The following is a 57,671-nucleotide window of genomic DNA, read 5'->3' as shown; positions in this document are numbered from 1 at the left end:
CACGTGTGAATAGTCTGAACCAGTTTCATTTGCTTGCCTAGCTATTGTAATATCCGCCTTAGCTAGCTTTAGCATGCCTTGTGTTGATGCGATGCTTGGTTCTATATTAACGTCTTGATGATGAATTGGTGGACTTTGTTGTGAATGCACCATCGCCAGCAAGCTAGTTTGATGCTGCCCAGTTAGCATATCTTGATACACTGATGTAGCATCAACTCGTTGTTGTTCGAGTTTTTGTTCAGGCTGGGCGATTGAATAAAGCGCCCGCGTTCCTTCGCCGGCTAAATTGACAGCATTTAACATCCAGAGGGAGGCTGCCAATTTGGTTGAGACTTGAGTTTGTGCTGTTAGCGCTTTGCTGTTAGTTGAGTACGTGTTATTAAGGTTATTATCGGTTGCAGTTGTTAATGTTGCTTTTTGTCTTGCAGCAGAGGTAAATTGTGCTATTGCAGGTGATACATTAATGCTGGCAGCAACATGGACGCTTACCTCTTGCTGTTCGGAGTTATTAGCTAAAACATCCGCTTTCAGCGCTTTATCATGGCTAAGTGGTGGCATAACAAACGCTATAACGTCTTCTTGTTCACTTAAAAAATCACCGCCAATGATTGACGATTGTGGCGATTGATCGTGTGCGATTAAATCAAATGGTAGCAAGGGCGCTTGAGAAAAATTTACTGACACTGTTGACTTTGCTGTCATTTCAGTCGTGACTAACTGAGAAAGCGGGAGCCCTTTCATAACTGATTTCCTCCAACAAGCTGCTGATAAGCGATAATGCCATCGCGGTCACGTTGGTGCTGTTTCATTTTTCCATGCAAGTCATCTTGTTGCGCATTTAACACAGCAAGAAAATGTTGATATTGCGACTTTAGCTGTTGCATTTTTGGTTGCCAAGCTGGGTACCAAGGGGCCACTTTGGCTTCTGCTATTATTAGTACAAGCTCTTGATCGACATGACGAATATTCTGCCATTGCTGTTTTTCAATGGCGCTAGACATAGCTTGCAACAAGGTCTGAATTTTTTGTTCTGTTTGTTGTTTATTCATCACGACTATTTCTTTTAAACGAGCAGTAACGAACGATTCAAAACTGCATTAACACCAGCTTAACCAGCAAAAAGCATTCCAAAATACAAGCTATTGATATTTAAAGAAAACAACTAAATTTAAAATCAAGAACGGAAGTTATACTTCCGCTTATCGGAAGTGTGGGAAGTAAACTAAAAACCGCTTGGTCACATAATAATCAAAACAATTTCATAGAGTTATATAAAAATAAAAAAGCCAGCTGTTGCTACAGCTGGCTTTGGTTCCAGAACGAAAAACCCTTTTATGCTGCTTGACTACCAAGCCCAGCCCACCCTTGCTGTAAGTTTTGCATCACTTCCCGCACAGAAGCTAAGGCTGTTAAATCATTTTTTAAACTCGCGGTCATTAAAGTACTGCCACAATAATCATAAAGTTGCTGCATATTCACGACCACTTCACCGCCTTTTTCTGTGTCTAGTGATGCTTCTAAGCCACCTAAAATCCGCATCATTTTTTCAATACTGTCAGCTTTTTTATCAAAACGCTGCTGCTGAATATGCCCAGCAACACGTTCTAGTTCATCTAAAAAACCATCAAATAACATCAACACTAATTTATGAATATCCGCACCCGCTGCCCGCCCTTCGACGGAGGTGCTTTTATAAGCTGAGAAACCATCATTTAGATCAAACATATTCATCCCCATTAAAATTGCCCCATTGATGACTCTAATTTCGAAATCGTAATTTGCATCTGAGTAAACTGTGATAAGTAACGGTTATAAACTTGCTCCATTGAGTATTCATGACGCTGTTGCTTATCAACCACTAAATTTAAACTTGCTTGCAAAGTGTTCTTTTTGTCATTGATCAAGCCATAACTTTTTGTGTATGGCTCAACGCGTTGCTCAAGCTTTGCCATGAGGCCATCGGGGCCCGTTAACATTTGCGTTAATTGCTCTGGCTGATTCGCAATGGCATCTTCTAGCTTAGTGGTATCAACGCTGAGCTTGCCATAACGATCAAACTCAATACCAACGGAAAACAATGTTTGCCCTGCAAACTCCCCTTGAAAGTCATTACGCAATGAACGCCCTATTCCAGACGCCATTACATCTCTTTTCAAGGCATCATTGCCTGTGATAGAGCTAAGCAAGGTATTAAATTTGTCTATAAACTGCTGAATATTCTCTACGCTTTCTTTATTGTCTTGGGCGATAGAGACATGTATTGGTGTATCACCGGCTTGCTGCGCTTGAGTTAAATTAATAGTGACACCATCAATCACATCATCGAGCTGATTACTGGCCGATGTCACCGTTATATTTGAGTTGGCACCGAGTTTAACAATCGCATCTTGAGCGCTGGTTAACTCTTGCTGTGTCGCAATGGCGTTAGTAATGTTAGCTCCATTGGCATCAGTGCCTGGGGTGAATGTAGTTGCAACCGTGTTCGCAGCCCCGGTTTCATCACTTGTTAAAACTAAAAACGTTTCTGTACCCGAACGCATTACCGTGGCTTTGACACCCGTGTTATCAACATGGTTGTTAATTGCACTTGCAAAGTCATTAAGGGTTGCGCCCGCAGCTAAACTGGTTAGATCAACAGAGAAGCTATCTGCGCCCAAACTTACACCAAATTCGCCATCAGTTGCCAACGGCTGTGTTGGGTCAAAACTCAGTGCAATTTGGTGTGCTTGGGCAGTTTGCTCAACAAAAATATCATAATCACCGCTCACTGCATCTGCCGAAGTGGTAATAGACATAGCAGCGTCATTACTCACCGCGGCTGTGTTGCTCAATAATCCATTCTCAGGATTTTGATAATCATCAAGGGCATCAAAGAAATTGGATAAGTTAGTTTTTAAATCCGTAAAAGCTTTTATTTGATTATTATATTTTTTGTATTGTGTCGATAATATCTGGTCTTTAGCCTGTCGTTCAATTTGCGTATATTGACTCGCTAGGTTAGCCGGATCGATACTTAGCGCTGATGACATATGAATGCTCCTGTAAACGATAACGAAAGCACTTTACAAAAAATGCTTTCGTTATTGTAAAGCATCGCAACGCGATGCTTTTAAGAATGACTGATTAACGAAGTAAAGAACCAATCATTTGCGTTGTGCTATTCGCAGTGCTCAGAACTGAGATACCTGAGTTCATTAGTAGCTGTTGCTTAGTCATATTTGACGTTTCTTTGGCAAAATCAGCATCCATTAATTGGCCTGCAGATGCTTGTGTGTTTTCTTTCATGTTTGTTACGTTGTTCATGGTGTGGTCAAGGCGATTCATTGTTGCACCTAGACCTGAACGCGCTGTACCAATTTCATTAATGATGGTGTCAACAAAAGCAATTTGAGCCTGTGACGTTGCAACATCAGTAAATGCCGCAGCATTACCAATTGCTGTAGTTACGTTGCCAAGCTCAGTTGAGATATCAACACCTAGCGTTTCAGCCGCACTTGCGCCTACTTGGAAGTCAACTTGACCGGCACCAAATTTGCCAGTGGCATTCAGTAGTGTTGTGCCGTCACCAAAAGAGGTGTTATCCATAATATTAGTAAGCTCAGAAGCAAGGGCTGTGTACTCTGCACTTTGCGCGGTCCACTCACCTGCACCGTTAGTGTCACTGGCACCTTGTGTTGCAAGTTCTTTCATGCGGTATGCAATGTTTGTCATTTCTTCAAACGCGCCTTCAGCGGTTTGCATCATAGACATTGCGTTATTACCGTTATAAAGACCGGCTTCTTGACCACGAACCTGTGCATTTAAGCGTGTAGCGATTTGTAGGCCAGCAGCATCGTCTTTTGCTGAGTTGATGCGAAAACCTGAACCTAAACGCTCAAGTGCAACAGATAAGTCGCTATTACTGCTATTAAGTTGATTTTGGATTGAAAGTGAAGCCATGTTTGATTGAATTGATAAAGCCATTTTAAATTCTCCTGTGAATTTTTATTTATTTAACTTTCATTAACTAAGAGCGACCATCAATTTGAAAAACTAAAATTTTATTTTTATTTTTTTATTAATCTTTGTTTCAACAACTAAAAACGCGAGATAAAGTCGCGATTACGGGGGGGGATTAAAATAAGAATCGCAGGGTTAAGTAAGTGCATACTTCACCATATTGCGTGTCATATTTGCTTGAGCTGTGATGACGGCAACATTATCAACATTTGGTGTCATCATTTTTTCTTTCACTGATAGGCTCAATAAACTGATCTGTTGCGAGTCAGCCTGAACGGTGTTTTTTTCAATTTGTTGCAATTGTGCTGAAAGTTCACGGTGCTGTGCTTGGATTTGCAGTAAATTCACTTTTAACTGCCGCTGCGCTTGCTTGATAAACTCTAAATGCGCAGCAACATCTTGTTGTTTTTTTACCGAGTCAGCCAATTGATCTAAAGGGCTGTCTAGCTCACTCAATTGCAGTGAAATAGGATTTCCCGCAGCAACTCGCACTCCTTGTCCTGTCATTACCCACGCTTCTTTAAGTAAGTCACTGTGCTCTGCAGAAGCACTAAAAACCAAGCGATTCTGACGATTCACCTCAACCTTAATGTTGTGTTTAGCAAATGCAGCGATGACTGTATTTAGGTTTTGCGCTTCACTTTGCTCTGCAGGTAGTTTAATGTGCACAGCCTTGCCGCTGCGGCCAAGCAATAACTGCACATTTTCATCATGCGGACGCTCGGAAATTAAATCCACCTTGCTATTGAGTTGCCGCACCTCTTGACTATTTGCTTGCGCCATTTTTAGCTGCGAATTTAAGCCCGAGTTTGGTGCTTTAGCTTGCTGTTGTAATTGCGTTATTTGCTGCGACATACTGTGGCTGTTAAGCGGCGAAATTGCATCTGTATTTGACATGCTTTTTAGTTGTTTTGCCAACTTTTCTAAGCTCGAATATATTTGCTTTATTGTCACTTCCCGATGCTCAACTTGAGCTAACGCTTGGCTTAATTGCCCTTTTTTAGCCCAACGAGACAAAATGGCTACTTGACCTTGCTCTGGAGGATAACTTTTTGCTTGGCTATCATCATTCGTTGCGACTTTACCCAACTGTGTATGCGCAGTGGTACTGGTTGTTTTTATTGATTCAACCTGAGTGGGCTTTTCGCTACTTTGAACAAGCATAATTGGCTATTCCTTTAAAACACTGACTATTTAATGTATGAGAACAATGAAAGCTGGGTAACATTGGCATACACTCGCATTGATGATTCATATGCTGCCATTGATTCATTCATATTAATGTAGGCTTCGGGGTAATCGACAGCGCTAATGTCTTCGCGCAGATTTGTTGTAAAAGTACTGATATCTTGATTGCTGGTTGCTAATGAATCTAACGAGGCCATGGTGCCACCAATAATGGTAATTTGACTGGTAATATGACCCAAATAATCAGATAAATTATCAAGCATAGCTCGAGACTCATCACCAACCCCTGCCGCTGGCGGGTTAGATACTAACGATATGTAATCTTGCATGGCGTTTAAAAAGTTCGCGTTGGGGTCTAAGTCAGCGCCTAAAATATTGGTAAGCACACTTGAATCAGACGACACTGCAACTTCTCGCACGCGGCTATCACCGTTATAGCCGTAATTACCTGTCGCATCGACGGTAAATGGTTTATTGCTAGTTTCGCTGCCAGAAAATAAATAGCGTCCTTCACCGTCTTGAGCATTCATTAAATCCACCATGCCTTGAAAAATCACCCGCATCTCTTGGCCAAGTGCTTGTATTTGTTCAGTGCCCATAGAGCCATCAGCAGCTGTTGTAATTAGCTCTTGTAATGAATAACTTTGATTAACAATACCGGTTAACTGAACTTCTTGTTGTCCAAGGGAAAAATTCACCGCATCCATATTTTTTTTATATTGCGACAATGACTCTATTTCACTTTCTAACTTTAATAACATCACAGCCCCAAGCGGATCATCAGAAGGTTTTGCAATACGCTCATTAGTGGATAGTTGCACCGATGCCTGATTAAACTGCGCGGTGTTATGTTGAATATTTTTAATCGAATTTAAGTGGAATTGGTGGCTACTAATACGCATAATTTACCCTTAAAACATTGACAACAAAGTATTGAACACTTGATCTGCGGTGGTGATCACTTTGGCATTTGCACTGTACATTTGCTGAAAGTGCATTAAGTTTGCAGCCTCTTCATCCAGGTTCACGCCACTGCGACTGTCGCGGGCAAGTACTGCGTTATTGTGCAATACGTCAGACGTTGTTGCGCTATTTTGGTTTTGTTTACTGGCAATTCCTAAGTCACCCACTAACACTGAAAAGCCATCATCATTACTTTGAATCGCGGTAATTATATTGGCAATATTACCGTTATCACCTGGGCCACCTGCTGCAATCCAATTGCCACTAGCATCATACTCGCCACCCGTTAAAGCAAGTTTATCGACACTCATTTCGGGATTAATATTAATTGTTGAAAGCGGGTTAGCCGCGTTATATGTAAATAACGCTATACCTGCATCACCATTTAAGTCAAACCCTTGGGATAGCGCATTATTAACATCATCTGCAAAACTTTTAACTAACTCATTGAGCTTTTCTACTGTCGGTTTGATGACTTGCAAGTCAGCACTGATCAAGCCACCAAATTTTCCACCAACATGTTCATTAAGGGCAAATGTTTGACCATTATATTGCGTTGCCACTACTGTACCCGATACACTCACGGTAGCTGGCGATGTTCCTATCACCAGTGGTGCACCACTTAAGGTGCTTATATCAAGGCTGCCATCAGCACGATCTGTCACTGCAATGCCAATTTGCGCTGATAGCTCTTTAATTAATTGCTCTCGTTTATCTTTTAATTCTGCACTAGGCTGCTGATTTGCCTGTGCTTGAACAATGCTTTTATTTACATCCGCTATTTGTTTAGCTGAAGACGTGGTATTTAACGCCAAATTCGTCATTTCTAAACTTAACTTATCAAGTTGCCCTGATAATGCACCATCCATTTGCGCTAAGTCTTGTAACATTGCTTTGGAAGAAGAAATAACTTGCTGACGATACGCATCTGAATCAGGAGTACTGGCAGCAGCATTAAATGCATTGGTGATTTTTGTCACTGCATCATTAAAGTTAAGCGAGTCTGTGCCAACAATTTCTTCTATATAACCTAAGTATGTTTGCTTACTTTGATAGTAAGATAAGTCAGATTGTGTGCGCCAAATATCATCATTTAAAAAAGCATCAACAATGCGATCAACTGAACTGACATACACACCACCCAAAGACGAATTGCTCGTTGCGAAACTTGCTGCTTGGCGAGAGTAACCATCTACTGCTGCATTTGCGACATTTTGGCCTGCCACTGTCATCGCGACATTCGCTGCATTTAAGCCACTCATGGCATTGGTTATCATTGACATAGCGTATTACCTGATCGGAATAATATTAAGTGATTGCGCGAATGCTCGGCCACTTAACTGCTCAACTTGAGCAGTTTGACCTGTAAAATCATTCACCTCTAGATTATGATCAGCGACGACTTCTGCCATTTCCTTAAATTTATTTTCAACTGGGGCAAAGTTTTCATCAAACTGACGAACAATCGCTTCAGCGAGGCCCAATTGATTGGTTGCTGCCATATGCTGTGCTGTTTGGGCATCATACATATCGCGAAATTGCTGCTGCTCTTTACTGGCAAAAAAACCATTGCCCGACGACATAGCTTCTGTAGCAGCATTCATATTCTTTAAAACGAGCTGTAAAAAAATAGCTTCAAATTGTTCTGCTGCTTGTGCAAGCCCCTGCCCTTGCGGGTTTTTAGCAATCAGTTGTTGGATCTGTGCGGGGTCAATAGCAAGTGATTGCATGGCACTTAAATCTGACTTAGTTAACTCAATTGTCATAGTGTCGCTCCTTGGTTAAATAACAAGTAGTTCGGCTTCTAAGGCGCCAGCCTTATCAAGCGCAATTAAAATAGACATAAGTTCACTTGGGGTCGCGCCTAATGCATTTATCGCTTTAACTATTTCATCCAGCGAGGTGCCCGTTGGCATTAACAACATACCGCTACGCTGCTCTTGCACATCAACATTACTTGATTGTAATGGCATTGTTCTGCCATTTGCGAAAGCGTTTGGTTGTGACGCTCCTTCAACTTCCGTAATAGTAATCGTGAGATTGCCGTGACTGACCGCAGCTTGATTAACCTTAACCAGCTCATTCATAACTACGGTGCCTGTTCTGCTATTAAAAATAACTCTAGGCTGCTGCGAACCTTGCTCAACACGAATATCTTGTAACATAGACATAAACGTATTGCGGCTATTGGCATCGATAGGCGCGCTGACTTTTAAACGTCCCCAATTTTCAGCAGTCGCTACATCAGGGCCAAACACTTTATTGATTGCTTTTACGATATTGCGAGCCGTTTGGTAATTTGGCTCTTTTAAGTTTAAGGTAACATTAGGCTGTAATTGAAACATGTCTGCTGCATTACGTTCTATAATAGCGCCATCAGGAATAATGCCCGATGTAGGCACATTGACGGTCACAGACGAGCCATTTTTACCACTGGCATTCATGCCCCCCACCACTAAATTCCCTTGCGCTAGCGCATACACTTTGCCATCAATTCCTTTTAATGGCGTTAACATTAAGCTGCCACCATGCAAGCTCTTTGCGTCGCCTAAAGAGTTAACTGTTACATCAATTGCCTGCCCTGGGCTTGCCATAGGAGGTAGGGTTGCATGCACTGCTACAGCAGCAATATTCTTTGATTTTGGCAGGCGACTTTCATCCATAGTTACGCCAAACTGTTTCAACATATTATTAAGTGATTGTGCCGAGAACTTCACTTGGGCTTTATCACCAGAGCCCGCTAAACCAACAACTAAGCCATAACCAACCAACTGATTATCTCGTACACCCAAAACATCGACTAACTCAAGCAACTGGCGTGAAGAAGGCTCTGCATAGATTGGTGAAATAAAGCTGCTGATCATCATGATGAGTAAGAATATCTTTTTCATATCAGTGCTCTAAAATGGATTTAAATAACGGCTAAACAAAGCGGTAAACCAACCGGGGCTTGAGGCATCGGCCAAAGTACCACTGCCTGTGTAGCTAATTTGTGCCTCTGCAACACGCAGTGAAGAAATACGATTTGCTACATCAATATCATCAGGGCGAACTAACCCCTCGATTTCGATGTATTCATCCCCTTGATTTAACTGTATTTGCTTTCGCCCTTTTATCACTAAGGTACCGTTGGATAAAACATGGATGACCCGCACGGTAATTGCACCACTTAAATAGTTTTGCTGGCTCGCACTACTGCCGCCATCAAACTCAGTGCTTGAGCCTATGCCCAAATTAAAATCAGTGACATTTAAGTTGCCAGCAATAGGCACCGACACATCAACATCTGTGTTTTTATCAAGACTGCTATCAGCACTTTTACTCGATTGTGTACGCTCATTTAACACCACAGTTAAAATGTCGCCAACCCGATATGCGCGCTTATCTGAGTACAAAGAAAACATATAACTATCGCTATACAAGCTGCCATCTTCATAGTTCAAACCAACCTGATAGGCATCCTTAGCCACTTCATAGTCTTCACGGGCTTTAGCTTGCTTTTGGATTGGGCACTTTGGTTCACCATGAACCATTTTACATTGCACAAACTGTTCAGTATCAGCGCTACTGCTACAACCTGTAAGTAGGGTAATGAGAACAAAAAATGCACTTTGTTTAAGCATAAGCATCACACATTTTGATTGATGAAGCGCAGCATTTCATCAGCCGCAGAAACAACTTTGGCATTCATTTCATAGGCACGCTGAACCGCAATCATGCTAACCATTTCATCAACGACGCTGACATTCGAGCCCTCAATGGTAAATTGCTGTAATTCACCAAACGCTTCTTCACCAGGAATGCCTTCAACAGCTTCCCCCGATGCCGCTGTCTCGCGGTATAAATTACCACCTAGGCTTTCAAGGCCTGCAGGATTAGCAAAGTTCACCGTTAACAATTGACCTAACTCAACAGGTTCAACATCATTATCGACCACTGCACTAATAGTCCCATCGCGACCAATCGTCACTTTGGTGGTGCCTTCAGGCAGAGCAATATTTTGTGCCAAAGGAAGGCCATTACTGTTAACCAATAATGACTCCGAATTCAGCTGAAACTGACCATTACGAGTATAAAGTAACTCACCATCGGGGCTTTCAATTTGAAAGAATCCTTGCCCTGCAATCGCAACATCCAGCTGATTACTGCTGGTTTCAAAATTGCCCTCAGTAAATTGCTTTTGCGTGCCATTAATGCGCACCCCAGTGCCTACTTGAATACCTGATGGCAATTGATTTAAATCATCAGCTTGAGCACCTGGCTGCTTTTGTACTTGGTAGAATAAATCTTCAAATACGGCACGATCTTTTTTAAAGCCTGCGGTACTCACATTTGCTAAATTATTTGAAATAGTGGTCATCCGCAGATCTTGTGCTGCTAACCCTGTTTTACTTACCCATAATGCTGAATTCATTGTTTACTCCACACTCTAACCACGACCACTAACAAGTTTGTTGCCGCTATTTGCTAACTCATCGGCGGCTTTCATCATGTTTATATTCATTTCAAATTGGCGGCTGATATTCATGGTTTTGATCATTTCCTGTACCGCGTTCACATTTGAGCCTTCAAGAACCCCAGTGCGCAGTCTAATTGCTTCATCCATTTCCAATGGTTCTATGTTTTCTGCACGAAACAACCCGTCGCCACCTTTGACCATTACAGTTTCTTCTTCGCCTAGACTGGCAAGCTTAATTTGCGCTTCTTCTGCAATTGCGCCTCCCCCAACGGGCACAATATTGATAATGCCATCTGGAGCAATTTCTATTTCAGCGAACTCACCAAGTTGAATATCACCAATATTGCTTTGCACTCGGCGATTGTTCACGGTTAAAAAGCCTTCTGCATCTATTTCTAAATTTCCAGCACGGGTATAGGCAGGCTCACCATTGGCATCAACGACCTCTAAAAAGCCACCATCACTGAGCGCGATATCAAGCTTTCTTCCTGTGTCCATCATTGGACCCGCAGATAAGTCGGTTGTTACCGGCATCATTTGTGCGTGATATCGGGTGCGAAAACCACTGCCCGTTATCTGCATTGATTGCGCTTGTTCTAGATCTGCTTTAAAGCCTGCAGTGCTCACATTCGCGAGGTTATTTGCAGTGACTTTAAGCGCGGTATTATTTAGCTCAGCACCCGAAACAGCGGTATAAATTAACTTTTCCATTGCCGCAGCCTTAAGTGTTACTAAATAGAATCTGCATCATTTCATCTGCACTGCTGATGGTTTTTGCATTGGCTTGATAGTTTTGTTGGAATGACATTAAGCCAACCAATTGCGCACTTATATCAACGTTTGAGCCAACATAGGCACCGGCAATGAGGTTACCTATGGCACCGCTATCTGGTTCACTGTAAATGGCATTCCCTGACTCTTTGGTTTCGTACCAAACCGTGTCATCTCCTGACTGCAGGCCATTGGTGTTGGCAAATGAAGCCAATACAACTTGGCCTTGCAGTTTTGATTCACCATTAGTGAACGTGGCGAATATTTTGCCGTCTTCTTCTACCGAAATGCCGGAGAAAGTACCAGCAGGATAGCCATTCGCATCATTCTCAATCATGCTGAAGTTGCTGCTAAATTGCGTGGTTTTAGCCATATCTAAGGTTAACGACATAGGGGATGCGCCACCGTCAACATTAAAAGACAGATTAACCTCACGTTTATTATGTGGATCATCAATATTATTGTCTGGTGGTGTCAAAGGTGGTGGTGGAGGAGTAGGTGGCGTTGTAGGTGGAGGCGGAGCAGCTTGCTCTAATGGAATCATTTGACCATTTGAATCAAATTCCACAGAAACTACACCAGCAGGAATTATAGTACCATCCACATTCACATTTTGAATACCAACAACTCCTCCAGATGCGCTTATATCAGCTTGCGACAACGGCTCACCGTCCATCAAGTACATTACTTGCCATTGGTTATCGCCAGTGTGATTAAAGTACTGAGTCAACACATGACTATTGCCCTGAGAATCAAAAACCTCTGTAAGCTGAGAAAAGTTGTACTGGGTACCATCGGTAGGGTCAAATGCCGCAGGTGCAGCAGGGTACGGAATAAAATCACTGGCAGAGCTTAAGTTACCGTTAAATGCAACGGTATCTGATGCCGCAGCCGGAATATTAGCGCCTTCAATTTTTAAGTCGGTTAGAATCCCGGGAATGATAGCTTCATCATCAGCGCTATCTGTATCGGTAATACCATAACCTTGTAGTTTAGCGCCGTTAGCATTGACGATATTTAAGTCATTATCCAAACTGAACTGCCCTGCTTGGGTGTAAGCAATACGATCGCCCTCAGAAACAGCAAAAAAACCTTGACCATCAATAGCAATATCTAAGGCATTACCGGTTCTAACTATGTCGCCACTGGTAACAAAGTCTTCTTTAATATCAGAAACACGTACACCACCACGATTACCGCCATTATAAACGGCAGCAAATTCCGCATTGCCAGTTTTATAACCCGCAGTTGATGAGTTAGCGATATTGTTACTGGTTACTTCTAATCCAGTTTGCGTACTTTTTAGGCCGCTTAAACCTATATTAAACATAGACATAATTATTATTCCTCTACAGTCTAAGCAACTTGATTAATATCGGTCAGGGCAAAATTACCTAAGCCATCAACTTGCAATAAAATATCGGCACTACTGCTACCGACTGACACTCGTTCCACTTCCCCATTAAGCCAAGGTGTTAAACGCTGTGACACACCTTGAGTTGTAGAAAATGCATTAATTGAGTATCCACCTGCATCTTGCTGTTCAAACTCAAAGCTCAATGAACCCACGCCACTGTAGGGCAACTGTTGTTCTTCAACTAACTCGCCGTTACTGTTGTATAACTGCACTGTGACTGAATCGGCTGGTGTTGATAAATTAACTAAACCTGATACTGTGCCTGGTTTTTCAAGGGCAATAACATCGGCGGGAACAGCGACTGTTTCACCAACCAGATTCGTAGCTTCTAGCACTAACATGCTGCTGTTATGGTCTAAACTGGCACCGGTATTCTTTTTAATACTTTGCAGTGATTCTACATTTGAAAACTCAGCCAACTGGCTAACATATGCAGTGCCATCCATAGGTTGCAGTGGGTTTTGATTGCTGATCTGCGCAACAAGCAACTCTAAAAACATGGTCGACATTTCTTCTGCCGAGCTGCCATTACCTAAGACTGCTGAGCCACTATTATCTGTTGATTGATTTCGCGCTGTAGTGTTTGAAATATCCATACTGTTATTGTCCTAACTTTAAAATGCTTTGTTGCATACTATTCACACGGGACATCACATCAACCGATGTTTGATAACTACGACTCGCCGACATCATATCTGCCATTTCTTCAAGCACGTTCACATTAGAGTAAAAGACATAACCATCATCATTAGCCAATGGGTTATTCGGTTCATAGCGCTGTTCAACGGTGCGATTTGACTCAGTCACACCGAGGGTATTCACTGCGGCTGCAACATTTTGCTCATTAAATGAATCTTTATACATGGCTGAAAATACAGGCTTTAATGCTTTGTAAGCCCCATCTTCGCTGGATGCCGCAGTGTCGGCATTAGCCAAGTTAGAAGCAATGGTATCTAAGCGCATCACTTGAGCTCGCATTGCACTGCCGCTAATGTCATAAATAGAGTTAAAAGACATCGCCTAATTTCCTTTTATTACTTTATGTAAGCCACTGATTTTCATATTCAAAAATGTCATGCTGGTCTGAAAGTCCATGCTATTATTGGAAAACTTCGCTTGCTCAACATTAAGCTCTACGGTGTTACCGTCACTCGAGGCTTGATACGGCACACGGTACATCAACTCATTGGCACTAATTCCCGAAAAGCCAGGCACTCGTTGTTGCTGCATATTTGCAGCAACATCACCTAAAATTTGCTGGTAGTCGACATCCCGAGCTTTAAAACCTGGGGTATCAACATTTGCTAAATTACTTGCGATTATTTCAGCCCGGTCTATTCTCAGCTGCATCGAAAATGGGTGTACGCCCAACGCCTTATCAAATAATGCCATTGTTGCCTCAACTGACTACTTCTTGTATGCTCATTTGCATATTTTGAATTTCGTTACAGACTAATTACAACCTTTATGCCAAAGTTTATAAAACATAAAAATCAATGACTTATAAAAATAAAAACCAAAAAAAACACCAATTAGCGGAAGCAATACTTCCGATACGGAACAGTCTTATCTTCCTCTTTACTGGGCTTGTTTTGCTGCTTTTTTCTAACCAATCTCATAGCAATGACTTCGAACAAGAAATAAAAACCTATTTAGAAAACGACATTGCTCACTATTTAAAAAGCATCAATAAAACCAGTAAGCAGCAACAGATTGCCATGTATGTTCCACCTGCCGCTAAACAATTGAGTTGTAAAAACACCCATATTCAACGCACTAAATTAACCTCTGCGCCAGTTGGCCGAGTTCGCTTGCAGCTTAGCTGCGATAACCCCGTTTGGCAGTTTAGAGCAACCGCAAAAGTTGACTTATGGCTACACCTTGTTGTTGCAAAGCGCGATTTGCAACGCGCTGAAGTACTTAATATCGATATGCTTGGCTATGACATCGTCAATATAGCCAAACATGTTTATGGCATGGAAACTGAGCTTTCGGAATTAATTGGCATGACCGTAAAGCGCAATATAAAACAAGGTGATTTGATCACCCGCAGAAACCTTGAAAACGATTATTTAGTTAATAAAGAGCAACATATAAAGTTATTGATCAATTCAGCAAGTTTCTCTGCAAGTGTTAAAGCCATAGCCCTTGAAGACGGCCTTAAAGGTCAATTAATTAAAGTTAAAAACCTAAGCTCAGGTAAGGTAGTAGAAGGTAAAACCATTGCAAAAGGCGTTGTTGAAGCCAGCTTGTTATAAAGTGAAAAATAAATTTAAGAATTTCGCATTAATGGTCGCTGTATACTAGTAGTCGCGAATTAGAGGGGATTTGAGCATGAATATAAACAATAAGGGCAGTGGCCAAGTAGAGCATTCGACCAAGATTAACAACTTTGTCGACTCCAGCAACCAAGATATCAATAAGCAATCACAAACAGAGTCAAGCCAACCAATAAACGCTGAACACATTAGCTCTTTGAGTAAAGCGGTAGACAATACCTTTGAAAACCTCGCATCAAAACCAGATGTCGATCATGAAAAAGTCGCACGAGTAAAAGCTGCGATTGCCAACGGTGAATTATCCCTTGATCAAGATACACTTATTAATGCCCTACTTGAGTTTCATAGAAAATGAACATCACCAGTATTAAACAATTTATAGAAAGTTTAAAACACGATATCCGTAAACTAGATACCTTGATCAAGGCACTTGATCATCAGTACCAGTTACTCAGTGAGCGCACAAACACTTTACAGCGCCATAACTTAGCCATGATCACAATATTAAAGTCTCTGGAACAAAATCACCAACATCGCGATCACTATTTGCAAAGCTTAGGCTTAGAAAAAGGTAAACAAGGATTTAGTCAATTAGTTCAGCGACTGCCTTTCAATATAAAACAATCAACCAATACCTTGATGCAAGAGCTGATGATTAAATCGAAGCATTGCCAAGTACTTAATGAACGTTCAGGCTTATTACTAGCCCACCAAAAACAGCTACTACATCGACTAACAGGCACACATAATAACACCGCATACCCCGAATTATCATTTTAGTTTATCCGCCTCCAAACACCACATCAGCCGTAATGATGTGGTGTTCCTATTAGATCAATAAAGCTCTAGATCGAAAGTAAAAAGCACATATTTGTATAGCTATAAGTAAAAGTTTAATCATATACGCTTTTTTAACTTTTTCTGTGGCGTAGCTAAAAACGATTTAGCCGCTTTAAAAGTCGTTGATGAAGAGCTGATTAAACAAGCGATTGGCGGTGCTCGTTTTCAAGAGTGCTTCTTTGATAACTGCCAAGACGATGTGATTGCAGCATTTTTAAAAGCACGTATTTAAACATCCGGTATTCATAGTGAATCTAATCAATACGCACAAGCCAATCGTTAACCTGCAAACTCTAAAAGTGAATGACTCACAAAAAACATTAACAACCAGCACTACTTTTCAAGGTCGTAATAATTACACACATTAACGTAATAATTAAGCACATGCTGTAATAACTAGCGGCTAACAAAACCACAACCTGTTGATTTAAATAGAAACAAAATAATTTACAACCATGGTATAGAGCTTGCTTTTTAATAACTGAACACGACAAGAAAATCACTTATCTATACAAGGAGTAAATTATGAATAGCGATCGTATTGAAGGTAATTGGAAAGAACTTAAAGGTAAAGCTCAGCGTAAATGGGGCGACCTTACCAACGATGATTTAGATAAAATTGAAGGTAGCCGTAAAGAGCTAGTTGGTAAAATACAACAGGCATACGGTAAATCGAAAGAAGAAGCTGAGCGCGAAGTAAATGACTTTGAGAAAGGCCATTAATATAAAGCGCGTTAACAGCTTTACTTGCTAATAAAAACCGCCAGCTGGCGGTTTTTTTGTTATCTCAAGCTTAACGATGCTTATTTATCGAGTGCTAGTTTTACTGCAGCCTCGGCGTGTATTTTGGTAGTATCGTAGAGCGAAACGTGCGTGTGTTGTGGCTTTACCAACAAAGCAATTTCTGTACAGCCTAAAATAATGGCCTGCGCGCCTTGTGCAAATAAGCGCTCTATAATGCGTATATAATCGGCTCGCGCATCTTCATTAATAATCCCTTGGCATAACTGCGAATAAATAACCTCGTGCACTCGCTTTCGCTCATTAGGCTCAGGTATTAATACCTCAATGTTATGCTTCTCGGTTAAACGCTCTTTGTAAAAGTTTTGCTCCATCGTAAATTGCGTGCCCAGCAACCCTACTCGCGTAATGTTATCGCGTTTTAGTTGCTCAGCGGTGGCATCGGCAATGTGCAAAATAGGAATGGTAATATTACTGGCAATCTCGTCGGCCACTTTGTGCATGGTGTTGGTACAAATAAGTAAAAAATCGGCACCACCAGCCTCTACTGATTTAGCAGCCTCGGTGAGTATACTTGCTGTTTGTTGCCAATCACCTTGATGCTGCAACGTTTCAATTTCCGCAAAATCGACACTCACCATACAAATTTTGGCCGAATGCAGTCCACCCAATGAGTTTTTAACGCCTTCGTTTAAGGCTTTGTAATAGCTGGTTGTTGACTCCCAACTCATACCACCCAACATACCAATTGTTTTCATAAAATTGCCTAGTTGTTTATGCTAATCAACCAACAATAGTTCTTAGTGAGAGAAATAAAGAAGGATAAATATAAAAAATGCGCATTTAATACGCATTTTTTATAGGGACTATATCATTAGTTTTTAGCGTAATAGGCGTTTTCACCACTTACATTTGTTTTTAACAAATTATTTTTTCTTTGTAACTCCCTAAGAATAACAATTCGCTTAGCTGGAATATTTAGATCGTTTAAACGAGAAAAGCTATGCATGGGAATCAACAAGGCTTTCTTCCATTTACTAGTAATAATATCGTAAGAGTTACGGTGCTTAGGACCAGTAACATCGGTAATGTCATAATTATCGATAGTAAAAAGAGCTGTTTTTTTAGTTTTTAATTTTCTGAGTAAATCGTTATTTGCATACAAACTTAAGTGAGAAATCAAGTCATTATTAAAGTCATTAAAGTATGCTTTCTTATCTTTGTACATGGTTGATACATTAAGGAGGTTACTGCTGTAATTTGTCCCTCTATTTGAATTAATAAACTCTTGAGCATTATCTATTAATGAAGACATTAGGTTATTAGCTGTGTATGCCTGAGTTCTGATATTCGGAGAACCGATATAACCCTTATAAAAACCGTACATAACAAGAGGGTTGTTTTTATTCAGTGGCATTAATATTTTGTATTCAATATCATCTAAACTAAGTGCCTGACCATTATATGTGAACTGTTTTTTGTAAAAGAAGCTACTTTTATCAAACACATCATAAGATAAACTATGTGTATCTTTTGGATAGCGCTCAGCTAATTCATTTATCACCGTTGCATTGTGTAGGTTTAACCAAAATGCTGTTTGCTCTTCATTACTTAATTTATCAAGTTGGCTATTTGCTAAGTAGCTAGCAAGATTGCTTTTTATAGCTGCCATTGACTTTTTTAATTCTGGATCATCAATAAATTGTTCATAATAAAAACGGTTTGCTTCAGCATCTGTGGCTCGGTTGCTTCCTAAATTAGGACCTTGCTCGTTTTCACCATAGGAAATATATGCTCTATCTGAACGAGCCAATTCAAGAACTGAGGCCTCTAAGACAGTATTGTATTGAGAGTAATCAACTTTAGCAGTCACTTGATTCTTACTGTTGAAAGAACTTGAAGTATTGTTGCTTTCAGCAAAGCATGGGGCTGAAAGTAACAAACCCAGTATTACAGATTTAGTTATTAATTTAATCATATTTAATCCCTCATTAATTATATCCAATACCGTTCATGAACAGGCTGTCCACTTTATGAGCAAATTAACTATATGCATTAAAATTGACTAAGTCAAATTGCTTGATTTCTACTGCTATGCATAAATTTATTTACCTTATGAAGACGTTATCTTGTTTAAAAAGAGCCTTACAATAAGTAAAAAAATACTAAAGCTTAGTAATTAATTATACGCGGTACGCAGAATAAAACCCCGAGTCTACTTTATCGGGGTCAGATCATTAAACTCACTGCTGATAGCTTATCGCTCACCTATTCCGGCTCATACCCCAAATTAGGAGACAGCCACCTTTCGGCTTCTGCTAGTGTCATGTTGGTACGCTTAGCGTAGTCTTCTACCTGATCCTTTTGTATAGCAGCTACGGCGTAGTATTTAGCTTCAGGGTGTGAGAAGTACCAGCCTGATACCGCAGCGCCTGGCCACATGGCATATGAGCTGGTGAGCTGCATACCTATACGTTTTTCTGTATCAAGCAGCTGCCAGATTTTCTTTTTCTCAGTGTGCTCAGGACACGCTGGGTAACCTGGAGCTGGGCGAATACCTTGGTAGTTTTCACGTATAAGATCTTCATTCGCGAGGTTTTCGTCTGGGGCAAAACCCCAATATTCTTTACGCACTTGTTCGTGCAAGTACTCAGCAAAGGCTTCGGCGAGTCTATCGGCGACCGCTTTAACCATAATTTTATTATAGTCATCTTGCTGTGCATCGAACGCATCGGCTAGGTCATCTTCCTCAAGACCACCAGTTACCGCAAATGCACCAAAGTAATCAGGTGTACCTTTCGGGGCGATGTAATCAGCTAAGCAGTAGTTAGCAAAGTCGGTTTTTTCTGTTTGCTGACGTAAGTGACACGACGTGGTTAATAGTTCAGCGCGAGTTTCGTCTGTGTATATTTCAATATCGTCACCCACTCGGTTAGCAGGGAATAAACCAATGACGCCAAGCGGTTGCAAACTGCCTGACTTTTCAAGATCGTCTAACATGTCGTTGGCGTCTTTAAATAAGCTTTGCGCCTGCTCGCCAACCACTTCATCGGTCATGATACGTGGGTATTTACCCGCGATTGACCAGGTCATAAAGTATGGCGTCCAGTCTATGTATTTACGAAGCGTCTTGATCGAGACATTTTTAAACTCTGTCACGCCCAGCTTTTTCGGCACCGGTGGGGTGTAATTATCCCAATCAAGCTTGGCGGCGTTATCGCGGGCACGTTGAATAGTAACCGGTTTTGAACGTGGCTTTTTGCGTGCTTGCTGCTCGCGTACTTTCACATATTCAGCGCTGGTTTTTGCTAAAAATTCAGTTTTATGCTCTTTCGACAATAAGTTAGAAACCACACCCACGGCGCGGCTGGCATTATTTACATACACCACGCCTTTGTCGTATTGCGGTTCAATTTTAACGGCGGTATGGGCTTTTGAGGTAGTCGCACCACCAATCAATAATGGCAACTCAAAACCACGACGCTTCATTTCTTTGGCAACATGCACCATCTCATCAAGCGATGGTGTGATCAGCCCTGATAAACCAATAATATCGGCTTTTTCATCAATGGCGGTTTGCAATATTTTATCGGCAAGCACCATTACGCCTAAGTCGATAACTTCATAGTTATTACATTGCAGTACAACACCCACGATGTTTTTACCAATGTCGTGCACGTCGCCTTTAACCGTAGCCATTACCACCTTACCGTTGGTGGCGCCTTCTTCTTTTTCAGCTTCAATGTAAGGGTCTAGGTAGGCCACTGCGCGCTTCATCACTCGCGCTGATTTAACCACTTGCGGTAAAAACATTTTACCCGCGCCAAATAAATCCCCTACCACATTCATGCCGTCCATTAACGGCCCTTCAATCACATGAATAGGTTTATCGGCAGCAGCGCGGCACTCTTCGGTGTCTTCATCGATAAAGGTGGTAATGCCTTTAACCAACGCGTGCTCTAAGCGTTTTTCAACTGGCCAAGTACGCCATTCTAAATCCTCAACTCGCTCAGCTTGTGCCATGCCAGAGTATTTTGGTGCCAACTCAACTAAGCGTTCACCTGCACCTGGGTCGGTATTTAAAATAACGTCTTCAACCGCTTTTCTAAGCTCTGCTGGTATATCGTCATACACAGCGAGTTGCCCGGCATTAACAATACCCATATCCATGCCCGCTTGAATGGCATGATATAAAAATACTGAGTGAATGGCCTCTCGCACAGGGTTATTACCACGGAACGAGAACGATACATTCGACACCCCGCCCGACACTTTACAGTGTGGCAAGTTTTGCTTAATACGGCGTGTACCTTCAATAAATTCAACTGCGTAGTTATCGTGCTCTTCTATGCCAGTGGCAACTGCGAAAATGTTCGGATCAAAAATAATGTCTTCTGGCGCAAAGCCTATTTCATCAACCAAAATGCGGTAACTGCGCTGACAAATTTCAAACTTGCGATCGGCTGTATCTGCTTGGCCGTCGGTATCAAACGCCATAACCACTGCAGCGGCGCCAAAACGTTTAATAATTTTAGCTTGGCGAATAAATGGCTCTTCGCCTTCTTTTAGCGAGATTGAGTTTACAATTGCCTTGCCTTGAATGCACTTTAAGCCCGCTTCGATAACTTCCCACTTAGAGGAATCGACCATGATTGGTACTTTAGAAATATCAGGTTCTGAAGCAATCAAGTTTAAAAATTTAACCATCGCGGCTTTTGAGTCCAACATGGCTTCATCCATGTTGATATCAATCACTTGCGCGCCGTTTTCTACTTGTTCGCGAGCAACGCTAAGGGCGGTCTCGTAATCTTCTTCCATGATCAAACGCTTGAACATGGCTGAGCCGGTAACATTGGTACGTTCGCCGACGTTGGTAAATACTGCAATTTGTTGTGTCATCTCGGCTACCTTAATTTAAGTTACACGCTTCAAGACCCGATAAGCGCATACGCACTTCAAGCTCAGGTAGTGGACGAGGTTTAACACCTTCAAGTCCTTTCGCAAATGCCCTGATGTGCGCGGGCGTAGTACCACAACAGCCGCCAACAATATTGATAAAACCTGACTTACCCCAATCGATAATTTCTTTTGCCATTTCAGGGGCTTCTAAGTCATATTCACCAAACTCGTTCGGTAAACCAGCATTGGGATGAACTGATACAAAGGTTTCGCAAACCCGTGATAGCTCTTCAACATATTGGCGCAGTAGATCTGGACCAAGCGCGCAATTTAAACCAATTGAAATCGGCTTAATATGACGAATCGAATTATAAAACGCCTCGGTGGTTTGCCCTGACAATGTTCGCCCAGATGCATCGGTAATGGTGCCAGAAATCATCACAGGTAACTTGCGACCGGCTTGCTCAAACGCTTCTTCAACCGCGAATGACGCAGCTTTAGCATTTAAGGTATCAAAAATGGTTTCAATCAAAATTAAATCTACACCACCTTCCATTAACGCAAGGGTTGATTCAACGTAAGCGGTAACTAGCTTGTCAAAAGTAATATTACGATAACCAGGATCGTTTACATCCGGAGAAATCGAACAGGTTTTTGAAGTAGGCCCTAATACACCCGCTACATAACGCGGTTTTGCTGGGTTTTTAGCCGTGAACTCATCACAAATACTGCGTGCTAATTTAGCTGACTCGAAGTTAATCTCACGACTGATGTTGGCCATGTCATAATCTTCCATCGAAATGGTGGTCGAGTTAAAGGTATTGGTTTCAATAATGTCGGCACCGGCATTTAAAAAGCCGCGATGAATATCGGCAATAATTTGTGGTTGCGTTAAGCTTAGTAAGTCATTGTTGCCTTTGATCAGTACATGCCAATCTTTAAAGCGCTCACCACGATAATCTTGTTCTTCTAATTTATGCTCTTGGATCATAGTACCCATGGCGCCATCCAAGATTAAAATACGCTGTTTGAGTGCGTCAATTATCTCAACACGTTTGTTTTCTAAATTATTCGGCATAGTTGTTAGTCCTTACGGCTTGGCTAACTAAATTAATATCATACGGTGTGGTTTGATACACATAATAATTTAACCAGTTCGAAAAAAGCAAAAAGGCATGACTTTGCCAAGTTTTCGACGGTTCGTTATCTGGGTTATTATCTGGAAAGTAGTTTTCAGGCAATGGCGCATCGGGGCCTTTTTCTAAATCGCGCTGATACTCGCCTTTTAAGGTGTCTGCATCATACTCGGGGTGACCGGTAATATACACTTGGCTGCCGGATTTATTTTTTATTAAGTAAGCACCTACTTGCTCTGAGCCTGCCAGTACTACTAGGTCATCACAGGCGTTAATTTTTTCAATATCAATATGGCCATAACGCGAGTGCGGTACTACAAAGGTGTCGTCAAAACCACGGGTTAATGCGCCATGTTCAAAATAACACTTGTGGGTAAATACGCCGCAGAGTTTATTTTCTTTTAATTCACGCTTTAAATTATGGTGGTGGAATAAACCCGCGTGGGCCGCCCAACACGAAAATAATGTTGAGGTTACATGCTGCTCTGCCCAATCTAAAATTACCTTTAGTTCATCCCAGTAGGCTACATCGTCATATTCTAAATGCGCTAATGGTGCGCCGGTAATGAGTAATGCATCGTAATTGTTGTCTTTCACTTCAGAGAAATAACGGTAAAAAGTGTCTAAATGCTGCTCAGAATTGCTACTGCTGCGATGAGTGTCTAAACGTAGTAGCTCTACATTCACTTGTAAGGGCGAATTAGCGAGCAAACGAATAAATTGTACCTCGGTCTCTACCTTATTAGGCATTAAGTTTAAAATCGCCAAGCGCATCGGACGGATCTCTTGGGTTTTAGCGCGGCTTTTTGGCATTACGAATACGTTTTCTTGACGTAACTTCGCAATGGCGGGCAATTCATCTTTAACGGTAATAGGCATACTCATCTCCAAGGCATATTTAACCAATGGCTAATTATGAACGGATAGCTGGAAATTTCAACCTCTAGATGTTTAGATGTCCAAATGAGCTTTAAGATAGAAACGAAATTGAAAGAAGCGCTTAGAATTATTGAGCTATATTTGTTTTGATATTTTTTAATTGCGCTACTAAAGTCAGTAGCGCATGCGGTTTTAAAAACGATAATTAACAGATAAATTAAGTGCGTTAATATCGCCTTGATCAGCATTAAAATATTGATATTCTGCACTCACTTGCCAGCGTTGGCTCAACATATAATCAACCCCAGTTCCGAAAGTTACCCCACCTTCATCATAATTTTGCTCTGTAATAAGTGTAGTTTGTGTATCTGTACCAATTACTGCTTCTGCAAATTTTCTTAAGTCGCCGCCATCGTAACTTAATTTGTTTCTGCCATACCCCCCAAATAAAAACACATCAACTTTAGGTAAAATTGGGTAGTTAGCTTTTACAAAAATGCTCGTTTGTAAATTGAGTCCAGAATCAACTTGGCCTCGGATAAATTCTGATGTAAGCGAACCATCCTGTTGGTTTTGAGTATAAACAAACCCGTTTAGCGGCGTTGCCTCTTTATTTAATCCAAAGCCTACACGCCCTTCTAATGCAAAGTATCGTGAAAACTGATAACCAAAACGACCGTAAAATGTGGTAAATTGAACGCTATTACTCTCATACACATCAACTTGTGTTGAGCCTATCCCTACACCTTGATAAAAACCGTTCACATGGAGTATTTCTGCATTGCTCGAAACAGAGTAACCACACAAAATGATCGAAGTAAGGCACGTAAACAATTTTAATTTCATAATCATTCCTTTTATTATCTAGAGAAATTAACCATCCCTACAAGCTTCCTTATTAGATGAATATAAAAACTCTTTCAATATTTAATTTTAAGCATTACACAAAGTGAATAATAAATTACTACTGTATATAATAAAGTAACTCCAAAACTATAATAAACTCAAATTTAGAAGTGATAGTTTATTTTGAAATTGATAGCCTCAGTCTCGCTATGGTCTTGATCAAAGTACTGATATTCAATTGCAATCTGCCAATTTTTTGTCAAAAAATATTGCCCCCCAAATCCGGCAGCTAAACCCGACTCACTAAAATCAGCATTTAACCGTGGTGGATAAAATATTCCTTCTGCATCATAAATACCTCGAATCTTATAGTTACTATAGTAGTAACCTGCACTAGCAAAAAAAGAAACAGCGTCGAATAAAGGGTAAATAGCTTTTAAAGCAACTCCATATTGACTATTTAACTTGGCTTCATTCCTAAAACTAGTATAATCAGTACTATCATCAAATGAGAAAAAGTGTTCTTTTGATTCATCGTTATCAATAGCGAAACCAGCTCTTCCTTCAATGCTAAAATTCGGATGAAATTGATATCCTATAATTGGACTCACGACTAGAAAATCGTAATCATCAGTAAAACCTTTATCTCCATGTTTAAGAGTTTGATTGCCCACAGCCCCTCCTGAATACAGGTGCTTAGAGTTTAATTGGCCATAAGCCGATGTAGATAACACTGCTAGAATAGTTATTATTAAATAGATGAGTTTCTGCATTGTAATTTCCTTTTCAAAACAATTGTTAACACTATGCAACCATTTTAACATCCAAACAACAAGCCAATACAATATAAAACAACTTACTACACTTTCTTACAACCCACTTGACTTTGAAAAGCTACGCCATTCGTTGACTGTTTCACCTATCAACCACTACAATACAACATTGAAATTTTTATTATTATTTGAAGGCTCCTTTCATGGTTTTACCTGATAAGTTTATTTTCTCGATGAGTCGAGTATCTAAGGTTGTGCCACCTAAACGCACTATCTTAAAAGATATTTCTTTGCATTTTTTCCCGGGCGCAAAAATTGGTGTACTTGGTTTAAACGGTTCTGGTAAATCAACGTTGCTACGTATTATGGCCGGCCTTGATCAAGAGTTTGAAGGTGAGGCATATCCTCAACCGGGCACTAAGATTGGTTACTTACCGCAAGAGCCTATTCTAGATGAAAGTAAAACAGTTCGTGAAACTGTGGAAGAAGCAGTCAGCGAAGTTAAAAACGCGCTTAACCGTCTTGATGAAGTATATAACGAATACGCGATGGAAGATGCTGACTTTGACGCACTAGCCAAAGAGCAAGGTGAGCTTGAAGCAATTATTCAAGCCCACGACGGTCATAATATCGATAACGTATTAGAGCGCGCCGCCGATGCCCTGCGTTTACCTGAGTGGGATGCTAAAATAGAATTTTTGTCAGGTGGTGAGCGTCGCCGAGTGGCTATCTGTCGTTTACTGCTTGAAAAACCAGATATGCTTATCCTCGATGAGCCGACTAACCACTTAGATGCTGAATCTGTAGCATGGCTTGAGCGCTTCTTACATGATTACGAAGGCACCGTTGTGGCGGTAACCCATGACCGTTACTTCCTCGATAATGTAGCTGGCTGGATCTTAGAGCTTGACCGTGGTGAAGGTATTCCATGGGAAGGTAACTACTCTTCTTGGCTTGAGCAAAAAGATGCGCGTCTGCAGCAAGAGCAAAAGTCTGAAAAAGCCCGTCAAAAATCAATTGCACAAGAACTTGAGTGGGTACGTTCAAACCAAAAAGGTCGTCAAGCTAAGTCAAAAGCGCGTATGGCGCAATTTACTGAAATGCAGCAGTCTGATTACCAAAAACGTAATGAAACCAATGAGCTATTTATTCCACCTGGACCACGTCTAGGGGATCAAGTTATTGAAGTTAAAAACTTGAAGAAGAGCTTTGGCGATCGCGTATTGATTGATGATCTAAGCTTTACTGTGCCTAAAGGCGCTATTGTTGGTATTATCGGTGCCAATGGTGCGGGTAAATCAACGCTGTTTAAAATGCTCAGCGGTGAAGACAAACAAGACAGCGGCGAAATTAACCTAGGTGAAACAGTTGAACTGGCAACCGTTGATCAGTTCCGTGGCAATATGGATGACAGCAATACTGTTTTCCAAGAAATTTCAAACGGTCAAGACGTACTGAAAATTGGTAACTTTGAATTCCAAAGCCGTGCCTATGTGAGTCGCTTTAACTTCAAAGGTAACGATCAGCAAAAGTTTGTTAAAGACTTATCAGGTGGTGAACGCAACCGTCTGCATTTAGCTAAATTATTAAAAGCCGGTGGTAATGTTATCTTACTGGATGAGCCAACCAATGATTTGGACGTGGAAACATTACGTGCCCTTGAGAATGCAATTTTAGAATTCCCAGGCTGCGTTATGTGTATCTCGCATGACCGTTGGTTCTTAGACCGTATTGCGACACATATTTTAGATTACCGTGACGAAGGGCAAATTAACTTCTTCGATGGTAACTACACTGAATATGAAGAATGGCTTAAAAAGACCTTAGGTACTGCGGCTACGCAACCTAAGCGTATTAAGTACAAAAAGATAGGTTAAGTTCTAAGTTCTAAGTTCTAAGTTCTAAGTTCTAAGTTCTAAGTTCTAAGTTCTAAGTTCTAAACATATTTTAAGCCCCGCATTTATGTGGGGCTTTTTATTTTTGAAAGAAATAAACGCTTACGCCTTTCTAGTTAAGTATCTTCACTTTACAAAAAAGTCATCATGAAATACTTATTCGCACTGATTTTAGTGAGCACGAGCTTATTAAGTTTCGCCACTGAGGTACAACAACCAACCAAGTTACCAGCTTTAGCCTTAACTATGGCCGATGGTAGCCAGATCAATACTGATGATTTAATTGGCAAACCGTATATTTTACATTTTTGGGCGACGTGGTGCCCGTATTGTAAAAAACTGCAGCCGGGACTTGATAAAATCCACCAGCAATATCAGCAATATGGGTTACAAGTTATTGCCGTGAGTTTTCGTGAAGACGAAGACGCTAACCCTGCGCAATCGCTAATTGAGCGCGGTCATCATTTTAAAACGGCGGTAAAAGCCGATGCAATTGCAGCTCAACTTGGCATTCGTGGTACACCGACTACTTTATTTATCAATAGACAGGGCCAACTTAACTGGGCTACCACCACTTCGGATCCAAATGATCCTAGTTTACTCGAACATGCAGCTAAACTTGCAACAAGCAAGTAAAAAACACGCTATACTCAAGCTAATGCCAATTAAAAGGAGTAACCATGGAAAACCGCCGACATTACACGCGCATTTTATTTTCAACCCCAGCGCATTTGACCAATAATACCCATAGTTATCCGTGCCAACTGCTTGATATCTCATTAAATGGTGCGTTGGTTAGCCGTAATGATGACTTTGATTTTGCAAAAAACAGTAATGCTATTTTGGCTTTTAAACTACCACAAAGCGACATCATCATCGCAATGACAGTCACTATTTGTCATATTGAGCAGCAACATATCGGCTTAAAGTGCACCCATATTGATATAGACAGTATTACCCATTTAAAACGCTTAATTGAATTGAACCTCGCAGATGATGATTTATTGCACCGTGAGCTTGAGTGTTTGATCCATTGAATAAGCAAGTAACTGGATTACAGTGATCCAGTAGGTTACCCTAAGCACAAATTTACAAAATATTGTCACTATGGCGCTAAATCCTCATCTACCACTGGTTTACCACCCTAACTATTCGTTTAACTTTGATCCTAACCACCGGTTTGTTATGAGTAAGTTTGCTAATTTATATCAGCAAGTCAAAGCGCTTGGATTAATTAATAGCAATCTTATAACACCTCAACTTGGCAGCCCTGAGGCGCTTGAATTGGTACATTGTGATAATTACATTCAAGATTTATGGCATAACCGCTTAGACGATAAAGCCATGCGTCGCATCGGGCTACCTTGGTCAGAGCAGCTAATGGCACGTACTTTTACCGCGCCAATTGGCACGTTGCAAACTGCGCGCTTAGCTCTTGAGCACGGTGTTGCATGCCATTTAGCAGGCGGTACACACCATGCCCACAGCGACTTTGGCTCTGGCTATTGTATGGTCAACGATTTAGCCTTTACTGCGCAAACGCTGATCCAATCGGGTGAAGTTACTAATGTATTGATTTTTGACTTAGATGTTCACCAAGGCGATGGCACCGCCGCCATGTTACAACACCAACCTTATGCCTATACCTGTTCAATTCATTGTGAAAAAAACTTCCCATTTCGTAAATCAGCCAGCGATCTCGACATTGGTTTAGCCAACAATATGCAAGACGATGAATACTTAGGTATTGTTGATGATACCTTGAGTTTTCTACTCAAAGAACTCAACCCTGATTTAGTCCTTTATGATGCCGGTGTCGATATTTGGCAACAAGATGGCCTAGGCAAACTTGATATTAGCTGGCAAGGCATTGAAAAACGAGATCACTTGGTTCTTAAACGCTGCCTTGAAAGCAATACACCTGTGGCAACCGTGATTGGCGGAGGTTATGACAGAGATCACCAGCGCCTTGCGAAACGCCACGCCATTGTTGTAGAGCAAGCTGCGAGTTTTTAAGCTGAGTATAAAACTGCTAAAACAGTATTTTTGACTACACTTTAAATTCATACCTTTATTGAGATCATTATGCGACTGTTGTTTATTATGTTACTTGCATTTATGTCGAGTATTGCCACTGCCGAAGAGGAAGCAATAAAAGAAGAACTTCCGCCGATTAACCCAGCTTACGAAGCCGAGCATGCTATGATCCTCGTTAATCAAGGCTCGCGTATTTTTGCAGTTAACCTACCGACTTATAAATTACCTCACGATGTGCAAGTCGTTTATCAAATTGAAAACCCTGATGTGGCATTTTTAAATGTAGTCAGAGGTGCTGAGTTGGTAACCATCAAGCCCAAACCTTTTAATATTCAACGTTTAATGCGCGGCGAAGAACTCACAATCACAGCCGACGTATATGAGGGTGATTATAGAAATGGCGGTAGTTTAATTTATGAAAATAGAACAATTGTTTTCAATAAACTACTTTACGCACGCGAGCTTAATGAGTTAAGCCCAGCATCAAAATGGCAGCAATATGCGATGATCACGCTCAATGAAAATGAACGAATTTATATCCATCAAATCACAAAAGCGCCGAGTTATAACCATCTTATTTATGTCGACCTAACCAGTGCTTGCTTGCAAAAGTTCTCAACTACCCAGTTGGTCCCGAGTGTGGGTGAGCTCACCTATAAATTTGTCAATTGCGGCACCTTAAAGCCGCTCTATTTTGATAGTGAAAGCTATCAGTAACTTTTCTATAGTAATAAAAATCAGATTTAATAAACCTGATTGATAATAATACCTAAACCTTGCTGCATGTTCTCGCTCGATTGCCCTGCAAAACCAAGTCGGGCATAGCTATAGTTTACAGGCTTTAAACTGCGTACTGAGTTGGCAAAGTAAAACTCGGCTTCGGTTTGTAAGTAAACACTTTGCTTTGCTAACTGTGCTTTTAAATGCTGAGTGTCTTTATTTAAGTTTACCCACATTGCCATGCCGCCGTCGGGCTTTTTATATTCAATTGGGTAGCCATCAGCTTGTAACGCTGCTAAGTAAGAATCCATCGCTTCATAGCGCTGTTTATACAGTTTGGTCATACGCTTTAAATGCCGTTCAAAGCCACCTTCTTTCATCCAGTGCGCCACAGCTAATTGCATGAGCACATCGTTCTTATGGTTCATTAACTGCTTCCACGCGGTTAATTGCGCTAATACTTCAGGCGCTGCGCAGATATAACCGATACGTGCGGCTGAAAACATAATCTTAGAAAACGTCGATAGATAAATAACAATCCCTGCGGGGTCATCGGCGCCCATAGGTTGTAATGGCTGACAGCGATAATGAAATTCATGGTCGTAGTCATCTTCAATGATCATCACGTTATAGGCATAACACAGTTGATAAATTTGCAAGCGCCGGGTTGGCGATAAGGTCACGGTAGTTGGGTATTGATGCAATGGTGTTAAGTACAGCATTTTAAGTGGATACCTCTCCAGCTGAGCTTTTAAATCATCAATACATAAGCCTTCATCGTCTTGTTTAATATCAATTAATTGCGCACCACACGCTGCAAATGCTTGCCTTGCAGGCGGGTAACCTAACGTTTCTACTGCGACAAAATCATCTTGTTTTATAAACGCTTTTGCGATTAAAAACAGTGCTTCTTGCGAGCCATTGCAGATCAATACGTCGCTTACGTTTAAATTACGCGCTTTGTATAAGTAATCACAAATATGCGCTTTTAATTGCTCGTTACCACTGACCTGCCCATAATGCAGTTGATTGATATCTAAATGATTACACACATGACTGACGGAGCGTTTAAATTCTTTTTGTGGAAAACTGGCAAGATCCGGTAAACCACCAGCAAAATTATATTTGTACGCAGTTAAATCCATTCCAGCAGCAGGCACAGCCAATGTTTTCGCAAATTGATAGGGTTTTGCTTTCAGTATTGGGGTCGTTGAGGTACTGACGCTACTTTGAATGGGCAATGACTTGGTGACCTTGTAGCCTACGCGCTCTTGTGATTCAAGCCAGCCTTCCGCTACTAATAATTGCAATGCATTCATCACGGTATGGCGATTGAGCTGATAAGTGTTTGCCATAACACGCGCCGAGCTGAGTTTTACTCCTGGCGCGAGCTTGCCTTGCATTATGGCACTGCGTATCGCGCTGGCCAGTTGCAAATATTTGGCAGGCTCTGACTCATCAAATTCAATAACTAACGGCTGCATTTTCGACTCCAAAACACTCTAAACTGGTCTAGTTAAAAAGCTAAAACTGGTTGTTTATTACTAACCAAGGTAGCGTACCTTTGTTAATCATAAATAGCAAAGTATGGGGCTTATCATGTTTACAAAACACATTCATCAAACCAATAAACTGGCTTTAGAGCCGCTGACACAAAACCACCTAGAGCAGCTGCATCAAGCAGGCCAAGATCCACAAATATGGCGTTGGGTGTTAATGAATTACACTCAAACCCGTGCAACGCTCGATGATTGGTTTATCAATACAGCACAGTTTAATGCCGAACAACAAGTCGTTTACGCCATCGTTGATAAAGCAAGTAGCCAGGTGCTTGGCACTACACGCTTATTTAGGTTAGATAAACAAAATCGCAGCGCCGAGATTGGCCACACATTTATTGCTAAACAGTGGCAACGTAGTTTTGTAAACACTCACGCGAAATACTTGCTACTGCAATATGCGTTCGAAGAATTAGGCCTAGTCCGTATTACTTTTAATACCCATGAACAAAACCAAAAATCGCGTAATGCTATAGCACGCCTTGGCGCCCGCTTTGAAGGTATTAGTTATAAAGACAGATTACTTGCTGATGGCTCATATCGAAACACCGCCCAGTTCAGTATTATTGATGAGCAATGGCCGGCAATAAAATCGCAGTTAGAAGGAAAGCTATAATGTATCCAGCGAGGCATTTTCAACAACATGATAGTAAGCAATTACAACAGTTAGTAAATAGCTATCCACTGGCGACTATTTTAATGCCAAATACACAAAGCCAACTCAATGATATATGCCGCGTGCCGTTATTATATGACTCAACTCGCGAGATTTTTATCGGCCATGTAGCTAAATACAACCCACTATCATTGCTTGATGGTCAATCAGTGAACTTACTATTTAGTGGCGATGATTGTTATTTGCCGCCCGCTCACGCAGACAATAAAATCCTACCTAGCTGGCTTTATTCGAGTGTCTATGTGACAACTGAAGTGCGTATTGTTAAAGACCAACACCACAAAGAGCTGATCATGAAACGGCTAACCGATCACTTTGAGCAACACTTTACCCAACCTGATACAACTAAATGGCAACTTGATGAAGTCCCCGTACAGCATCGCCATGCAATGTACCAACAATTAAGCTTTATTGAATTTATTCCTAGTCACTGGCGTGGCAATTTTAAACTTAGTCAAAACAAGCCTGCTGAAATACGTGCAGCCATAAAGCAAAATTTAATGTTAGCGGGGAAACTCAATATTGCTGAGTTAATCAATTAGCGATGCTACAAAAAAGAAAAAAGGCTCCTCGGAGATCTTAGAGCCTTTGGTTAACTTTGGAATTAACTCGGTTTAGTAATTAGTTAAATGCAAGCAGATGCGGTGCAATATTTTGATAATCAACTGCCATAGCAATGCTCAAAGCAGTAATATTAAGGATTGAAAACGCAAACACTTGCCGCGCCCAACCACTAATATCAATGTTACGTCGATAACCTCTTAGCGCCATTAACAACCACCAAAAGCTAGTGGTGCAAGCAACGGCTAAAAACGCCATACCGGTATAACCGCCAATGGTTAATAACATCACTACTAACGCATATATGGCAATATACAAAACAATATGGTGCTTTGCTTTATCAATACCGTGCGCTACTGGCAGCACTGGAATACGTGCGGCTTGGTAGTCTTTATAGCGAAAAATAGCAATCGCGTATGAGTGTGGCATTTGCCATAAACTAAACATTACCAATAAAATCAATGCACCAATATCAAACTGTGCCGTCACGGCGCAATAACCAACAACAGGCGGTACAGCACCAGATAAGCTGCCTACAAATGTTCCATATACTGAGCGACGCTTCATATATAAGCTATAAACACCCACGTAAATAACATAACCAAACACAGCAAAAAACACTGCAATCCAGTTAGTAAAAATCACTAGTAGAGCAAAACCTAATACGCCAAGTGCTGTACCATGTAGCAAAGCAGTCTTGGCAGACATTTCGCCCGTTACAGTTACCCGTGTTCGCGTGCGCGCCATGCGAATATCAATATCACGGTCAATCACATTGTTGATTACGCAGCCAGAGGCTACTACCAGCGATAAACCAACTAATGTAGCAAGCATTAGCCAGCCATCAATATCACCACGCGAAGCAAGTAAAAAACCACCCGCAACTGAGATCACATTACCCATAATAATACCGGGTTTAGTGACCTTTAAATAACGACGAAACATCTGCTGTCCCCTATTCTTTGCTATTAACAATGTACTAGCTGGGGCTAGTACATCATCATGGCGTTCGATTCGTAGATGATCCACACCGACAGCCCCACCACCATCACGATGATCAGCGCACTGAAGATGAACGATAGCGAACTGGCTTTGCCATCTTCGGTTTTAAAGTTCAGGTGTAAAAAGTATTTTAAGTGCACCCAAATTTGCACAATGGCCATCACCACAACACAGGCAAAGGTTGTTGGCTTTGATAAAGTGCCGCTCATTACCGCCCAAAATGGGATCGCGGTCAGTACAATTGATAAAACAAAACCAATTAAATAGTCTTTAACACTGCCATGTGAAGCATCACTATGGCCTTGCACGTGCAGTTCATCTAATACATGTGATTCACTATGACTCATTACATCACCCCCATTAAGTAAACAACGGTAAATACGCAAATCCACACCACATCTAAAAAGTGCCAGAACAAACTTAAACAGCTTAAACGGGTGACAGTAGCAGGCTTTAAACCACGACGTGATACTTCAATCATCATCGTCGCCATCCAAATTAGGCCAGCAGTTACGTGCAGGCCATGCAAACCCACTAACGAGAAGAAAGAAGTTAAAAATGCGCTGCGCTGCGGGCCATTACCATGAGAAATTAAATGATGAAATTCATAGACTTCCATGGAGATAAACACCACGCCAAAGGCAAAAGTTACAGCCAACCAAGTTAAGGTAGCGGCTTTTTTTTGCGCATGCGCTGAAATCATCGCAAAACCAAAGGTAATACTACTCAGTAGTAACGCAGCAGTTTCAACCGCTACAAAATCCAGTTCAAAAATATCTTTGCCAGATACGCCACCGGCAGTGTTCATATAAAGCACAGCGTAGGTTGCAAAAAATGAGGCAAATAACAAGCAGTCGGTCATTAGATAAAGCCAAAAACCAAATACCGTGTCACCACCAGTATCATGATGCTCGTGAGCATGGGCATCATGATTGATGATATTTATATCAGCAGGGATCGAACTCATGCGCTGAACTCCTTACCTTGGTTAAATGTTGTGGCACTGGCATTATGTGCACTTTCAATTTCAAGAATTTCTTCTGGTTGCACGTAGTAATCAACATCGCTGGTGTAACAGCGTTTAAAGAATACTGTGATCCCAGCAATAACACCGACAATTGCCAACCACCAAATATGCCAGATCATGGCAAAACAGAATGTGGTAAAACAGGCACTCATCATCACCCCTGCCGCGGTATTTTTTGGCATATGGATAGGCGCGTAACTCGACTTTTGCTGATACGCTTGGCCTTTCTCTTTCATATCAGTCCAAGTATCGATATCGTGCACATGCGGTATCGTAGCGAAGTTATAGTATTGTGGCGGTGACGATGTTGACCACTCAAGCGTGTGACCATTCCACGGATCGCCAGTTGTATCTTTTAGTGCTTCACGGTTTTTAAAGCTGACAATAAGCTGCACAACTTGGAACAAAATACCAAACATAATGATCACTGCACCAACAAAAGCAATGTACAACCAAATATTCCAATCTGGATTATTTGTGTGGTTTAAGCGACGCGTCATACCTAAGAAACCAAGAACGTATAGCGGCATAAATGCAACAAAGAAACCAATTAACCAACACCAGAAAGACGCCTTACCCCACCCTTCGTGCAGTTTAAAGCCCATTGCTTTGGGGAACCAAAATGCAAAACCAGCCAGGTATCCAAATACCGCACCACCTATGATGGTGTTATGGAAATGCGCAATCAGGAATAGGCTGTTGTGTAATACATAATCAGCACCTGGAATTGCCAGTAATACCCCGGTCATCCCGCCTATGGTAAAGGTCACCATAAAGCCAAGCGTCCAAAGCACTGGAACTGTGATCCGTAAACGGCCACGGTAAATAGTAAATAACCAGTTAAACAGTTTTACGCCGGTGGGCACCGCAATGACCATGGTCATTACGCCAAAGAAGGCGTTAACGTTGGCGCTGGACCCCATAGTGAAGAAATGGTGTAACCAAACAATAAAACCTAAGATAGAAATTGCACCGCTGGCATAAACCATAGATTTATAACCAAATAAACGTTTACCGGTAAAGGTCGAGATAACTTCAGAGAAAATACCAAACGCAGGTAAAATCAAGATATACACTTCAGGATGACCCCAAGCCCAAAACAGGTTGATGTACATCATGGCGTTACCGCCCGCTTCATTAGTAAAGAAATGGAAATCTAAATAACGGTCCAGCGTTAACATAGTCAACACTGCCGTTAAGATTGGGAATGATGCCGCAATTAAGATATTTGCCCACGTACATGTCCAGGTGAAAATAGGCATTTGCATTAAACGCATACCAGGGGCACGCATTTTAAACACAGTCACTAAAAAGTTTACCGCCGTTAACAGTGTACCAATACCGGATATCTGCAGCGCCCAAATATAATAATCGACCCCGACCCCAGGGCTGAAAGACATCTCCGATAGCGGTGGATAGGCCACCCAACCTGTTTTTGCAAACTCACCACAAAACAATGAAATATTAATTAATATTGCACCGCCGGCAGTTAACCAAAAACTTAAGTTATTTAAAAATGGAAATGCCACATCACGCGCACCAATTTGCAGTGGTAAGACAATGTTCATTAAACCAATCATAAATGGCATTGCCATAAAGATGATCATGATCACCCCATGTGCGGTGAAAATTTGGTCATAATGCTCTGGCGGCAAATAACCCGTTGCGCCGCCTGTTGCAAGTGCCAATTGGGCTCGCATCATAATGGCATCGGAGAAACCACGAAACAGCATGATCAAGGCAAGAATGATGTACATCACGCCTAAGCGTTTATGATCGATTGAGGTGATCCAGTCGTGCCAAAGCACACCCCACTTTTTATATTTTGTGACCAAAGCTGCAATCAATGCTGCTGCAATCACTACTACCGCCATTGTCACCATCAAAATAGGTTCATGGAACGGAATAGCATCTAATGTTAATTTTCCAAGTAACGACATAATTATTTCTCACCCTCGCTGTGCATTGTGTGATTTGCATGGCCGCTATGCTCAGGCATTGCTTTGTGCATCTTGTTCATATCACCATGAGCCTGCATATATTTCATAACGATGGTGTGAAACAAGCCCTCTTCTACATCACCAAAATAAGTCACAGGGTTGTTTTCACTCGGTTGCGCCAGTGCATCATAATCCGCTTTAGAAAGCGTGTTTGACTCGCTTTTCACCTTGCTTACCCAGCTATCAAAGTCAGCTTGCGTTGGCATAGCGATGGCATTAAATTTCATACCGGTAAAGCCTGCGCCGCTGTAGTTAGCTGAAAAACCTTTAAACGTACCGGGCTCATTGGCAATTAAATGCAACTTAGTTTCCATGCCCGCCATCGAGTAGATTTGACTACCTAGTTGTGGGATGAAAAATGAATTCATGGTGCTTTCTGAGGTGATTTTATATTCCACCGGTACATTGGCTGGGAAAACTAATTCGTTCACCGTCGCAATACCTTGCTCAGGATAAATAAACAGCCATTTCCAATTCAGCGACACGACTTCAACAGTTAGGTGCTTACCTTTACCTTCAAGCGGTTTATAAGGGTCAAGCTGTTGCGTTGATTGCCAAGTAATAACACCTAAGACAATTACTATCACAATAGGAATGGCCCAGACTGCGGCTTCAATTTTTCCTGAGTGAGCCCATTTTGGCGCATAAATTTGCTGATCTTGGCCATCGCGATACTTCCATGCGAAATACAAGGTCATCACGATGACGGGAATAACCACAATGAGCATCAGCACTGTGGCTATAATGATCAGATTTTTTTCATCTATCCCAATTTGCCCTTTGGGATCAAGCACCCCGCCTTTACAGCCAGTTAGTGCGAGCACAGTGGTGCCCAGAGCAATATTACAGAGGTTTCGAATTAACAAAGGACTATCCTACAACCTAAAATTAGACGTGTGCTGCCTTACCCAAGAATACCAATAGGTCAGAACAACGATTTAAACTATTCCTAACGTGCTTTAAACGTGTAGCTACAAATTTAAACATTAAGGAAATTTAATAGGGGTGGCCGAATCGCAGACACACTGCGGCTGAGCATTATTAGTGAAGCAATGAAATTAGTAAGCGACTAACCCAATTTGGTCATTAATAACGCGTAGCGTTCAACCAAATACAAGGGGTGGAGCACGACAGCCATGAGCGCTGTGTACAACAAGTGATGTTTTAGGAGCACGAAAAGCAAAGGCAGCTTTACGTAAAATAACTCCAGCACGACGCGCTGGAAAAAAGTGAAAAATCAACCAACATAAACCAATTAGCAACTGGCATGAAACAACGGGATACGTTAAAAAGCTCAATACATTAATTAAAGATGACTCTACAGCCCCTTCAGTTAATAACCCTTTTAACTCTGTTGCATCTTCAACACTACCATTTACTAACATGGCGGAGTTAATTAATAAAATTACTAATGCAGAGAACAATTCACGTCCGGCAAAAAATGCACGCGCACGCAGCTGCCAACGTGTAAACGTTGTTTGCTGAGTTGCTTGTGGACACTTTTTTGAGTTCAAACGTACTGACCTTACAGATTTAGTAACACGCAAATAACAGCGCTACGCTATTATTCACTTTGTTGATATGATTTGCATCAATAAAGTTTCAGTAATTACTGAAATTTCGGGAGGATTATAACAAAGTCAACACAAGCTACAAGTGAAAAACTACCAAGTCGGCTAAATTTTTAGCTAAGCGAGGCTTTTAGCCATAAAAAAAGCGCCTTAAGGCGCTTTATAAAAAACATTGTGATAATTGTAGATTAAAGAAAATAAAAACAGCCCAAGCTTAGTAACCACTAAACTTGAACCGCCTTTGACAACATCTTCACACACAATTATAAAGATTCGGTTCTAGTATTGTTTAATACATATTGTAAATTCATTGATGAACAATAAGTTCATCTAATCGCGTGGCAGTAAAATAAAAACAGTTCAAGCTTAGTAGCCACTAAACTTGAACCGCCTTTGACAACATCTTCACACACAATTATAAAGATTCGGTTCTAGTATTGTTTAATACATATTGTAGATTCGCTGATGAACAATAAGTTCATCTAATCGCGTGGCAGTAAAATAAAAGCAGTTCAAGCTCAGTTTAACTAAACTTGAACTGTCTTTTTGACAACATCTTCACACACAATTATAAAGATTCAGTTTTAGTGTAGTTCAGTACACATTGTAAATTTGTTGACGAACAATCTGTTCATCTAATCATGTGGCAGTAAAATAAAAACAGTCCAAGCTTAGTAGCCACTAAACTTGAACCGCCTTTGACAACATCTTCACACACAATTATAAAGATTCTTTGTAAGCGGCTTGTTCATTTCGCTTCCTTGAAACTAAATTTAGTGTAATAGCTCAAAGCTGACAACTGATAAAAATAAATCTGATAGATGAAAAAAATTAACCCATAGACTTTAGTCTAAATTTCAGCCATAAAAATCAGTCAAATTGTACACAAAACCGTCTACAAATTAATTATTATTGATTATAAACAAGCAGTTAAAAATATATCCAATGAAACATCACATTTCGAAAAGCTGTACTTGTTTTAAATGAAAATAAATTTAGACCGATCCAGTTAAATATTATATTCTTGTTACATTGGAAAATAAGAATAACAGGATATCACTATGTTCCGTAAAACCATTCTACTTGGCTTAATTAGTTGCTCATTCACTTTAACTGCGGCCCCCATCGCCACACACTCTATTGATGGCTTAGACAAAACAGCGATTAAACAGGCTGATCTTGCACCTATACTTGATTCACTGGCGAAGCACCGCGCTCTGGAGCGAAAAAACCTAGGAAAATCATTCTTGGGTAAATCCATTGATGCATTTTATATTGGCTCAGGCCCCATTAAAGTCATGCTGTGGAGCCAAATGCATGGCGATGAAAATACGGCAAGCGTCGCATTAATGGACTTTTTAAGCTATACCCTCGCTGCTGAAAATGAGCAATGGCGTAAGCATTGGCAAACTAAGCTATCACTGATGATCATTCCCATGGTCAACCCTGATGGTGCACAGCTACAAACCCGTTTTAATGCACAAGGAGTCGACTTAAATCGTGATGCTAAAGCACAGCGTACACCTGAAGGCCAGTTATTAATGGCTGCAGCTAAAGCATTTAAGCCCGATTTTGCATTTAACCTACACGATCAAAACGCCTATTATGGCGCGGGAGAAAAAGGCCTACCTGCGACTATTTCAGTATTAGCTCCGGCCTATAATACACAGCGTGAGATCAATGAAAGTCGTGGTAATGCCATGAAATTGATTGCGCAATTAAGCCAACTTATAAACCAACAAATTCCGGGCCATCTAGCTAAATATAACGATAGTTACTCTTATCGTAGCTTTGGAGATACGTTTTCAGAAATGGGGATCAGCACCATACTCATCGAGTCTGGAGCATATCCGAATGATCCACACCGCCAAGTAGCTCGCAAAGTTAACCGAATGCTATATGTCCAAATGATAGATGAATTAGTATCCGGTAAATGGCAGCAGCAAAAAATCGCTACATATCAAGCGCTCCCGTTTAATGCTAAAGATGCATGGGTGGATTTACTCATTGATGATGTAACAGTCACCAGTGCACAAGGCAGCTATATCACAGACATTGCTATTAATGCCAAAGGCCGTTATCCAAAAATAAATGAGTTGGGTGATATAAGTAGCATTCGCCAAGGATTTACTCAGTTAGATGCGCAAACGCTCAACTTTGATGCTGGCAAAGCTTACTTATTAACTAAGCCATTAAACCTATCTGGCGATAAATATCGGCAACTATTAAGCCAAGGCTACAGCTGTTTTTCAGGAGATATCACACTGCTTAATAATCAAACCGATTGGGTAAGCTATCAATGTGACAATACGCACTCTGCAATCCCTGAACGCCATGGTTCAGCCGCATTTATCTTACGAGAGCAAGGCACTGCAAAATATGCCGTTTTGGGGGAGCAATTAATCAAATTGTAACAGCCATAAAAAAGCGCCTAGTATGGCGCTTTTTTATTAACCTGAATATAGCTTAATGAGACTATAAAATTTGGTTTTCTTTCCAAACTTGCTCTTTTTCCATGCGCTTTTTACGCTTATCGCATGGATCATCACAATCACAGGCCTTATCAATGCCTACAGAGCCTAAACCACCACAACTGCTGGCCATAGACTTCTTTTGTACCATCATGCCCACAGCCATCGCTGCGACTATTAAAAGCAATAAACCAAATGTAAGAAGAAAAAGTGACATTGCTTAGCCCCTATTGATCAGCAATAAAATAATGCTTGGTGATAATCACCAAGCTGTGTGTATTATAAACGGCTTTGTGCTCGGCTACAAATAGGGTTTGAATGCAGGGCTCGAATAAGCCACTAAACCATCTGTTGATTTACCAATTAAGTAAACTGGTAGGTCATTTTTTTCAGCATAGGCCTTAGCTTTCTCCATGCCCATTACCGTGAGTGCTGTTGCAAGGCCGTCTGCAGTCATTGCTGATGGATGAAGCACAGTAACCGATACTAAATCGTGGCGACTCGGTATACCCGTTGCTGGATCAATTAAGTGGCTGTAGGTTACACCGTCCATTTCATAAAAAATACGGTAATCACCTGAAGTGGCGATGCCGTTGTTACCCGGCGCTAATACTCTATGTACTTTGCGTACTCCAGGCTCAGCGTCCGGCTGCTCTATCGCAATACGCCAATCTTGGTCATTTGGTTTTTTACCCGCTACTCTCAGCTCGCCACCGATTTCAACCATATAATTAGCTAAATCGTGACTTTCTAATAACTCAGCCACTTTATCTATGCCATAGCCTTTTGCAGTAGCTGAAAACGACAACTCCAAACCATCGATTGTTTTTGCTAAACCTTGCTCAGTTAGTATTAATTTATCAACGCCAATTTGTGCAACCATCGCGGTTAACTCTGCGTCGGTGGGACGTTTTGTTGGTTTTTTATCAGGACCAAACCCCCATAAGTCAATTAATGGGCCCATAGTTACATCAAGCGTCTTGGTTGACTCCCCTAAGCGAATAGACTCACTAACAACCGCTCTAAAGTCACTGCTAATAGGCATAACTTGCCCTGCTGGCAAACGATTAAAGGTATTGATCTCAGAATCAGCTATATAAGTCGACATAGATTGATTAATGTCTTTAAGCAGCTGCGTAACCTCTGGAAGTAAATTCAGTGAATCCAACTTTTCTTGATTAGCAAACACCTTTATATGATAGGTAGTGCCCATCGTTTTACCTTCAAGGTAAAGCTCTTGCGGTTCATCGCTTTGGCCGCAGCCACTAATGAGTAAAGTGAGGGTTAAAAAGAATAAGGCAATAATGCCTTGTGGGTGAAAAACTCTATTCATTGCAGCCTACTCAGTTAAGTTAAGAATATAAAAAAGCCTCGTAACAGTTATTGTTACGAGGCTAGCATTTTAACTAATTTTAATTAGTTTTGGTATTAACCACCGAAATCATCTAGTAAGATATTTTCGTCTTCAACACCTAAGTCTTTCAACATAGTGATAACCGCAGCGTTCATCATTGGCGGACCACACATGTAGAACTCACAATCTTCTGGCGCTTCGTGATCTTTAAGATAGTTCTCAAATAACACGTTATGGATAAAGCCAGTGTAACCTTCCCAGTTATCTTCTGGTTGTGGATCTGAAAGCGCGGTATGCCATACAAAGTTGTCATTTTCAGCCGCTAGGCCGTCAAAATCTTCAACGTAGAACATTTCACGTTTAGAACGTGCACCATACCAGAAACTCATCTTACGCTTAGAGTTTAAGCGCTTAAGTTGGTCAAAGATATGTGAACGCATTGGCGCCATACCAGCACCACCACCTACGAATACCATTTCAGCGTCAGTGTCTTTTGCGAAGAACTCACCAAATGGACCAGAGATAGTTACTTTATCACCTTCTTTAAGTGACCAAATGTACGATGACATTTTACCACATGGAAGGCTTAAGTCTCTTGGTGGCGGCGCAGCGATGCGCACGTTAAGCATGATGATGCCTTCTTCTTCTGGGTAGTTAGCCATTGAGTAAGCACGAATTGTTTCTTCGTCTACTTTAGACTCCAGCTTGAAGAAACCAAAATGGTTCCAATCGCCACGGTACTCTTCAGGTACATCGAAATCAGCGTATTTAACGTGGTGCGGTGGCGCTTCAATTTGAATATAACCACCGGCACGAAACGGCACTGACTCGCCATCTGGAATTTGCAGCTTAAGCTCTTTAATGAAGGTTGCTTTGTTATCGTTAGAGATAACTTCACAATCCCATTTTTTAACACCGAAAATTGACTCTTCAAGTTCAATTTCCATGTCGTTTTTAACATTTACCTGACACGCTAAACGACAGCCTTCACGGGCTTCACCTTTAGAGATGTGGTCAAGTTCAGTTGGTAAGATATCGCCGCCACCTGAGTGAATGTGTACACGACATTGACCACAAGAGCCACCGCCACCACATGCAGATGATACGAAAATACCTGACTCAGATAACGCGCCTAAAAGCTTAGTACCTGCTGATGTTGTAATGGCTTTATCTGGATCGCCATTTACGCCGATGATGATGTCACCGCTTGCAACTAGCTTAGATTTAGCACCAATGATAACTAAAACTAGCAGTACAACGATAGCGATGAAAACACCAACGCCTAAGAAAATCTCATAACTCATGATTTATCCTCGCTACCTATTAAAGTGAAATACCAGAGAATGACATAAAGCCAAGACCCATTAAACCAACTGTGATAAAGGTAATACCTAAACCACGTAGGCCGTCTGGCACGTCTGAATATTTCATTTTCTCACGGATACCAGCAAGTAAAGTAATTGCTAGCGCCCAACCCACACCAGAACCGATACCATAAACCACAGACTCACTGAAGTTATAGTTACGTTCAACCATGAAAGATACCGCACCGAAGATTGCACAGTTAACTGTGATCAACGGTAGGAAGATACCTAACGCGTTATAAAGTGCTGGGAAGAACTTATCTAATGCCATTTCAAGAATTTGTACTAGTGCTGCAATAACACCGATAAAGGTCAAGAAACGTAAGAAGCTAAGATCCGCTTCAGGGTAACCAAGCCACTCAAGTGCACCAGGTGCAAGAACCGCATGATAAACCAAGTTGTTAACTGGTACTGAAATACCCAATACCACGATAACTGCCACACCTAGGCCGATAGACGTTGTTACTTTCTTTGATACTGCAAGGAAAGTACACATACCTAGGAAGAAGGCTAAAGCTAAGTTTTCAATGAAAACTGCTTTTACGAATAAACTAATATAATGTTCCACTGTCTGCCCCTTACCCTTTCGCTTCTACTTGGTCTTTCTTATAAGTACGAAGTACCCAAATGAATAAACCAATGATGAAGAATGCACTAGGAGGTAAAATCAATAGACCCATAGGTTGATACCAACCGCCATCTTGTACAAGAGGGATGATTTCAACACCAAATAATGTGCCTTTACCAAATAGTTCACGAATAAAGCCAACTGTAAGTAACACTACTGAGTAACCTAAGCCATTACCGATCCCATCAAGGAACGACATAACTGGTGGCGACTTCATCGCGTATGCTTCAGCACGACCCATTACGATACAGTTAGTAATGATTAGACCAACGAATACCGACAACTCTTTTGCCGTAGCATAAGAGAAAGCCTGTAATACTTGGTCTACAACGATTACCAATGACGCAATGATGGTCATTTGCACGATAATACGTACAGATGACGGGATCTGGTTACGAATAATTGAGATAAAGAAGCTTGAAAAAGCCGTTACCAAAGTCAATGCGATTGACATGATTAACGCATTTTTTAAGCTAGACGTTACCGCAAGCGCAGAACAAATACCAAGTACTTGTAGTGCGATTGGGTTATTTGCCAGTACCGGACCAAATAGGACCGACTTCATTTCTTTAGTATCAGCCATTATTTCAACGCTCCTTCACGTACTCTCGCAAGGAAAGGACCAAAGCCGTTTTCGCCAGTCCAAAAATCAACTGTGTGATCAACACCGTTCGACGTTAAAGTAGCGCCTGACAAACCATCAATTTGATGATCGTTTTTAGCACCGCTTTTTACAACATCGATAGGTAGCTCTTTACCACCCCATTTAGCAGTCCATTGTGGGTTTTGAATTTCTCCACCTAGACCTGGTGTTTCATTATGCTTATAAAAGTTAATATCTTTAACTGTTTCGCCATCGCTTTCAAGCGCTAAGAAACCATACATAACACCCCAAAGGCCGTAACCTTGGATTGGTAGAATGATAGCATCTGTAGAACCGTCTGCTTTTTTCGAGATATAAACAGGCGACTCTTTAGTCATACGCTGAATACCAGCGATGTCTTTGATGCCTTCTGCTTTTAGTGCAAAGCTAATTTTTTGATCAAATTTACTTTTCTCGAAGTCAAATGTATTAGGGTCAGTATCAACAAACTCACCCGTTTCCATATTAACAACGCGCGCTTCGATTTTAGCGTTAAAGGTATCAGAGATATTTTCTACTGCGTTAATACCTGCCGCCGCCAAGATATTTTTTTGAATATCTTGCGTTTTGTTAGCTTGCTGTAAAGGGCGAAGCTGAACTGAAGCAAACGATACGATGATTGCACACACTAAACATAGCGCAACAACAACTGTAAGCGTTTTGCCGATTGATTCGTTATTACTAGACATTACGTGCCAACCTCCGCTTGATATTAGCTTGCACTACGAAGTGATCGAATAATGGTGCAAATAAGTTAGCAAATAAGATTGCTAGCATCATACCCTCAGGGAATGCAGGGTTAATTACACGGATCATTACAACCATTACACCAATTAGCGCGCCGTATGCGAACTTTGCTTTATCTGTAAATGCCGCAGACACTGGATCTGTCGCCATAAAGAACATACCAAAAGCAAATCCACCCAATACTAAGTGCCAATGCCAAGGCATTGCAAATGCTGGGTTAGTATCAGAGCCAACTGCATTTAATAAAAATGCTGTAGCAACCATCCCCAAGAATACACCTAGCACGATACGCCAAGAAGCGATACGTACGTAGATTAGGAATAAGCCACCCACTAATAGCGCAAGTGTAGATGTCTCACCTACTGAACCTTGAATGAAACCGTAGAATGCATCCCACCAAAGCGCCATATTGCTGTAATCAAGTGTACCTACGAACGCTTGACCTAGCATAGTTGCACCAGAGAATGAATCTACTGCAGTCCATACTGTGTCACCTGAAATTTGTGCAGGGTATGCAAAGAATAAAAACGCACGACCAGCAAGAGCAGGGTTTAAGAAGTTACGGCCAGTACCACCAAAGATTTCTTTAGCGATTACTACACCAAACGTGATACCTAGCGCAACTTGCCATAATGGAATAGTCGCTGGCAGGATAAGTGCGAATAACACCGATGTTACGAAGAAGCCTTCGTTAACTTCATGCTTACGCACTGAGGCAAATAATACTTCCCAAAAACCACCTACAGCAAATGTTACTGCATAAATAGGTAAGAAGAAGCATGCCCCGTAGAACATTTTAGCGCCCCAGCCGGATTCAGCGGTTAATGTACCACCAAACATCTGGAACAGGCCAACTTGCCAAGAATTTGCCAGTTCAAAACCTTGTGCTAAAGCACCCGCGGCCTGATGACCGATATTGAACATACCAAAAAACATGGCAGGGAACGTCGCCATCCACACTAAAATCATCATACGTTTTAGGTCGATGTTATCGCGTACGTGTGTCGCGCCTTTATTTACATAACCAGGGGTATAAAAAATAGTTGCTGCTGCTTCATACAGCGCATACCACTTTTCATGTTTACCACCGGCTTCAAAATGCGGCTCGATATCTTCTAGAAATTTCTTTAAACCCATCTCTCTAGCCTTCCTTCTCGATCGTAGTCAAGCAATCGCGTAGGATTGAACCATACTCGTATTTACCTGGACAAACGAAGGTACATAACGCTAAATCTTCTTCATCAAGTTCAAGTGCGCCTAATGAGATTGCACCATCTAAGTCACGTGAAATTAAGTCACGTAATAATAGTGTTGGTAAAATATCTAAAGGCATAACACGTTCATAGTTGCCAATTGGCACCATGGCACGTTTTGAACCACCTGTTGACGTTGTCATTTTAAATAAACGGCTTGGCGCAAGGTGAGATAAGAAAGTACGTGTTACAGAAAACTTGTCGCTACCTGGACGGATCCAGCCAAACAATTCTTTTTCGCGCCCTTCAAGTAATACAGATACTTGAACATGGTAACGACCTAAGAAGGCTTGTGGACCTTGTGACGTAGCACCTGCTAAAACAGAGCCAGAGATAACGCGGTTATCACCATCTTCTAATTCACCAGCAACTAAATCATCTAAAGCAGCCCCAAGTTGAGTTTTCACTAAACGAGGATTCTTAACACGAGGACCTGCAAGAGAAATTACTCGATCAGTCGAGATTTCACCCGTTAGGAATAAGTGACCAAAGGCGATAACGTCTTGGTAACCAATATGCCAAACTTGTTTGCTTGCAGACACAGGGTCTAAGTGATGGATATGTGTGCCAACAAGGCCAGCCGGATGTACGCCACCAAACTCATGTACTTCTACTTGAGGGATTGATGAGCTAGGTACTTGGCTACCAGCTTGTTTACAAACAAATACTTTACCATCTGTCAAACGAGATACCACAGCTAAGCCCGCTTCAAATGCTTGCACATTTTCAGCAATAATCACCGCAGGATCTGCAGCAAGAGGATTAGTGTCGATAGCCGTCACAAAGATAGAGCTAGGATTTGCATCCACAGCTGCTACTTTACTGAATGGGCGAGCACGAAGTGCCGTCCATTGACCAGACTGGATAAGTACTTCTTTGGCTTTTTCACGATCGAGGCTCGAAAGCTGCTCAGCTGAGAAAGAGTCAAAGGTGATTTGCTCACTGCCGTTTACTTCAATAACAACAGATTGCAGCACACGTTTTGCACCACGATTAATTTCTTTTACTGTACCAGCAGCTGGGGCAGTAAATAATACGCCTGGGTTCTTTTTATCTTCAAAAAGTACCTGGCCTTTCTTGACTTGGTCATCCACACGAACATGCATGGTTGGACGCATACCAATAAACTCTTCACCTAGCACAGCTACACGTTTGACGGTAGAACCATCATGAATAACTTGCTGAGGTGCGCCCTCTATGGGTAAGTCCAGACCTTTTTTTATGTTGATCATACGCACTTGCACTACATTAACGGAAAGAAACTGAAAAATCGTACCAACCACGTCGCTATTTCGATGATCTAAGCTAAATTCAAGATATCAAAGAACTACCTGTTTTAATCTCAAAACAAGCAACGCAGTTAAACTCCTCACATATATTGCGCGAATTTTAACATTAATCGTGACTACTATGCGAGTGTAAATATGAAATTTATACGACAAGAGTGCTTATTTAGCTCAATCGCCGCATTTGAATAAAATTCAATATAGACCAAAGTGCTATTGCTCGCGAGCAAGGATGGAAATTAAACAAAAATAGTAGAGAAAAACGCTTGGTCATAAAAAAAGTCGCCGCAGCGACTTTTTTTAAATAAACATGGCTGAATTAATCAATCATATTTGCAATCGGTGCAATTGCATCGACGTCTTGCTCGTAATCAACAGTGTCGATACCAAAACCAAATAAACGTAAAAACTCATTGTGGTAGCCCACGTAGTCCGTTAGTTCGTCAATTGTTGCAGTGGTAACTGAATCCCACACAGTTTGAATACGTGCTTGTACGTCATCTTCCAACTCTTTGTAGTTTTGGAATAAATGGCCGCCATCGTCAAAACGCGGTGAATCACCGTATAGGTTTTCAGTAAATAAAGCATGAATTTGCTCAATGGTGCCTTCATACGTGCCATCGGCTTTCATTACTTTGAATAACGCAGAAATATAAAGTGGCATGATAGGAATTGCAGAACTTGCTTGCGTTACTACCGCATTTAGTGATGACACATAGGCTTCACCATTTAATGCACTCGTCGATTCTTTAATAGCCACGGTTGCACGGTCTAAATCTTCTTTTGCTTTACCGATTGTCGCGTGACCATAAATTGGCCAGGTTAACTCTTTACCAATATAGGTATAAGCAGTGGTTTTAAAGTTATCAGCAAGAACATCAGCTTCTTTAAGTGCATCAATCCACATTTCCCAATCTTCACCGCCCATTACTTTAATGGTGTTGTCGATGTCTTCTTGGCTTGCCGCTTCCACGGTAACTTCGTCAATTTCACGCTTTGATGTATTTAAGTTCTTAGTTGTAACTGCATTACCAATTGGCTTAAGGGTAGAAGAGTACACTTCACCAGTATTTGGATCAGTACGACGCGGCGATGCTAAGCTGTAAATAACTAAATCAACTTTACCTAAATCAGCTTTAATAGTATCAATGGCTTTTTGCTTGATTTCGTTAGAAAACGCATCGCCATTGATATTTTTAGACCATAAACCTTCAGCGTCTGCTGCAGCTTGAAATGCCGCAGTATTATACCAACCCGCAGAACCCGTTTTACGCTCTGTGCCTTCTTTTTCAAAGAAGATACCTAAAGTTTTAGCGCCACCGCCAAATGCAGCAGTAATACGAGATGCAAGGCCATAGCCTGTTGAAGCACCGATAACGAGTACATTTTTAGGGGCATTTTTTAATGCGCCTTGCTGTTTTACGTAGTTAATTTGTTCTTGTACGTGCGCTGCGCAGCCTACTGGGTGGGCATTAGTACAAATGAAACCGCGAATTTTAGGCTTAATGACCATTGATCATCCTATATCTATCTCAATAAAAATTAGCGCTAGTTTAAAGGCTAATTGTAAAAATACAGGTCTGATGAGTCTGGTGAGCTCTCAGACCTGGCCGTTAATCTAATTTAGAGCCGCCTAAACAGCTTGGTGAGTCTGCAACTTGACCGCTTTGCTCACTAAATTCTTCAGGAGTAAAGGTATGAATTGCTAAGGCATGAATATGATTAGCTAACTCATCTTTTAAAATTTCATTAATTTGCCGATGGCGTTGTAATAAGCGCTTTCCGCTGAACTCTTCACTGACGACAATCACCTTAAAGTGCGAGTCTTCGCCACGACTATGCATGTGACTTTCGTTCACCACATTGAGATGCTTACACGCTAGCCCATCGGCTAATTTGCTTTCTATTTGTTGCTGCATTGACATAAAGGCTCACTTTAAAACTGATTTATTGCTCTACTATAACAACTAAGTCTGTAAATTGGCTAGCTGCGCTTTGGTAAAATATACCTAAACGTCAGACTGATACGTGGGTGAGCTAACGTGGTTTGCTTGGCAATCGCGTGTTGGTAATCTCGTTGGCTGTCGCCATTCATTACCAAACAACTGCCACTGTGTAGTAGTAAATCGGTTACTTTATTACTGGCCTTATGTTTGAGTTTTAACACCCGCTCTGCACCTAAAGAGATGCACACAATAGTTGGCTGAAAACCGAGTTCAATTTCATCATCACTGTGCCACCCCATAGTATCATTACCATCACGGTAATAATTTACCAGCAAAGAATTAAAAGGCTGTTGTAAATGCGCCTCTAAGCGTTTGCGTAAAGCCAATAAAATAGCAGGCCAAGGCTCAACCACTAATTTACTGTGAGAGTAGCCATATTCAATGTCATTATCACTGATAAAACATTGCAAGCGTGGGATTGGCCCTGTTCGCCCGTAAACGGTGGTGTTGGGTTGCTGCCAGTTTAAGTTTTGCTGCAGATGATAAAATAAATCGAGGCTTTTTTGTGCGCTCAGCGCCCTTCTTTGATAAGAAAAGCCATTTGGTAACATATGGGGGTTGGCCTTTTGCCGTTGCATGTTAGAATTTACCTATCAATTGATTACTGATCACTAAACTATTATGACCACGCAAGCACAGCTCGGCGATACAACTTTTACACTTGAACGTTTTCCGTTAGATCAAAAAAACCGTAGCTTACAAGCTTGGGATTCAGCAGACGAATACTTAATCGACTATGTTACTGAACATTATCCTGATTGTCGCTCTTTGCTGATCTTAAATGATAGCTTTGGCGCACTGTCTTGTTATTTTAGCAAACGCCAGTTAACGGTTTGTTCAGTCAATGATTCTTATATTAGTCACCAAGCTGCTGCCTATAACTTAGCAGAGAATAAAATTGCCACAACCGCTTTTAGTCAGCTTGATAGTTTATCGGCGTTACCTGAGCAGGTTGATTTAGTTATTTTAAAAGTGCCACGTACATTGGCTTTTTTACAATATCAATTGTCTGAACTGAGCGAAGTACTGGCACCCGGCACGCCTGTTATTGGCGCAGCAAAAACTAAAGATGTGCACAACTCGACCATTAAAGCGTTTGAGCAATTTATTGGCGAAACAAAAACCAGTTTAGCGGTGAAAAAATCGCGCCTTATTATTGGCCATGCAGCAGGTGGTTATAAAGCCGCTGATTTCCCAGTAAGCTGGCCGCTTGAAGGCACTAACTTTACCATTAGTAATCATGCCAATGTATTCTCACGTGATTCACTGGATATTGGTGCGCGGTTCTTTTTTGACTATTTGCCACAAACCAATAAAGCAAAAAGCATTATTGATTTAGGCTGTGGTAATGGCGTAGTTGGGCTAATGACACTGGCACAATGCCCTAATGCGCAAGTGACGTTTGTTGATGAATCGTATATGGCAGTAGAATCTGCACGGCTGACTGTTGAACTAAATATGGAAGACAAGTTTGAACAATGTACATTTATCGAAAATGATTGTTTAACAGGCTTTGAGCGTGAAAGTGTTGACATGGTGTTATGCAATCCGCCTTTTCATCAAGCGCAAGCAGTTACCGATCACATTGCGTGGCAAATGTTCAAGCAAGCCAAAGACACCTTAAAAAATGGTGGTGAATTGCGTATTATCGGTAATCGTCATCTCGACTACCATGACAAACTAAAACGTATGTTTGGTAATTGTGAGTTGCTTGGTTCAAATAAAAAATTTGTAGTATTAAGTGCGACTAAAAATAATGGAATGCTATAACCATGATGAAATACATTTTACCTTGCTGTGCTTTATTATCAGTATCGGCTTGTAGTAGCCAGCCTAATCAACTGATCTTAAATCCGGTTTATAAAAGTGGCAAGTTAAGCGCTATTAATCAAAGTTTAAGCACCAGTGTGATTGATTTACGTGGTGACCCTGCAACATTAAAATTGATCACTTCAGATAAAACTCAAACCATTGCCAGTCAAGGACTCACAGAGTCAATCAAAAGTGCGCTTGATAGCGCGCTGAGCCGCAACGGCGCTAGCATTTCCAATTTAGCAACGACTCGCTTTGAAGTGGATATTCATACTTTACAAGCAGTGGTGACTGAAAAGATGGTCTCTCATACTAGCGACGCAAAAATTGAACTCGGTGTACGGGTTATTCGTAGCAGCAGTAATTTTAGTAAAATTTACCGTGGCAATGCGAGCCTCGAAGGGCCGCTTGGTCATGACCGAGCCAAAATTGAAGGTCAACTCAATAAGTTGACTGAGCAGCTAATAACCCGCATGGTATCAGACCCTGAATTACTCGCATTTTTAGAAGGTTAATCATGAAACGTGTATTTTTATTGGCTGCTTTATTATTGCTGAGCCAACCACTTATAGCGGCAACTGAAGGACGTTTTGTTCAGAAAAACAATATGTTCCCTCGAGTAGAGATCACCACCACGATGGGCAAAATAGTGATAGAGATGGATCGCTCAAAAGCCCCTATCACCGTCAATAACTTTTTAACTTACGTAATGGATGGCAGTTACAAAGGCACTGTTTTTCATCGTGTGGAACGTGATGTAGAAAACGAGCGTGATTTTGTTATTCAAGGCGGTGGTTACGATAGAAATTACGATGGCGTTTATGAAGGCGATCCTATCTTTAATGAAAGTGGTAATGGTTCAAAAAATGATATGTACAGCATTGCTATGGCCTATCAAGACCGCCAACCACACTCAGGAACGCGTCAATTTTTCTTTAACATGGATGATAACGACCACTTAAACCCAGGTAAAGATTGGGGTTTTGCCGTGTTCGGCATGGTAATGGAGGGCTATGAAACGCTTGATAAAATCATGCAAGTTGAAACCGGTTTTAACGAAAAGATTGGTTATGATTTTGTGCCAAAAACCCCTGTTATTATTTTAAATATGACCGTATTAGAGCCGACTCCATTATAACTATAATAAAGAGAGTGCCTAACTCTCTTTGCCATTGAAGGCATTATGACTAAAAACTTGTCGATAGCAGAATATTTTTCTTACTTTAAAGATAAACGCCTTATAAATGTGTTTATTTTTGGCATGAGCAGTGGCTTTCCTTGGGTACTGATTGGCTCAGTAATGTCAGCCTGGCTCAAAGACGAAGGTCTTAGCCGCAGTATGATTGGTTTATTCGGCATTGTTTTTGGCGCCTACAGTATCAACTTTTTATGGTCTCCTTTGGTTGACCGAATCAAACTACCCATTCTTTATCGCTGGCTTGGCCAGCGCCGCAGCTGGATACTGCTTTGCCAGAGCTTTATTTTACTCGGTGTTATTTTATTAGCCGGGCTCGATATTACCGCCCACTTAGGTGTCGCTGCAGCTTTATGCTTACTTATAGCCATTGCCTCTGCCACTCAAGATATCGCTATTGATGCGTTTCGTATCGATACCTTAGATGAAAATGAGAGTCATAAAGCCACCGCAGCGGCGGCTATGGCAACCTCTGGTTGGTGGAGCGGTTATGCGCTACTTGGCGCAATTCCCTTTTATATGGCGGATATGCCAAGCATTGACTGGCCGCAAGTGTATTACTTTTTAGCTATTGTAATGTTACTACTTATGAGTTGTGTGTTTTGGGCGAAAGAGCCTGAATCAAATCGTGAGGCGGTACATGCTGAGTTAGAACGCATTTACCAACAAAAGCTCGCTCTGGGTAAGCAGACGCAATTAACGAAAGTGACGGCATGGCTGGCGGTGACGGTACTCGACCCATTTAAAACCTTCTTCGCGCGAAATGGCGTAAAAACAGCACTCGCGCTGCTGGCTTTTATATTTTTATTCAAAATTGGTGAAGCATTTTTAGCCCGTATGTCGATTGTGTTTTATAAAGAAGTCGGCTTTAGCAATACACAAATTGCCAACTACTCAAAGCTGGGAACAGGCTTAATCACCATCGTTTTTGCATTTTTAGGCAGTATTTTTAATCATAAATATGGCATCGTTAAAGGCTTATTTATAAGTGGTGTAGCCATGGCAGCATCCAACTTAATGTTTTCTTGGATTGCACTGGCAGGACCTCAAGAGCATTTGTATGCGATGGCAATTGTGGTGGATGGGTTTACTCAAGCATGGTCGTTAGTGGCTATGGTAGCGTTTATATCAATGCTCTGCGACAGAGCCTTTAGTGCTACTCATTATGCGTTGCTTGCATCATTGGGGAATTTAGGGCGAACTTTATTATCGAGTTACAGTGGCGTAGTAATTGATGATTGGCTCGGTGGAAATTGGTCGCTATTCTTTATTCTAACCGCCTTGATGGTGTTGCCATCACTGATATTTTTGTATCTAATTCGACATCGTTTGTATGCTTTAGAAAATAGCTATCACGGTAATAAATAAGTATTTTTTGGGAAGTGTTGAAAGCTAATAGGGAATAAATCACTGATGAAAGCGCTTCCCTGCGCTTACTAAAAAAACTAAATATTAGTCTTCTTTTAATAAGCCTAAACCTTCATACGGGTCGACTTCTAATGCATCGCAATAACGTAAAAACTCAATTACGTCTAAGCGACGTTCTTGGTTTTCAATTTTACCAATGAATGAATGCGGTGTACCAAGTACTTGAGCAAGGCTACGCATTGTATGACCTTTCTCGTGACGCTTAGTTTTAAGCCATTTGGTTAGTTTTGAGTTTTCTTCAGAAGAAACTGTTTTACCCATCATAAAAAACATCTCCTACTAGATGATTTAAAGTTTAATTAATTTAAGAGTGAAATTTTGCCCGTCTCACTCTTGGATACATTATATACTATTCACACTCATGTGAAATAACTAATTTTAGGCGAGTACCAATTGCGGGTAATTGCTATTATAGGCTATTAACTTTATTGTAAAACAAACATTAAAGTTAATAGTCTAGTATTAGTTCCTCGTTAATGTAACAAATAATTTATTGAAATGAACCCTTTTTACGATAAATTATTTTTAACTTTAAAATTAAATAGTTATGCTAATAAACTGTATAATCATCACCAAAGAGAGTCATTTATGTTCCGATTACTATTCCTTATGCCAGTTGTTCTCTGCTTAATTTGGTACTTTTTTCTTAGGCAAAATAAGATACCAATTAAGCAAGGTAAGAAAGGCTTTATATACATTTTAATCTTTTCTACACTCGTGTTAGGCTTTTTTATTCTAATGATGCAAGTCACTCACAGTGTGTGAGTGACTAAAAATAAGCCAACATTAGGCTCTGCGACGTTCGCGAAGCATCAGTAAGCAAGGTGTTAGCACTAAGGTTAGTATAGTAGCAAAGGTTAAACCACCCGCAACAGCGGTCGCTAATTGCACCCACCATTGCGTTGACGGTGCACCAAAATCAATTGTACGATTAAATAAATCAATATTGATCTGTAGCACCATTGGCATTAACCCTAAAATAGTTGTCACCGTAGTTAATAATACTGGGCGTAATCGCTGTGCGCCGGTTCTTAAAATGGCATCTTTTGCAGCAAGCCCTTGCGCTCTTAACACGTTGTAAGTATCTATTAGCACAATGTTATTATTCACCACAATGCCGGCCAGTGAAATAACTCCAATGCCAGACATGACAATACCAAAGGGTTGTTGTAACACTAATAAGCCTAAGAACACGCCAACAGTCGAAAATACCACCGCGCTTAGGATCAAAAAGGCCTGATAGAAACTATTAAACTGCGTTACTAAAATAATGCCCATCACAAACAGCGCAACTAAAAAGGCATTTTTCAAGAACGCCTCGGATTCATCTTGATCTTCGGTTTCACCACGGACTTTGATTTTAACTCTAGGATCTAACCCTTGCTCTTTCAGTTGTGCTTGCAAGCGTGGTAAAGCTTTAGCCAGTTGCTCACCGACCTTCATATCGGCGTTGATAGTCACTACTCGATGGGCATCAACACGGCGAATAGTGTCTACTTTTGGGGCGGCGTGGCGTTCAACAAAATAGCTAATGGGGACTTGGCCATGTATGGTTTTTACCCGTAACGTTTCAAGACGACTTAAATCACGTTTATCGTGCGGAAACCGCACTCGAATATCAATTTCGTCGTCAACATCATCAGGACGATATTCGCCTAACTTTAAGCCATTAGTAATTAACTGCACATTTGCACCAAGCATAGCTGCATCTGCGCCATATCGGGCAGCATCTGCTCGGTTGAGTTTTAACTGCCATTCAATCCCAGGCTTTGACGCTGTATCGTCTACATTTCGAAAGGCGCCATCATTTTCGATAGCTTGGCGGATCACTTTAGCTTGTTGATTTAATACCTCAGGAAATTTTGAGCTCAACTCAATACTCAGTGCTTTACCACCCCCGGGACCGTTTTCATCCTTACGCATTTCAATCTCAACGCCGGCAAAGCTTGCGGTGATCTCATTCACTTTGGTGATGATATCTTCAGCAGGCGGACGTTCATGCCAATCTTTTAAATTTAATCGAAATGAGCCGATTTGATCTTGCCCGCCGGTGCGCGCATATAAGGTTTTAATACCTTCGACGGCTAAAATACGGGTTTCAATTTCTTTCATGACCACATCTTTTTCATAAATAGACAGATCACTATACGAACGTACTTTAATGTTCACCCCGTTTGGCTCAACATCTGGGAAAAACTCAACCCCTAACTTTGATACCGCAAACCCCACAAATACTAAAATTGAGAACACCACAGCCGCGAGCAAGGTCCACCATGGCTTATCAAGGGCGCGATTTAACAGTCGCACATAGCGCCCAGCAAAACCTTGCAGTTGAGTTAAATCACCAGATTCAGCAATCACCAAGTCTTGCTTTTGTTGTGGTGTTAATGGCCTAATTTTGCCAATCAAGCCGCCGATGGTGGGTACAAAAACCAATGCCATCAGTAATGATGCCGATAATGTCGCAATTAAAGTAATAGGCAAATATTTCATAAACTCGCCCATCATTCCCGGCCAAAAAATTAACGGCGCAAATGCGGCAAGTGTCGTTGCTGTTGATGCAATAATTGGCCAGGCCATGCGCTCGGCAGCTATTTTATAAGCTTGCTTACGTGTCTTGCCTTCGCTCATTGCTCTATCGGCGAATTCCGTGACCACGATTGCGCCATCCACCAGCATGCCGACCGCCATGATCAGCGCAAATAACACCACGATATTAACGGTTAAACCGAACAAGGAAATCACCAAAATACCGGTCAAAAATGAACCGGGGATCGCCACTCCTACTAAAAATGCGGTACGTGCTCCCAACACCGCAACAATGACAATGACGACTAACAATACTGCTGATAACACGTTGTTTTGTAGATCTGACAGCATCATTTCCACGTCTTTCGACATATCACCGGTGTAATCAACTCGAATATGTTCAGGCCACATTTTTTGTGCTTGAGCCACCACCTCTTTCACTTGTGCTACGGTGTCTATAATATTTTCACCAGCACGCTTTTTCACTTCAAGCGATACAGCTTGGCGGCCGTTGATACGCGCTATTGAGCTGGGATCTTTATAAGCACGACGTATTTTAGCAACGTCCATAAAGCGTACGACTCTATCACCTACCACTTTTACGGGTTGCTCCATCACATCTTGGATGGTTTCAAATACCGAAGGAATTTTTACAGCAAACCGCCCTTTGCCAGTATCTAAGGTGCCTGCTGCGACTAAACGATTGTTATTAGAAAG

61 protein-coding genes (2 of these 61 only partly in view) are annotated in these 57,671 nt (G+C 41.2%); 17 read left to right on the top strand and 44 right to left on the bottom strand.

What is annotated here, in order from left to right:
• From A7968_RS05940 to flgB, 17 genes are all read right to left on the bottom strand, one after another.
• Positions 1 to 741, bottom strand: partial view of a flagellar hook-length control protein FliK gene (locus tag A7968_RS05940; protein ID WP_064665660.1) — the 5' portion only. It extends 627 nt beyond the left edge of the window; only the first 741 of its 1,368 coding nucleotides appear in the window; it begins with the start codon at positions 739 to 741; the stop codon falls past the left edge of the window.
• The gene (locus A7968_RS05935) at positions 738 to 1,049 is read right to left on the bottom strand and encodes a hypothetical protein (RefSeq protein ID WP_064665659.1); all 312 of its coding nucleotides are present in this window, start codon (positions 1,047 to 1,049) and stop codon (positions 738 to 740) included. Before A7968_RS05935 ends, A7968_RS05940 begins: the two co-directional genes overlap by 4 nt.
• A 283-nt stretch (positions 1,050 to 1,332) precedes the next feature.
• Positions 1,333 to 1,725 (bottom strand): flagellar export chaperone FliS, encoded by a 393-nt coding sequence (gene fliS, locus A7968_RS05930; protein ID WP_064665916.1) that lies wholly within the window; start codon positions 1,723 to 1,725, stop codon positions 1,333 to 1,335.
• 11 nt (positions 1,726 to 1,736) lie between these two features.
• Positions 1,737 to 3,029 (bottom strand): flagellar filament capping protein FliD, encoded by a 1,293-nt coding sequence (gene fliD / locus A7968_RS05925; RefSeq protein ID WP_064665658.1) that lies wholly within the window; start codon positions 3,027 to 3,029, stop codon positions 1,737 to 1,739.
• Between the two features lie 94 nt (positions 3,030 to 3,123).
• Positions 3,124 to 3,963 (bottom strand): flagellin N-terminal helical domain-containing protein, encoded by an 840-nt coding sequence (locus A7968_RS05920; protein WP_064665657.1) that lies wholly within the window; start codon positions 3,961 to 3,963, stop codon positions 3,124 to 3,126.
• 171 nt (positions 3,964 to 4,134) lie between these two features.
• Positions 4,135 to 5,163, bottom strand: coding sequence for a hypothetical protein (locus A7968_RS05915; RefSeq protein ID WP_064665656.1), 1,029 nt, complete (start codon positions 5,161 to 5,163; stop codon positions 4,135 to 4,137).
• 26 nt (positions 5,164 to 5,189) lie between these two features.
• Positions 5,190 to 6,089: a flagellar hook-associated protein FlgL gene (gene flgL, locus A7968_RS05910; RefSeq protein ID WP_064665655.1), complete on the bottom strand. Its 900-nt coding sequence runs from the start codon at positions 6,087 to 6,089 to the stop codon at positions 5,190 to 5,192.
• A 9-nt stretch (positions 6,090 to 6,098) separates the two neighbouring features.
• The gene (gene flgK, locus A7968_RS05905; protein ID WP_064665654.1) at positions 6,099 to 7,433 is read right to left on the bottom strand and encodes a flagellar hook-associated protein FlgK; all 1,335 of its coding nucleotides are present in this window, start codon (positions 7,431 to 7,433) and stop codon (positions 6,099 to 6,101) included.
• A 6-nt stretch (positions 7,434 to 7,439) separates the two neighbouring features.
• Complete coding sequence (locus A7968_RS05900) at positions 7,440 to 7,916, bottom strand: rod-binding protein (RefSeq protein WP_064665653.1); 477 nt, start codon at positions 7,914 to 7,916, stop codon at positions 7,440 to 7,442.
• A gap of 15 nt (positions 7,917 to 7,931) precedes the next feature.
• On the bottom strand, positions 7,932 to 9,041 hold the full coding sequence (locus A7968_RS05895; RefSeq protein ID WP_064665652.1) for a flagellar basal body P-ring protein FlgI: 1,110 nt from the start codon (positions 9,039 to 9,041) through the stop codon (positions 7,932 to 7,934).
• Positions 9,042 to 9,050: 9 nt separating this feature from the next.
• Positions 9,051 to 9,773, bottom strand: a complete 723-nt coding sequence (locus A7968_RS05890; protein WP_227008887.1) for a flagellar basal body L-ring protein FlgH — start codon at positions 9,771 to 9,773, stop codon at positions 9,051 to 9,053.
• A 5-nt stretch (positions 9,774 to 9,778) separates the two neighbouring features.
• On the bottom strand, positions 9,779 to 10,564 hold the full coding sequence (flgG, locus tag A7968_RS05885; protein ID WP_064665650.1) for a flagellar basal-body rod protein FlgG: 786 nt from the start codon (positions 10,562 to 10,564) through the stop codon (positions 9,779 to 9,781).
• Between the two features lie 15 nt (positions 10,565 to 10,579).
• The gene (locus A7968_RS05880; RefSeq protein WP_064665649.1) at positions 10,580 to 11,320 is read right to left on the bottom strand and encodes a flagellar basal body rod protein FlgF; all 741 of its coding nucleotides are present in this window, start codon (positions 11,318 to 11,320) and stop codon (positions 10,580 to 10,582) included.
• Between the two features lie 10 nt (positions 11,321 to 11,330).
• Positions 11,331 to 12,716 (bottom strand): flagellar hook protein FlgE, encoded by a 1,386-nt coding sequence (locus tag A7968_RS05875; protein ID WP_064665648.1) that lies wholly within the window; start codon positions 12,714 to 12,716, stop codon positions 11,331 to 11,333.
• A gap of 20 nt (positions 12,717 to 12,736) precedes the next feature.
• Entirely contained in the window at positions 12,737 to 13,393 is a 657-nt protein-coding gene (locus A7968_RS05870) for a flagellar hook assembly protein FlgD (RefSeq protein WP_064665647.1), read from the bottom strand.
• A gap of 4 nt (positions 13,394 to 13,397) precedes the next feature.
• Entirely contained in the window at positions 13,398 to 13,814 is a 417-nt protein-coding gene (gene flgC / locus A7968_RS05865) for a flagellar basal body rod protein FlgC (protein ID WP_064665646.1), read from the bottom strand.
• Positions 13,815 to 13,817: 3 nt separating this feature from the next.
• Positions 13,818 to 14,189 (bottom strand): flagellar basal body rod protein FlgB, encoded by a 372-nt coding sequence (flgB, locus tag A7968_RS05860; RefSeq protein WP_064665645.1) that lies wholly within the window; start codon positions 14,187 to 14,189, stop codon positions 13,818 to 13,820.
• Between the two features lie 200 nt (positions 14,190 to 14,389).
• Between flgB and flgA the strand changes: the two genes are divergently transcribed.
• The 5 genes from flgA (at position 14,390) to A7968_RS05840 (ending at position 16,639) form a co-directional block, all read left to right on the top strand.
• Positions 14,390 to 15,055, top strand: a complete 666-nt coding sequence (gene flgA / locus A7968_RS05855) for a flagellar basal body P-ring formation chaperone FlgA (protein ID WP_167542956.1) — start codon at positions 14,390 to 14,392, stop codon at positions 15,053 to 15,055.
• A 76-nt stretch (positions 15,056 to 15,131) separates the two neighbouring features.
• Positions 15,132 to 15,431: a flagellar biosynthesis anti-sigma factor FlgM gene (gene flgM / locus A7968_RS05850; RefSeq protein WP_064665643.1), complete on the top strand. Its 300-nt coding sequence runs from the start codon at positions 15,132 to 15,134 to the stop codon at positions 15,429 to 15,431.
• Positions 15,428 to 15,856 (top strand): flagellar export chaperone FlgN, encoded by a 429-nt coding sequence (locus A7968_RS05845; protein WP_084448051.1) that lies wholly within the window; start codon positions 15,428 to 15,430, stop codon positions 15,854 to 15,856. Before flgM ends, A7968_RS05845 begins: the two co-directional genes overlap by 4 nt.
• Positions 15,857 to 15,977: 121 nt before the next feature.
• Positions 15,978 to 16,148 (top strand): RpiB/LacA/LacB family sugar-phosphate isomerase, encoded by a 171-nt coding sequence (locus tag A7968_RS23695; protein ID WP_084448089.1) that lies wholly within the window; start codon positions 15,978 to 15,980, stop codon positions 16,146 to 16,148.
• Between the two features lie 293 nt (positions 16,149 to 16,441).
• Complete coding sequence (locus A7968_RS05840) at positions 16,442 to 16,639, top strand: CsbD family protein (RefSeq protein ID WP_064665642.1); 198 nt, start codon at positions 16,442 to 16,444, stop codon at positions 16,637 to 16,639.
• Positions 16,640 to 16,719: 80 nt separating this feature from the next.
• Here the strand turns inward: A7968_RS05840 and A7968_RS05835 are convergent, their stop codons facing one another.
• The 7 genes from A7968_RS05835 to A7968_RS05805 form a co-directional block, all read right to left on the bottom strand.
• Positions 16,720 to 17,415, bottom strand: coding sequence for an aspartate/glutamate racemase family protein (locus A7968_RS05835; RefSeq protein ID WP_064665641.1), 696 nt, complete (start codon positions 17,413 to 17,415; stop codon positions 16,720 to 16,722).
• Positions 17,416 to 17,531: 116 nt separating this feature from the next.
• Positions 17,532 to 18,635 carry a DUF547 domain-containing protein gene (locus tag A7968_RS05830; protein ID WP_064665640.1) on the bottom strand — a complete coding sequence of 368 codons (1,104 nt, stop codon included), beginning with the start codon at positions 18,633 to 18,635 and terminating at the stop codon, positions 17,532 to 17,534.
• A 290-nt stretch (positions 18,636 to 18,925) separates the two neighbouring features.
• On the bottom strand, positions 18,926 to 21,556 hold the full coding sequence (metH, locus tag A7968_RS05825; RefSeq protein WP_064665639.1) for a methionine synthase: 2,631 nt from the start codon (positions 21,554 to 21,556) through the stop codon (positions 18,926 to 18,928).
• A 10-nt stretch (positions 21,557 to 21,566) separates the two neighbouring features.
• Positions 21,567 to 22,634 carry a homocysteine S-methyltransferase family protein gene (locus A7968_RS05820; protein WP_064665638.1) on the bottom strand — a complete coding sequence of 356 codons (1,068 nt, stop codon included), beginning with the start codon at positions 22,632 to 22,634 and terminating at the stop codon, positions 21,567 to 21,569.
• A complete protein-coding gene (metA, locus tag A7968_RS05815) occupies positions 22,624 to 23,571 on the bottom strand; it encodes a homoserine O-acetyltransferase MetA (RefSeq protein WP_064665637.1) in 948 nt (315 codons plus the stop codon). Before metA ends, A7968_RS05820 begins: the two co-directional genes overlap by 11 nt.
• 192 nt (positions 23,572 to 23,763) lie before the next feature.
• Entirely contained in the window at positions 23,764 to 24,417 is a 654-nt protein-coding gene (locus A7968_RS05810) for a porin family protein (RefSeq protein WP_064665636.1), read from the bottom strand.
• Positions 24,418 to 24,581: 164 nt separating this feature from the next.
• Positions 24,582 to 25,190, bottom strand: coding sequence for an outer membrane beta-barrel protein (locus A7968_RS05805; RefSeq protein WP_064665635.1), 609 nt, complete (start codon positions 25,188 to 25,190; stop codon positions 24,582 to 24,584).
• A 203-nt stretch (positions 25,191 to 25,393) separates the two neighbouring features.
• On the opposite strand from A7968_RS05805, the gene ettA reads away from it, so the two are divergent.
• The 5 genes from ettA (at position 25,394) to A7968_RS05780 (ending at position 29,839) form a co-directional block, all read left to right on the top strand.
• Positions 25,394 to 27,067, top strand: coding sequence for an energy-dependent translational throttle protein EttA (gene ettA / locus A7968_RS05800; RefSeq protein WP_064665634.1), 1,674 nt, complete (start codon positions 25,394 to 25,396; stop codon positions 27,065 to 27,067).
• A 165-nt stretch (positions 27,068 to 27,232) separates the two neighbouring features.
• The gene (locus tag A7968_RS05795) at positions 27,233 to 27,721 is read left to right on the top strand and encodes a TlpA disulfide reductase family protein (protein ID WP_064665633.1); all 489 of its coding nucleotides are present in this window, start codon (positions 27,233 to 27,235) and stop codon (positions 27,719 to 27,721) included.
• 44 nt (positions 27,722 to 27,765) lie between these two features.
• Positions 27,766 to 28,122, top strand: a complete 357-nt coding sequence (locus A7968_RS05790; RefSeq protein WP_064665632.1) for a PilZ domain-containing protein — start codon at positions 27,766 to 27,768, stop codon at positions 28,120 to 28,122.
• Positions 28,123 to 28,192: 70 nt separating this feature from the next.
• Entirely contained in the window at positions 28,193 to 29,101 is a 909-nt protein-coding gene (locus A7968_RS05785; RefSeq protein WP_064665631.1) for a histone deacetylase family protein, read from the top strand.
• Positions 29,102 to 29,170: 69 nt separating this feature from the next.
• Positions 29,171 to 29,839, top strand: coding sequence for a hypothetical protein (locus tag A7968_RS05780; RefSeq protein WP_064665630.1), 669 nt, complete (start codon positions 29,171 to 29,173; stop codon positions 29,837 to 29,839).
• A 26-nt stretch (positions 29,840 to 29,865) separates the two neighbouring features.
• Here the strand turns inward: A7968_RS05780 and pdxR are convergent, their stop codons facing one another.
• The gene (gene pdxR / locus A7968_RS05775; RefSeq protein ID WP_064665629.1) at positions 29,866 to 31,326 is read right to left on the bottom strand and encodes a MocR-like pyridoxine biosynthesis transcription factor PdxR; all 1,461 of its coding nucleotides are present in this window, start codon (positions 31,324 to 31,326) and stop codon (positions 29,866 to 29,868) included.
• Between the two features lie 115 nt (positions 31,327 to 31,441).
• Between pdxR and A7968_RS05770 the strand changes: the two genes are divergently transcribed.
• Positions 31,442 to 32,017 carry a GNAT family N-acetyltransferase gene (locus A7968_RS05770; RefSeq protein WP_064665628.1) on the top strand — a complete coding sequence of 192 codons (576 nt, stop codon included), beginning with the start codon at positions 31,442 to 31,444 and terminating at the stop codon, positions 32,015 to 32,017.
• On the top strand, positions 32,017 to 32,619 hold the full coding sequence (locus A7968_RS05765; protein WP_064665627.1) for an FMN-binding negative transcriptional regulator: 603 nt from the start codon (positions 32,017 to 32,019) through the stop codon (positions 32,617 to 32,619). The genes A7968_RS05770 and A7968_RS05765 overlap by 1 nt, the downstream gene beginning before the upstream one ends.
• A gap of 79 nt (positions 32,620 to 32,698) precedes the next feature.
• On the opposite strand, the gene cyoE is transcribed toward A7968_RS05765, so the two are convergent.
• The 6 genes from cyoE to A7968_RS05735 all read right to left on the bottom strand — a co-directional run bounded on the left by cyoE (position 32,699) and on the right by A7968_RS05735 (position 38,181).
• A complete protein-coding gene (gene cyoE / locus A7968_RS05760; RefSeq protein ID WP_064665626.1) occupies positions 32,699 to 33,583 on the bottom strand; it encodes a heme o synthase in 885 nt (294 codons plus the stop codon).
• A gap of 44 nt (positions 33,584 to 33,627) precedes the next feature.
• A complete protein-coding gene (gene cyoD, locus A7968_RS05755) occupies positions 33,628 to 33,987 on the bottom strand; it encodes a cytochrome o ubiquinol oxidase subunit IV (RefSeq protein ID WP_064665625.1) in 360 nt (119 codons plus the stop codon).
• A complete protein-coding gene (gene cyoC, locus A7968_RS05750) occupies positions 33,987 to 34,607 on the bottom strand; it encodes a cytochrome o ubiquinol oxidase subunit III (protein WP_064665624.1) in 621 nt (206 codons plus the stop codon). The genes cyoD and cyoC overlap by 1 nt, the downstream gene beginning before the upstream one ends.
• Complete coding sequence (cyoB, locus tag A7968_RS05745) at positions 34,604 to 36,607, bottom strand: cytochrome o ubiquinol oxidase subunit I (protein ID WP_064665623.1); 2,004 nt, start codon at positions 36,605 to 36,607, stop codon at positions 34,604 to 34,606. Before cyoB ends, cyoC begins: the two co-directional genes overlap by 4 nt.
• Before the next feature lie 2 nt (positions 36,608 to 36,609).
• Positions 36,610 to 37,533: a ubiquinol oxidase subunit II gene (gene cyoA / locus A7968_RS05740; RefSeq protein ID WP_064665622.1), complete on the bottom strand. Its 924-nt coding sequence runs from the start codon at positions 37,531 to 37,533 to the stop codon at positions 36,610 to 36,612.
• 237 nt (positions 37,534 to 37,770) lie between these two features.
• Positions 37,771 to 38,181 carry a hypothetical protein gene (locus tag A7968_RS05735; RefSeq protein ID WP_064665621.1) on the bottom strand — a complete coding sequence of 137 codons (411 nt, stop codon included), beginning with the start codon at positions 38,179 to 38,181 and terminating at the stop codon, positions 37,771 to 37,773.
• 1,118 nt (positions 38,182 to 39,299) lie between these two features.
• Between A7968_RS05735 and A7968_RS05730 the strand changes: the two genes are divergently transcribed.
• Positions 39,300 to 40,652, top strand: a complete 1,353-nt coding sequence (locus A7968_RS05730; protein WP_064665620.1) for a M14 family metallopeptidase — start codon at positions 39,300 to 39,302, stop codon at positions 40,650 to 40,652.
• A 61-nt stretch (positions 40,653 to 40,713) separates the two neighbouring features.
• On the opposite strand, the gene nqrM is transcribed toward A7968_RS05730, so the two are convergent.
• The 11 genes from nqrM to A7968_RS05675 form a co-directional block, all read right to left on the bottom strand.
• Entirely contained in the window at positions 40,714 to 40,926 is a 213-nt protein-coding gene (gene nqrM / locus A7968_RS05725) for a (Na+)-NQR maturation NqrM (protein ID WP_064665619.1), read from the bottom strand.
• Positions 40,927 to 41,010: 84 nt separating this feature from the next.
• A complete protein-coding gene (locus A7968_RS05720) occupies positions 41,011 to 42,042 on the bottom strand; it encodes an FAD:protein FMN transferase (RefSeq protein ID WP_064665618.1) in 1,032 nt (343 codons plus the stop codon).
• Positions 42,043 to 42,137: 95 nt separating this feature from the next.
• On the bottom strand, positions 42,138 to 43,367 hold the full coding sequence (gene nqrF / locus A7968_RS05715; RefSeq protein ID WP_064665617.1) for an NADH:ubiquinone reductase (Na(+)-transporting) subunit F: 1,230 nt from the start codon (positions 43,365 to 43,367) through the stop codon (positions 42,138 to 42,140).
• A gap of 19 nt (positions 43,368 to 43,386) precedes the next feature.
• Complete coding sequence (gene nqrE / locus A7968_RS05710; protein WP_064665616.1) at positions 43,387 to 43,995, bottom strand: NADH:ubiquinone reductase (Na(+)-transporting) subunit E; 609 nt, start codon at positions 43,993 to 43,995, stop codon at positions 43,387 to 43,389.
• A gap of 10 nt (positions 43,996 to 44,005) precedes the next feature.
• The gene (locus A7968_RS05705) at positions 44,006 to 44,638 is read right to left on the bottom strand and encodes an NADH:ubiquinone reductase (Na(+)-transporting) subunit D (RefSeq protein ID WP_064665615.1); all 633 of its coding nucleotides are present in this window, start codon (positions 44,636 to 44,638) and stop codon (positions 44,006 to 44,008) included.
• The gene (locus A7968_RS05700) at positions 44,638 to 45,387 is read right to left on the bottom strand and encodes a Na(+)-translocating NADH-quinone reductase subunit C (protein WP_064665614.1); all 750 of its coding nucleotides are present in this window, start codon (positions 45,385 to 45,387) and stop codon (positions 44,638 to 44,640) included. The genes A7968_RS05705 and A7968_RS05700 overlap by 1 nt, the downstream gene beginning before the upstream one ends.
• Positions 45,380 to 46,582 (bottom strand): NADH:ubiquinone reductase (Na(+)-transporting) subunit B, encoded by a 1,203-nt coding sequence (locus tag A7968_RS05695; protein ID WP_064665613.1) that lies wholly within the window; start codon positions 46,580 to 46,582, stop codon positions 45,380 to 45,382. The genes A7968_RS05700 and A7968_RS05695 overlap by 8 nt, the downstream gene beginning before the upstream one ends.
• A gap of 4 nt (positions 46,583 to 46,586) precedes the next feature.
• Positions 46,587 to 47,930, bottom strand: a complete 1,344-nt coding sequence (locus A7968_RS05690; protein WP_064665612.1) for a Na(+)-translocating NADH-quinone reductase subunit A — start codon at positions 47,928 to 47,930, stop codon at positions 46,587 to 46,589.
• A 373-nt stretch (positions 47,931 to 48,303) separates the two neighbouring features.
• Positions 48,304 to 49,497 carry an enoyl-ACP reductase FabV gene (gene fabV / locus A7968_RS05685; RefSeq protein WP_064665611.1) on the bottom strand — a complete coding sequence of 398 codons (1,194 nt, stop codon included), beginning with the start codon at positions 49,495 to 49,497 and terminating at the stop codon, positions 48,304 to 48,306.
• A gap of 100 nt (positions 49,498 to 49,597) precedes the next feature.
• Positions 49,598 to 49,909, bottom strand: coding sequence for a BolA family protein (locus A7968_RS05680; RefSeq protein ID WP_064665610.1), 312 nt, complete (start codon positions 49,907 to 49,909; stop codon positions 49,598 to 49,600).
• Between the two features lie 59 nt (positions 49,910 to 49,968).
• A complete protein-coding gene (locus tag A7968_RS05675) occupies positions 49,969 to 50,568 on the bottom strand; it encodes an alpha-ketoglutarate-dependent dioxygenase AlkB family protein (RefSeq protein WP_064665609.1) in 600 nt (199 codons plus the stop codon).
• A gap of 43 nt (positions 50,569 to 50,611) precedes the next feature.
• Between A7968_RS05675 and A7968_RS05670 the strand changes: the two genes are divergently transcribed.
• Genes A7968_RS05670 through A7968_RS05655 form a run of 4 tightly spaced genes read left to right on the top strand, consistent with a single transcriptional unit; the run spans position 50,612 to position 54,365 of the window.
• A complete protein-coding gene (locus A7968_RS05670; protein WP_064665608.1) occupies positions 50,612 to 51,760 on the top strand; it encodes a methyltransferase in 1,149 nt (382 codons plus the stop codon).
• A gap of 2 nt (positions 51,761 to 51,762) precedes the next feature.
• Positions 51,763 to 52,317 (top strand): YajG family lipoprotein, encoded by a 555-nt coding sequence (locus tag A7968_RS05665; RefSeq protein WP_193330413.1) that lies wholly within the window; start codon positions 51,763 to 51,765, stop codon positions 52,315 to 52,317.
• A gap of 2 nt (positions 52,318 to 52,319) precedes the next feature.
• Positions 52,320 to 52,940: a peptidylprolyl isomerase gene (locus A7968_RS05660; RefSeq protein WP_064665606.1), complete on the top strand. Its 621-nt coding sequence runs from the start codon at positions 52,320 to 52,322 to the stop codon at positions 52,938 to 52,940.
• A gap of 45 nt (positions 52,941 to 52,985) precedes the next feature.
• A complete protein-coding gene (locus A7968_RS05655; protein WP_064665605.1) occupies positions 52,986 to 54,365 on the top strand; it encodes an AmpG family muropeptide MFS transporter in 1,380 nt (459 codons plus the stop codon).
• Positions 54,366 to 54,449: 84 nt separating this feature from the next.
• Here the strand turns inward: A7968_RS05655 and A7968_RS05650 are convergent, their stop codons facing one another.
• Positions 54,450 to 54,689, bottom strand: coding sequence for a helix-turn-helix domain-containing protein (locus A7968_RS05650; RefSeq protein ID WP_016708680.1), 240 nt, complete (start codon positions 54,687 to 54,689; stop codon positions 54,450 to 54,452).
• A 522-nt stretch (positions 54,690 to 55,211) separates the two neighbouring features.
• Positions 55,212 to 57,671, bottom strand: partial view of an efflux RND transporter permease subunit gene (locus tag A7968_RS05645; RefSeq protein WP_064665604.1) — the 3' portion only. Its footprint extends 618 nt past the window's final position; the window shows 2,460 of its 3,078 coding nt (coding positions 619–3,078); its start codon lies beyond the right edge, outside the window — the gene reads right to left on this strand; it ends in the stop codon at positions 55,212 to 55,214.

It is taken from the genome of Pseudoalteromonas prydzensis, from assembly GCF_001661495.1.
In the GTDB taxonomy this organism is placed as follows: domain Bacteria; phylum Pseudomonadota; class Gammaproteobacteria; order Enterobacterales; family Alteromonadaceae; genus Pseudoalteromonas; species Pseudoalteromonas prydzensis.
The sequence above is the reverse complement of the archived record's forward strand: the minus strand, read 5'-3'. Positions and strand labels throughout refer to the sequence as shown.

Excerpts from the sequence above, each read along its gene's own strand:
- A7968_RS05765 (WP_064665627.1), top strand. The coding sequence starts at position 32,017 with ATGTATCCAGCGAGGCATTTTCAACAACATGATAGTAAGCAATTACAA.
- flgC (WP_064665646.1), bottom strand. The coding sequence starts at position 13,814 with ATGTCTTTTAACTCTATTTATGACATTAGCGGCAGTGCAATGCGAGCT.
- fabV (WP_064665611.1), bottom strand. The coding sequence starts at position 49,497 with ATGGTCATTAAGCCTAAAATTCGCGGTTTCATTTGTACTAATGCCCAC.
- cyoC (WP_064665624.1), bottom strand. The coding sequence starts at position 34,607 with ATGAGTTCGATCCCTGCTGATATAAATATCATCAATCATGATGCCCAT.
- cyoD (WP_064665625.1), bottom strand. The coding sequence starts at position 33,987 with ATGAGTCATAGTGAATCACATGTATTAGATGAACTGCACGTGCAAGGC.
- A7968_RS05695 (WP_064665613.1), bottom strand. The coding sequence starts at position 46,582 with ATGGGTTTAAAGAAATTTCTAGAAGATATCGAGCCGCATTTTGAAGCC.
- A7968_RS05650 (WP_016708680.1), bottom strand. The coding sequence starts at position 54,689 with ATGATGGGTAAAACAGTTTCTTCTGAAGAAAACTCAAAACTAACCAAA.
- A7968_RS05730 (WP_064665620.1), top strand. The coding sequence starts at position 39,300 with ATGTTCCGTAAAACCATTCTACTTGGCTTAATTAGTTGCTCATTCACT.
- pdxR (WP_064665629.1), bottom strand. The coding sequence starts at position 31,326 with ATGCAGCCGTTAGTTATTGAATTTGATGAGTCAGAGCCTGCCAAATAT.
- flgB (WP_064665645.1), bottom strand. The coding sequence starts at position 14,189 with ATGGCATTATTTGATAAGGCGTTGGGCGTACACCCATTTTCGATGCAG.
- A7968_RS05835 (WP_064665641.1), bottom strand. The coding sequence starts at position 17,415 with ATGAAAACAATTGGTATGTTGGGTGGTATGAGTTGGGAGTCAACAACC.
- flgG (WP_064665650.1), bottom strand. The coding sequence starts at position 10,564 with ATGAATTCAGCATTATGGGTAAGTAAAACAGGGTTAGCAGCACAAGAT.
- A7968_RS05900 (WP_064665653.1), bottom strand. The coding sequence starts at position 7,916 with ATGACAATTGAGTTAACTAAGTCAGATTTAAGTGCCATGCAATCACTT.
- A7968_RS05805 (WP_064665635.1), bottom strand. The coding sequence starts at position 25,190 with ATGCAGAAACTCATCTATTTAATAATAACTATTCTAGCAGTGTTATCT.
- A7968_RS05670 (WP_064665608.1), top strand. The coding sequence starts at position 50,612 with ATGACCACGCAAGCACAGCTCGGCGATACAACTTTTACACTTGAACGT.
- cyoE (WP_064665626.1), bottom strand. The coding sequence starts at position 33,583 with ATGTTTCGTCGTTATTTAAAGGTCACTAAACCCGGTATTATTATGGGT.
- A7968_RS05790 (WP_064665632.1), top strand. The coding sequence starts at position 27,766 with ATGGAAAACCGCCGACATTACACGCGCATTTTATTTTCAACCCCAGCG.
- A7968_RS05890 (WP_227008887.1), bottom strand. The coding sequence starts at position 9,773 with ATGCTTAAACAAAGTGCATTTTTTGTTCTCATTACCCTACTTACAGGT.
- A7968_RS05675 (WP_064665609.1), bottom strand. The coding sequence starts at position 50,568 with ATGCAACGGCAAAAGGCCAACCCCCATATGTTACCAAATGGCTTTTCT.
- A7968_RS05795 (WP_064665633.1), top strand. The coding sequence starts at position 27,233 with ATGAAATACTTATTCGCACTGATTTTAGTGAGCACGAGCTTATTAAGT.
- A7968_RS05870 (WP_064665647.1), bottom strand. The coding sequence starts at position 13,393 with ATGGATATTTCAAACACTACAGCGCGAAATCAATCAACAGATAATAGT.
- A7968_RS05700 (WP_064665614.1), bottom strand. The coding sequence starts at position 45,387 with ATGTCTAGTAATAACGAATCAATCGGCAAAACGCTTACAGTTGTTGTT.
- A7968_RS05935 (WP_064665659.1), bottom strand. The coding sequence starts at position 1,049 with ATGAATAAACAACAAACAGAACAAAAAATTCAGACCTTGTTGCAAGCT.
- A7968_RS05845 (WP_084448051.1), top strand. The coding sequence starts at position 15,428 with ATGAACATCACCAGTATTAAACAATTTATAGAAAGTTTAAAACACGAT.
- metA (WP_064665637.1), bottom strand. The coding sequence starts at position 23,571 with ATGCCTATTACCGTTAAAGATGAATTGCCCGCCATTGCGAAGTTACGT.
- flgL (WP_064665655.1), bottom strand. The coding sequence starts at position 6,089 with ATGCGTATTAGTAGCCACCAATTCCACTTAAATTCGATTAAAAATATT.
- A7968_RS05720 (WP_064665618.1), bottom strand. The coding sequence starts at position 42,042 with ATGAATAGAGTTTTTCACCCACAAGGCATTATTGCCTTATTCTTTTTA.
- A7968_RS05660 (WP_064665606.1), top strand. The coding sequence starts at position 52,320 with ATGAAACGTGTATTTTTATTGGCTGCTTTATTATTGCTGAGCCAACCA.
- A7968_RS05705 (WP_064665615.1), bottom strand. The coding sequence starts at position 44,638 with ATGGCTGATACTAAAGAAATGAAGTCGGTCCTATTTGGTCCGGTACTG.
- fliS (WP_064665916.1), bottom strand. The coding sequence starts at position 1,725 with ATGTTTGATCTAAATGATGGTTTCTCAGCTTATAAAAGCACCTCCGTC.
- A7968_RS05895 (WP_064665652.1), bottom strand. The coding sequence starts at position 9,041 with ATGAAAAAGATATTCTTACTCATCATGATGATCAGCAGCTTTATTTCA.
- A7968_RS05680 (WP_064665610.1), bottom strand. The coding sequence starts at position 49,909 with ATGTCAATGCAGCAACAAATAGAAAGCAAATTAGCCGATGGGCTAGCG.
- flgM (WP_064665643.1), top strand. The coding sequence starts at position 15,132 with ATGAATATAAACAATAAGGGCAGTGGCCAAGTAGAGCATTCGACCAAG.
- cyoB (WP_064665623.1), bottom strand. The coding sequence starts at position 36,607 with ATGTCGTTACTTGGAAAATTAACATTAGATGCTATTCCGTTCCATGAA.
- A7968_RS05655 (WP_064665605.1), top strand. The coding sequence starts at position 52,986 with ATGACTAAAAACTTGTCGATAGCAGAATATTTTTCTTACTTTAAAGAT.
- ettA (WP_064665634.1), top strand. The coding sequence starts at position 25,394 with ATGGTTTTACCTGATAAGTTTATTTTCTCGATGAGTCGAGTATCTAAG.
- A7968_RS05770 (WP_064665628.1), top strand. The coding sequence starts at position 31,442 with ATGTTTACAAAACACATTCATCAAACCAATAAACTGGCTTTAGAGCCG.
- A7968_RS05880 (WP_064665649.1), bottom strand. The coding sequence starts at position 11,320 with ATGGAAAAGTTAATTTATACCGCTGTTTCGGGTGCTGAGCTAAATAAT.
- A7968_RS05785 (WP_064665631.1), top strand. The coding sequence starts at position 28,193 with ATGGCGCTAAATCCTCATCTACCACTGGTTTACCACCCTAACTATTCG.
- A7968_RS05665 (WP_193330413.1), top strand. The coding sequence starts at position 51,763 with ATGATGAAATACATTTTACCTTGCTGTGCTTTATTATCAGTATCGGCT.
- A7968_RS05915 (WP_064665656.1), bottom strand. The coding sequence starts at position 5,163 with ATGCTTGTTCAAAGTAGCGAAAAGCCCACTCAGGTTGAATCAATAAAA.
- A7968_RS05690 (WP_064665612.1), bottom strand. The coding sequence starts at position 47,930 with ATGATCAACATAAAAAAAGGTCTGGACTTACCCATAGAGGGCGCACCT.
- A7968_RS05920 (WP_064665657.1), bottom strand. The coding sequence starts at position 3,963 with ATGGCTTTATCAATTCAATCAAACATGGCTTCACTTTCAATCCAAAAT.
- nqrF (WP_064665617.1), bottom strand. The coding sequence starts at position 43,367 with ATGAGTTATGAGATTTTCTTAGGCGTTGGTGTTTTCATCGCTATCGTT.
- fliD (WP_064665658.1), bottom strand. The coding sequence starts at position 3,029 with ATGTCATCAGCGCTAAGTATCGATCCGGCTAACCTAGCGAGTCAATAT.
- A7968_RS05820 (WP_064665638.1), bottom strand. The coding sequence starts at position 22,634 with ATGCCGAATAATTTAGAAAACAAACGTGTTGAGATAATTGACGCACTC.
- nqrM (WP_064665619.1), bottom strand. The coding sequence starts at position 40,926 with ATGTCACTTTTTCTTCTTACATTTGGTTTATTGCTTTTAATAGTCGCA.
- A7968_RS05840 (WP_064665642.1), top strand. The coding sequence starts at position 16,442 with ATGAATAGCGATCGTATTGAAGGTAATTGGAAAGAACTTAAAGGTAAA.
- A7968_RS05810 (WP_064665636.1), bottom strand. The coding sequence starts at position 24,417 with ATGAAATTAAAATTGTTTACGTGCCTTACTTCGATCATTTTGTGTGGT.
- metH (WP_064665639.1), bottom strand. The coding sequence starts at position 21,556 with ATGACACAACAAATTGCAGTATTTACCAACGTCGGCGAACGTACCAAT.
- A7968_RS05875 (WP_064665648.1), bottom strand. The coding sequence starts at position 12,716 with ATGTCTATGTTTAATATAGGTTTAAGCGGCCTAAAAAGTACGCAAACT.
- A7968_RS05780 (WP_064665630.1), top strand. The coding sequence starts at position 29,171 with ATGCGACTGTTGTTTATTATGTTACTTGCATTTATGTCGAGTATTGCC.
- flgK (WP_064665654.1), bottom strand. The coding sequence starts at position 7,433 with ATGTCAATGATAACCAATGCCATGAGTGGCTTAAATGCAGCGAATGTC.
- A7968_RS05830 (WP_064665640.1), bottom strand. The coding sequence starts at position 18,635 with ATGATTAAATTAATAACTAAATCTGTAATACTGGGTTTGTTACTTTCA.